Genomic DNA, 54,945 nt, shown 5'->3' with positions numbered 1-54,945 from the left:
GCATTGTTATGGAGCTATTACAATAATAGCATGTTTGACCGTGTGTCGAACGCCTGGTCAGCGTACAAGGCTAAGTATAACCTCTACCGCAACATTCGAATGATCTACAATCCGACAAAGAGGCTTGTAGACTTTTATGCTGGTGTCGTCTATCCCGGCGCGCTCTCAGAAGACGGGCGAGCTCTTCCTGATGGCGCGCCTGTCGCCATCCCCTTCAGTTCCGATACCCCAACCGAACTGGTACAGGCCATTGCTCAATTTTGGGCATGGAACAACTGGCAGTCACGCAAAAGCGTGATTGTCAGGTATGGGGCCGCACTGGGAAGTGTCCTCATTGAGCTGATCGACGACATTGAGCGAGGGAAGATCACGTCAGAAATCGTCTGGCCGGGGTACGTCAAATCTTTGGAGCTGGATGCTGCAGGCAATATCAAAGGATACGTGATTGAGTACACGGCCAAAGACGAAGCCGGGTCATACCAATATAGAAAAGAAGTAGACAAGGGATCATTCCGGTATTTCAGAGATGACCGCCCCTATGATTATGGCTTTGGCGCTGAGATAGAGAACCCGTATGGCTTTGTGCCTGCCGTCTGGATTCGACACTGTGATACTGGTTCCGACCACGGCAGTCCTGCAATTGCCGGGAGCCTGGGCAAAATTGACGAATTGAACAATCTGGTAAGCCATATCCATGACCAAGTACATAAGGTCATCGGTGCGCCTCTGGTTTTGTGGACAGACGGCAATGTCAACAACTTGTTCGGGGCGAAAAAGCGAGGCTCTACGAACGATTTTGACGAGCCTGCCAGTGAGCAGGAAAGCTTGCTCATGCTGAAAGGGCCAAAGGATGGGAAGGTAGATAGTCTGGCCGGGAATTTGGATCTGTCAGCAGCAAATATCTACATAGACAAACTACTAGCCGAAATTGAGCAGGATCACCCGGAGCTGATCTTTTACCGCGAGCTTCGGTCAATGTCGCAGGTGACGGGGCCTGCTGCATCACGCCTGGTTGGAGATGTCGCAAGCCGGGTTCAGGAAGCGCAAGCCAACTATGACCAGGCTTGCATCTCCCTGTTTCGTATGGCCTGTGCTATGGGTGGTTTCAGAGCCAATAGTGGCGCGTGGGGGCGCTCTCTCACACGCCAACAACAGAAGTTCTTACCGTTCTCACTTGAGAGCTACCAGCGCGGAGAATTGGACATGTCGATTATGCCCAGGCCTCTGCTCACTCCAACGCGACTGGAGCAGGCGCAAGAGAAACAAGCGATTTGGCAGGGGGTCAATCTGGCCGTGCAAGCCGGTGCGCCTCTGGAATTCGTTTTGCGAGGTGAGGGCTGGACTGATGAGGAGCTTGCGCAATTGGGTCAGGATCGGGTAGAACAGATTAAACGTGATCAGCTCTTGGCACAAGAAGATATTGTGCCAGGGGTGGAGCAATGATTATCAAACATATGTTTCTTCTTCCCGCGTTAATCCAGGCCAGGCGTCATAATACATCTGTCCCATATATGCGGGATGTACTGTATATGCAATACAAGTGCAAGCAGGAGCAATGGAATGAAGAGCAGTATCAAACAGCATTGCTTACTCTTGCCTTCCAGTATCCAGCCGATGTGTACAAACATGTTTATAAAGGAGATCTGCATGCAGAGGAAGTCACCGAAGAAAAAGCCGGTTCCGCTAGGTGAGCCTATCGAATGGACAGATGACGATCTGGATGCTCTCGCTCTTGTCAGCGAGACCAACATTAAAGAGGCAGAAGCGCTTTGGCAAAACACTGCGCCTCCCCCTTGCAAGGGATTGATCGACGCAGAGATTGTTGAGCCAGAGCCCGATAAAAAATGAGTCAGTTCGCCTACAATTACAATCCACGTGCCAGACGCTATGTGGATCTGAAAACGGGCCGCTTTGTGCCAGAACGCATCGTCAGGCAGGCAGTTGATGCTGTGATCGACAAAGAGACTCAGCGCATTCGCGATCTGTCTCAGCAGCTCGCGGATCGCGCGATCTCGCTTGCTCAATGGCAAGTCGGGATGCTTTCTATCCTGAAGCCACTCCATGTGGCGATGGCGATGATCGGCAATGGTGGCGCAAAAAACATGTCGCCAGCCGACTATGGCTTTGTTGGGAACTTGCTCAAGGAACAGTATCTATTTCTCAGGGGCTTTGTGAAGGACATCAAGACCGGCAAGCAAGCATTAGATGGCACCCTCCTTGCAAGGAGTGCGCTCTACACGCAAGCGGCCAGAGGGAGCCATGAAGCGATGAGAGAGCGCGTCGCCCGTATCGGTGGCGCACGCTTGCAACGCTCTATTCTAGGTATCGCGGATCATTGTACGGGCTGTTTGCAAGAAGCCCGCAAAGGCTGGCAACCGATAGGTTCGCTGATTCCAATTGGTCAGCGACAATGCAAGAGCCACTGTCGCTGCACCATGCAATACAAATAACAGACAGGTACTGACAAACTCTATTCGAGTTGTCTTTACAAATTGAAAGGAATCTGGTACAGTATGAAGAACAACAATACCACGAATACTACTGATGGCGTCCAGGCGGCGACCAGTAGTCCCCAGGCCCAGGCGGCCAACTTGGAACCCCAGGCGGGTGAAAAGTCCTCAGAAAATCAACCATCTCTTGAAGCGTTACAGCGCGAGATTGCCGATTTGCGCAAAGAGAACGCATCCTATCGCAAACGTGCCAAAGAGCAAGAAGAAGCGGCTCGCCTTGCAGAAGATCAACGCCTGAAAGAGCAAGGCCAATATAAGCAGCTTGCAGAGCAGTATCAGGCGAGAGTGAATGAATTAGAGCCGATCTCTGAGCGTTACAATCAGCTTGCATCTCTCCTTGCAAGCCAGATTGAGAGCGAGACCAAGGACTGGCCTGACGAGATCAAGGTATTTGATCCCGGAGCTGATGCACCGATTGAAGAGCGCCTGGCATGGATAGAGAAATCAAAACCGCTGGTGGCAAAGCTTGAGCAGCAAGGACGTGCTGGTTTGCCGGGGAATGCACCAAACCCAAAACCGACAGGACAGTCACACAAGAGTGAAGCAATCACGACAAGTCTTATGCGCAGTGGTTTATACAACTTTTAAAGGAGCATACGGATACTATGGCCGCAATTACAAAGAGTGGCACCCCCTCACTTTCCAGTGCCACGCCGCCCCCAAATAACCGGTTATCTGGCCTCTACGCGGGTGAAGTTATCGCCGCAGGAGATGCCTGCGTTATCAAAAATGATGGCAAGATCTACCGCGCGAGTGGAGCAGCCAATGATGGCAATGCCGTTGTGGATGGCTTTGCCGCAACTTCTGCTGCACCTGGAGAGTCTCTTTCCCTGTACTGGGGAGTGAACTTCAATTACGGAAAGAATCTTACTCCTGGCACCTCGTTGTATCTCTCAGGGACTGTGCCGGGTGGATTGGATACCGCACCCTCTACAGGCGGTACGACGGTGATTGGCCGTGTCGTGGATAGCACCCGCATTTACGTTCAGAAAAGCTACTAAGTAGTGCCGATGCACTAGAAAGGAAAGTACAGGATGGCATACGGCACCCTCCAAATACTGGATACTTTAGCCGCAAATAGAACGCTGATTGCAGATTATGGCGAAGAGAATACCTACCGTGCTGTACAGCAATTTCTGGACGCGCATAACGAGATTGTAAATATGATGACTTCTGATCTCGTTGAGCAAACGACAGATAGATTACGTCGTTACGGTGGCGTAGATACCATGACGATGATTGAAGGGGATGAGCACAGCTCGCCAGATGTACAGAAAATAACCACTGGCGTCAACGTCGGCTTCCCTCTCCGCCTATTCCAGGTCGGATTGCAATGGACCCGTAAGTATCTCCAAACTCGCACGGTTGCGGAGATAGCTGCTCAGGTGAACGCGGCCATGACAGCCGATATCAGGAGACTGCAAACCGAGATAAAGAAAGCCATCTTTACCCCCACAAATAATCTCAACTATCTGGATAGATTGGTTGACAATTTGAATCTCCCCATTCGCGCCCTACTCAATGCAGACGGGACACCGCTTCCCCCCGATCCGTATGAGAATGCCTTTGATGGTAATACTCATACGCACTACTTGGCTGTTTCAGCGCTAGATGTGAATGCGCTCAATAGCTTGATTAACACAGTGCTGGAACACTACAACACCGGTACGATCAAGGTGTACATCAGCCAGGCACAAGAAGCAGCAGTCCGCAGCTTATCCGGCTTTACAGCGTATGTTGACGCTCGGGTGCTACCTCCGACTACAACGGCAGTTGGCCGGACGCCGCTTGATACCATGAACATCTACAATCGGGCTATCGGAGTCTTTGGGGCGGCAGAAATCTGGGTGAAGCCCTGGATTCCAAATAACTACTTGTTTGCGTACAACCCGGCGCAGACGAAACCGCTCGCGATGCGGGTGCGAGATGCTCAGTCAGGGTCGCTACGTATTGCCGCTGAGTTAGAGTCTTACCCCTTGCATGCCCAGTATATGGAACGCGAGTACGGGATTGCGGTGCAAGAGAGGTCTAACGGTGCCGTTTTGTACATCGGGGGGAGCACATATGTCACCCCGACCTTCTAAGCGAGGTGGATGGAATGCCAGAGAAGAAAACACAGCAAGAAGAGAAGCAGACAGAGCAGCAACCCCTTGCAAGGGTGGAGCCAGAGCGCAAGCTTGACGAGGCCCCTGAAGGCGGGAGATACGTCGTCAATGGCGTGCTCGTTGATGCTAACGGCCTGCCAATCAAGGACAACGCGTGATGGATCGAACAGCCGCCTTGAGCTTCCTTCAGCAAGAATATAGAGAGCTGGCGATAGAGGCCAAGTTTACACCAGAGCAGACAGCCGATGCTTACAGCACGGCTATTGATATGAGCTTGCGCCATCTTGGTGTTGCAGAGCAGGATCTTCCAACGGCCAATGTTGCGCAAGCCGATACGCTTAAGTTCATCGCGCTTTTGAACTATTACGCGCTCAAGCGGTTTTCACGCTTGCTCGCTATTCGCTTTGATGTGGAGTTGCCCGGCCCGGTCAAAGCGTCTCGCTCACAGGCCTTTGACCGCGTGCAAATGCTTTTGAAAGACGCTGAAGCGGAGCTGGCTGGACTTGATATTCAGGTAGGTGGGCAGACTACACAGGGGTTTCAGCTCGGGCGGTTGCAACTGGATTTTCTGGAGCCAGGTTTAGCAAGCGGGAGTGAGTTCTAAATGACGATTATTAGCGATGAGGACTTACAGGCATTTTCTGACCTGGCAACAGAACTGGCCCTCAAGGATATGTGTGATGTGTTGAGAGAGACACGCACGCCCGACGGGCAGGGCGGTACAGAGATTACATGGACTGTCGTTGCGACGGTGCCATGTGCGCTGATTGATTCAGGGCAATCTCCCCAGGAAGTGGTAATTGCGGAGCGTCTGCAAGGCAAAACGCTCAAACGGCTTCTGGTGCCGCGCCTGACCGACATCCGCGGCGCTGATAGGCTCAGAATCAACGGCATCACCTACAAGGTTATTGACCTCTATGACCCAACCTCGTATGAGGTCTTGCGCCGGGTTGCGGTAGAGCAGTTAGCATGACCCTTGCAAGGAGCTGAGATATGGGAGTTGAGATTGTTGGTCTGGACAAAGTACTTGCTGATCTGGATCAGGCGGTAGACGAGCTGGAAAATCGTACAGAGCAGGAGTTGCTGGCAACGGGCAAAGAATGCAAAAACGAAGCACAGAAGCGGGTGCCGGTGCGGACTGGTCGTCTGAAAAACTCGATAAGCTACGAACAAACAGACAGGTACGAGGTTCTAGTTGGAACGAATGTCGAGTATGCGCCCTATGTCGAGTTCGGGACGCGAAAGATGCAGGCGCAACCGTATCTCCTGCCTGCGTTTGAGATTTCTCGCAAAGGGCTTGTTGAAAGGCTCAAGAAGTTATGACCTCACTCGGAGAGATTCAGCGAGCCTTGTACCAGCGGCTTACAGGCGACACCACACTGATGAACCTGGTCAAAGGGATATTTGACGCAAGTTCTGTTCCTGATGTTCAGACTTATCCCTATGTAACCATTGGTGAGGCAACCGAAGTCCCGTTTCATAGCTTTCAGCGGCGCGGCTATGAAGCGACGGTAACACTCCACATCTGGAGTGCAGCAAAAGGATTCAAGGAAGCGCAAGCCATCCTTGCAAGGTTGAATCAGATCCTTGACCAGCAATCGCTTCAGCTTGCAACTATGACGCAGGTTGGTTGCTGGTATGAATTCTCGGAATCTCTCAACGACCCAGAAGAAGATGTACGGCACATGCCTGTTAGATACAGGATTGAGACACAGGAGTAAGAACTATGGCAAAAGCGGCTTATAGTGCAGTGATCAAAGTAGGCAGCACTATTGTGCACGACATTTCGAGCGTGGAACTTCCTTTCAAGACCGACTTAGAGGAAACTACTGCATTTAGCAGTAGTGCGCCCGGTACCAAAACGTTTATCCCAACCTTGCGAGGGATGGAAACAAAATTGTCGGGAAACTGGAATGTAGGTGATCCCGGCCAGCAAGCGTTAGAGGACGCCTATTTCGGGCGGCAGTTGGTACAGCTTGAGATATCTCCCGATGGGGTGAAGAAATATTCCTTCGATGCCTGGATCGGTGAATACTCGATCAAGGCCGATGTGTCAGGGAAAATCGAGGTTGAGTACTCCGTCACAATGAATGGTGACGTGACGCGAGCATAAGGAGCTTCCAAATGGCGATTGCCGCGTATAATTCACAATTCCTCGTTGCATCCAAGCCAAGTGTTCCTTTTGTCAATGAGATGCTCACCGATGTAGGAGATCACAAGACCTATGTGATCGCGAACTCGACAAAACGGTATCTTGATCGGGACGTGCCAGTTATCGTTGAAACCAGTTCAGATGGTACGACCTGGACTCCGGTCAGCACAGGCTTCACTCTCTATCGTGTCGCTGCTCGCGTCGTCTTTGACTCACCGCAAGATCCGACCTTGCAAGTGCGTCTGGCCTCTGGCGCGTTTTATCCGTTCAGCCAGATAGGCAATGCGAAAAGTGTCGAATTTACGAGCAAAACAAATCTGGAGGACAGCACAACCTTCAATCCTACCGGCGCGAAGTTCTACACCCCGACCTTGCTCGAGGGGGAGCTAAAGGTTGACAGGTTTTGGCTTAATCATGATCGGGTGAAGAATTTGCAAGAGCGAGACCTGCTCATTGTCTCTTATGTCTCTCCTACAGGCCGCAGGTATGAAGGGTACGCTTACGTATCCGAGTGCAATATCAAAGCCGAAGTCTCGGCACTCATTGAAGAGGGCTTGACGTTCCAACTCACTGATGAGTTTTTCAAAGCGTAAATTTACAACATCACAAAAGGACAATATGAGATGAAGCCTGCAGAAATCAGAGCAAAATTCTTTAATAGACGCTTAAAGGTGCAAGACCTTGAGGTTACTCTTCCCGGTCTGGAGGAGCTAGATGGACAGCTTGCTCTCAGAGAATTGACTGCGAAGGAGGTCGTCCAGGCTGAACGCCTGAGCAAAGATGAGACAGGGCGGAACGAGGCATTAGAAGCCGCTGCTTTTGTCACTTACTCTCTCATCACCCGAGAAGGGAAAGAACAAATCTTCTCTGAGCAGGACATTGATGGCGTGGCGGGATTTGGGATGTCAGTGCTCACCCCGATTGCTGAGAAGATTCGGGAACTCTCCGCAATTGACGCAGACGAAACCCAAAAAAACTTGAAGCAAACGACCTCGAATACTTCTCCTACTTCCTGACGGAAACCGTCGGGGCAGGCAACACCAGAGACGAGTTTCTTGAGCGAATGAGTGCCAGCGAGTTTGCTGGGTGGCAGGCCTACTTCTCGATCAAAGCCAAGAGAGAGAAGCAAGCTATCGAGAAAGCGAAGAAAGAAGCAGCAAAGAGGCGATAAATGGGGATTTTATCCGGACTGATTGTGAAATTGAGTGTAGACATGTCCGGCCTGAAAAGCGGAGTGGCACAGGCAAAAAGCCAGCTCTCAGTTGTGTCATCCTCTGCTTTCAGCACAGGCAAAGCTCTCCAGAGCATGGAGGGCAGTGGCAATATGTCCAAAGCTGTGACCAACGTCGAAGCTGCGAAAGCGCACCTTGTCTTGATTGAAAGCCAGGTGCGCAAAGCTCGTGAACAACTGCAAAAGCTTGAGCATGCCGCCAACGCTGGTGAGGCCGTCACCGGCGTGGAAGAGGCCCGCGCTAAGCTGGTCTTGCTTGAAAAGCAAGCTCAGGACGCCAGAGAAAAGATCAAGCGTCTTGAGGACTCTAACACAGGGCAGAAGCTTGCCGCGGAGTTCCATCAGGCGTCTACTGCCGCCAGCTCTTTCAGCTCGCGTATCAGTTCCATGTCCTCTCATTTTAAATCCCAGCTCGAGGGGATGAAGGTGGCGGCGATGGGACTGGGGACAGCCCTCACCGGAGCACTGTCCCTCGGGGTCGGTGCCGCGATCGGTCTGGGGACGGCTATCTTTCAGTCAAGCGGGAAGATGGAACAGACCGAAATCGCCTTCAAGACCTTGCTTGGCAATGGGAATGAGGCGAAAAACCTGCTTCAGCAGATCCAAAAACTTGCTGCAACGTCACCTTTCGAATTCCCAGAGCTAGCTCAAACAGCTCAGAAATTACTGGCAATTGGGGTCAACGCCAAAGATATTCTGCCCTGGCTGACAGATATCGGGAATGTGGTCAGCGGAAATGCACTTGATCCGAGCAATCTTCAGGATATAGCAACTATTTTCGGACAAATGCGCTCAAACGGGAAGGCTTCAGCCGAAGACCTCGGTCAGCTCGCGGACAGGAATATACGCGTATGGGAGATTCTTGCCAATCAACTCCATATGACACAAAGCGAGGTGCGTGACCTTGTATCCAAAGGATTACTGCCCGCAGATGATGCTATCGCCATGTTGCGTAAGGGCATTCAGGAATCAAACCTTGCGGGTGCTATGGAAGCGCAGGGGAAAAGCGGATTTGGTGCACTCTCGAATCTCATTGATTCCGCAGGAAATGCCTTGCGTGAATTTGGGAAAAGTACCTTTGATGCAATGAAGAGTGGTTTGCTGCAATTAGGAGATCTCTTCAACAGTCCCGCCTTTTTGGGATTTGTCACAGGGACAGGCAAGCTTTTAGGCAGTACCCTTCAAAACATTGGCTCCTTTATTTCCACAAATGTCGCGCCCGGCTTCTCCCGCCTGGTTGATCTCTTCGGCAAGGCTGGGGAGGTACTTAACAAAGGTGGTGGCTGGTCTAACTTTGTCCAGAGTTTACAGAATCTGGGCAATACCATAGCCTCCAATATCGCGCCACACCTGACCCCCCTTGCAGATGGGCTGAAAGGGCTTTTTAGCGATGCTAATGTCAAAGCCGGTGCAGGCCTCCTGAACCAAGCGTTCCAGGGGCTAGCAGACGGAATCAAGCTTTTGAGTCCCTACGTACCAGGAATTATTTCAGGGGTTAGTAATCTAGGCCAAACTCTGACGCAACTCGGCACCTTCCTGATCACCACTTTCAAGCCTGTCTGGGATCAGCTCGTTGCCACCTGGACGACACAACTCCTACCAGCCTTGCAAGGGCTATGGCAGGGGCTACAACCGCTATTGCCAGGATTCGCTCTACTAGGGGCTGTTGTCACTGCCCTTCTCGTTGGTACTCTCAGCGGGGCTCTATCCTTTTTGTCCACCTTCCTGCAAGGCGTGGTCTCCTTTGTTGGTGGATTCATCCAGTATTGGTCAGGAGTATTCCAGATCATTTCGGGCCTCATCATGTTTTTTGTTCACCTGTTCACAGGCCAATTTGACCAGCTCGGGGCGGACCTTTCCAATATCTGGAGCGGTATCGTCAACATGGCTAGCGGGTTCTGGGGGATGATCAAGGGGATTTGGCTTATGGGGGTGCAGTCAGTCATATCCTTCGTCTCAGGGTTCGTCTCTGGCGTGATCGGCTTTTTCCAGTGGCTCTTTGACGTGCTGGTCGGGCATTCCATCGTGCCAGATCTGGTCAATTCCATCGTGTCCTTCTTCCAGAACATGGGCAAGTGGGTTTCTGATACGGTGTCTCATTTTGTGTCCAATATCGTCGGCTTTTTCGGTAATCTCTACAATCAAGCGACCGGCAAAGCAAGTGAGATTGTGTCAGGTATTGGTAGCTTCTTCAGCGGGCTTCCTGGACAGGCCTGGCAGTGGATGAGCGACTTCGGTGCGAATTTGATCGGTGGTCTGGGCAATCTCGTTGGCTCTGTAGGCCAAAAGGCCAAAGAGATCGCTGACACCATCTGGTCATATCTCCACTTCTCAACGCCTGAGATCGGGCCGCTTGTTTCGGTGCGGGACTGGATGCCAGATTTTGGCGACATCCTGGTATCGGGCCTTGATCGGCAGATCGGGCGCGTAGAGCGTGCCAGCTCGCGGCTTGCCACCGCGATGACGCCACAAATTGACTATCCAGAGCCTGCCGGAGCAGCCGTCATGCAGGCGGTGCAGGTTGCCTTGCAAGGGGATGGACGCCCGATCGTGCTGGAGGTTGACGGCCGCGTCCTGGGTGAGATCAGCGGCAACTACATCGCCAACAGATCACGGACAAAGGTAGGTGTCAGGTAGATGAGCAGCAAAACGCTATCCGTTTATCTCAACGGTGTCAATGTCCTTGCCTCTGTTGAACTTGAAACAGAGGACACCATTGAGCAGAGGGCAACAGCACGCGTTAAGGTGCTTGACACGTTTGGCACGGCCGACTACTACCCCGGACTCAAACTGGAGATCAAGGCAGATGATGAGCTGATCTTTTCCGGCTATGTGGACAGGGTAAGCAAGCACAATCTCTTTCCCAATCCCCACACCAGCTTTGATATTGACGCCATCGGCAAGCACTACATTGCAGACAAACGGTTCTTCAGCGGCAAGGACTACCATAACCAGTTAGCAGGTGATATTTTTGTAGACTTGCTCAAAACCTCCTTGCAAGGGGAAGGGATCAGGCAGAACTTCACATCCTACCGCGAGTCCGATGTTGCCGCCTTTCAGCAAGGAACCCTCTCGAATACAGTTACCACAACCGATGAGAGCGGCCGGGATGTGCTCACACTCTCACCTGCTGGCACACCTCTTCTAAAGGAATACAAAGATTTTACAAGCTGGCTTGCGCCAAACACATACAGTAGCCTTGAGATAGGGCCGGATAAGTCATTGCGGCTGCGCTCTAGCGGGGCCGTGAGCTTTCGCGCCCGGTGTTCCAGTACGAGCGCTGGCAACACCTATCTCTACGTGAAGATCTACAATGGTGGGTACACGATCCAGGCAAATGATTTCCTGCAGTATGAAGTCTGGGTCAGTTCGACGTCGCCTGAGATCAAAGCGAGTGTTGACATCACGCTCACCGATGGGACATCGCTGCGAGATATTCACAATTTTTATTCAAATGATATAAATGACCTGGATCCTCATCCTTCAACCGATTTAAAAGGATGGGCTGATGATAAATGGTATGAGAGAAGATTTTGGATCTCAGTCCCCACTATAAATTGGGTAGGGAAGAAAATCGCCTATGTTTCTCTTGGCTTCGAGGGAGATCAAGCAGGCGTTTATCAGGCCTTTTTTCGAAACATCAGGATTTATAATTCTGCGTCCAATGCTACAAAATTGTGGATTTTCGATAGCTCTTCTTCCAGCCTCCCGTTTGTGCCTAAAATCGTGAGAACATATGGCTATACCGACTTGGCTGTATCCTACGTTCGATCCTACGACAAACGCGGCTCTGTGACCTTTGCAGAGCCGACCGCGCTTTCGACTGTGGGCATTTACAAAGGAAGTCATCTCTCATATGTTGCCGATCTCCCAGACAAGACCACCTCCCGTGTGCAGGTCAGCGGCGACAATGGCATTTCCTATCTGGACGCTCCTAATGTTACGGCCCTCCCTTGCTTTGTGCCAGGGCAAGACCTGACAAAGCCGGGGGTTGGTCTCAAGTGGAAGTTAGACCTTGAAAACGGTTCACCAGACCCGACCATTTCGCCTGCCTTGAGATTATTCAGCTATCAGATCAATCCGGCGGCAAATACAACCAAACAAGACGCGCTCATCCTCTACCAGAACAAGGCAAGTTGGCAAACTGGCACGTACAACAACGTGCGCTCTGATTCAGACGAGATCAAGCTGAATCAGTACACCAGAAACTGGGATGATGGGGATGAGACCGGACTAACCTTTTTCGCGTCAAATGGCTATGGCGGAGCCGGAATTCGGCAAGCCGCCTACTTCCTGAATATTGACCCTCAGCACGATCTGAGGGCGCGTCTCAATTTCGCCGGGGGCGGGATCTGGACAAACTTCACTGCTGAAATAGATATCCTGCTCGGCAACGACTACGCGGTTGCCGGGCTGGAATACAGGACGAGCAATTATCCCGCCACCCGGCAGGCCCCGTTAAATTCCTTTGCCTACTTCGCGGGTTTTAGCACCAGTCTGCTTCAATTCGGCAAAGGCAGTAACTCTGCAAGTTCGGGATCGTGGACACAGCTTGCAAGTACGGCTCTGACCTTTGAGAAAGGCAACTGGCACCGGCTCAAGGTGGTTGTCAATGGGGCAACGCATAAGATCAGCATTGACGATGTGGAATACATCTCTGTCACCGACTCGACCCATGCCGGGCCGGGATATATCGCCATGCGGATTTATAATTCTCAAGCGGTATCAGGCGGCATTATTCAGGAAGCCAGATTCGACAACTTTGGCATTGTGTCTTCTTTGCAGGGCTCCTGGACAAGTCCCGCTCTCAACCTGTCGGGTGTGGGAGCCAACATTGTCGGCTCACTCATCAATTTTCAATATGATGAGCCGGTGCCAAGTGATGTCTCTTATAAAGTGGAGTTCTCCCCGGACAACGGCGCGAGCTGGCAAACTGTCGGCAAAGGACAGCCAGTCCCGGCCTTGCAGAAGGGCGCAAACTGCACGAACATGACCCAGGCACGCTTAAGAGCGACACTCTCCACAGAGTCCGTCAGCGTCCCTGCACGGATAACAGGCCTCTCTTTGGCTGTTGTGAGCAACTATCACGCGACAGGCTCACGCGTGACGCCAGCAATCGCGTTAGAGCTTGCAGATCGCGTCGGGTCAACAAGTCTGTCCTGGGACGGAAGCCAGCCACAAAATACGAGTACGAGCATACAAAGCTCGTTTGATGGGGTGTCATGGTCAAATGTTGGAGCTGGCGCAAGCGGTGCTTCTGCTCTCCCTGGTATTGTTGGCGCACAAGAGCCAGTTATAGACCAGTTCGCTTCTGACACACAGCGCGACTACTTCTCTCAATTCCTTGCAGGGGGTGATGCCGCTGTATGGACGTGGGATACAGCCAATAGCCGCCTTTTTGTTTCCAATGGCCTCAATGCAGTGCTACGCCCGACACGGCTCACGCCCGGCATGGAAGCAGTGGTTGTGTTTGACAGTGATCGCTCAGAGAACGGGGGCGCGGCTCTCTGCTTGAACAATGGCAATGCCTATTCCTGTGTTGTGCGAGATTCAGCGGCAACAAGCCAGCCCAACACCGCACAAATCTACCGGGCAGAAAACGGGACAAGCTCTCTCGTTGCTGCTGCTTCCATTTCGTTTGTGAGAGGCACGCCACATCGGTTCCGCTTCCAGCGTGTAGGCAACACCGTTTCCTTCTGGATGGATGGCGAGCTGCTCTGTGAGTATCCCGATACTACCCCCTTGCAAGGGGGCTACTCTGGCTTGTATTCAGCGGGCGGGCAAAACACCTTCAACTTTGCCTCCTTCCAGGTTTTGAGTTCGCCATTATTCCAGACAAACCTGTATGTGAAGACTGTGCTGAGTACAGATGATCCCTTGATGTCGCCATCACTCAATGATCTTGCTGTGACTATCCGGCCTGAAAGCATTGCAGATGGCGCACTCATTGCCAGCACAGACTACTCAATAGCGAGTGGCAAGCCTACCAGCATCGCGGCCGTCTTTGATGACCTGGCAAAGCAGAGTGACGCCCTCTGGTTCTTTGACCATGACGGAACACCGTATTTCCGGCGGCGCGAGGCAGAACTTGCGCCCTGGATCGCGACTGCCAATCTCATGGAGATTCAGGGCTTTTCTCTGGAAAACACGCAGGAGAGCTACCGCAACTCGCAATGGATTACAGGGGCCATCGACATTGTACCAATGACCGAAACCAAGAAAGCCGATGGTGAAGCGTCATCCTGGACGCTCGGCTATCCGGTAGAGGCGATGAAATCAATCAGCGTCGATGGCGTTGCTGTGAGCTACGCAGCTAAAGGCGCAACTGGAGCCGTCTTCTACTTCGAGAGAGGGTCAAACTCACTCAGTAGCGATGACTCGAACAAGCTCCGAGACGGACAGATCATCGAAGTCCAGTATGATGCTCAGGTGCCCATTTCGGTCAACGTCAGGGATGAGCAAGAGATAGCTTCTCGTTCAGCTCAGGACGGGACAAGCGGTATTGTCGAAGTCAACGAGGAAGTTGACAAGATGCCCAAGCGGCAAGCTCTCGCCCTGGCTGTAAGCAGGTTGAAGCAGTACGCCCAGAAGGGTCATGTGCTTTCGTTTGTGACTCGCAAACCAGGCCTCAAAGCCGGTCAGCTCCTGCATGTCTACCACCCGGCTTATGGTCTCAAAGATGTGCCCTTCCTCATTCAAAGTGTCGCACGATCGTGGGTGCCAACAGTTGATGAACAAGGCGTGCCGGTCTGGCAAGAGAAATTCCAGATCAAGGCCGTGCAAGGGGCTGTCGTGTCGGACTGGACGGCCTTCTTTGCAGACTAGAAAGGATTCTTTGTATATGCCTGATTCGATACAGCAGCAACTTGCTGCTATCTATAAAAAGATCGATGAACTGCCAAGCTCTTATGTCAATCTCAAAACTCATGAAGTGCAAATCAGAATGCATGAACAAATGATCCAAGAAAATCAAAAAAGGATAGACAATCTAGAAAGCCAGCTTTCGGTGTTGCGCAAAGAGTGGGGGATAGATTTAAAGGAAGCCAATTCGCGGCTAGAGACCATGAAAGAGAAATTTGATAAGCAACTCGATGATATCCAATCATCTAGCCAAATTTTAGCCGAGAGATTCATCATCCTTTCCCGCACGCTCTACTGGTTGCTTGGTGTTCTATCGTCTATCCTCATTGCGGTTATTATTGCCTACTTAACCAGATTTATTCATTGAAGGAGCCATCTATGCAAAACATCTACATTTCTATCCCAGAATATCGCCAACCAGCACAGCCGACAAACTTTGATGATGCTGTGGCAAGCCTCAACCGTTCGGGCGGTTTCTGGCGCATTCAAACACTTGAGAAGGCCACTGGCAACGTGACTCAAGAACAATGGCTGGAAAACGCCTACACGGATAATGGCGTGTTGACCATGTTCAAGGCGTTGGCCGGTGCAAGCACTCCGAGTACACCCCCCGCCTCAATGATCGCCATTGATCAATCTCTGGGTATGGCCTCGCTCTCTGCCGCCATTCCCGCGGGGGGCAACGTGACAAGCATCCAGATCGGCTCTCTGATAGGCGCTTCTATTCCAAGCGGGACAAAGCTGGTCATCAATGCAGGGACTTCTAACACCTTGACAGTTGTCACGACAGCCGCCATCTCAGGAGCCGGAACCGTGGGTGTTCAGTCAACTCCCGGGCCAACATCAAGCATCCCTGCCGGCTCATGGGTCAGGTATGACTATGCCAGTGTCCCGACAGCCGATCCAGGCGCGCTTACGTCTCCTGTGTCCTATACGGCTCCTTTACCTGCTGCACAGTTTACGTATGCAGTCAGCGGGGGCAATTCTGGGTATGGGAATCGCAGTCTGACCGTCACGAACAACGGGGCTTACCTTTTTAGCACGACAGGCACACCGCCGGCCGTTGCCGCCTCATATACAACGGCCTGGCTGGTCAGTGCTAACCCGGTAACAGCAACGACACACACCTTTTTGCGTGTGCCGTTCGACGCCCCTTTGATCATCTCTGACTCGTCAAATGGCCTCATCACTATCACTGAGAAGCTGTAATGGCTGTTTTAGCGCAAGACAATTTCAATAGAGCAGCAGTTTCAAACGGGTGGGGCATGGCGACTGATGGCAAAATCTGGGGAGCCGCTACCAATGACCCGCCTGAGGGTGGGTACTTGGATATGCTCTCAACCAACGGGACGCAAGGGCAAATACGCAACAGCCCGAGTAATCCCGGCTCCCGTTTGCACTACCGACTCGGTTCGGCAAGCACTGGAAATATGGAGCTGCTTGCTACCTTTATTCCTGCCTCGACATCTGATGAGTTCGGGCTTGATGCACGACTCAGTGGGAATGCAGGAACAAGCAACCTGACAGGCTACAGATTCAACTTAAGTTCTGGCTCTCTGCTCATTGCGCGGTTCGTCAACAACAGCACAACGCAGACCTGGTCAGGCCCGGCAAAGTCGATTACTGCCAACACCGCATACAAGATGCGGTTTCGCGTTACAGGAAGCAACCCAACCCGGTTACAAGGGAGGCTTTGGCTCGCGAGCAGTCAAGAGCCGAGCACGTGGGATATGGATGTATCTGACTCCAGCCCGGTTCTGACTGGTGGTTACGGTGTCACCGCTCTTCCGAGTTCAGCATCATGGCTCCGTGTAGATGACCTGACCGTTACCGACAGCGGTGCACCAACGGTGACAGGAAGCGTGACCGAAACCTTGCAGACCCCCTTGCAAGGGAGAGAGCGCGTCACGCTCACGGGCTGGCGACTGGTCAACGAGTTTTCTCGCGGCTCTGAAATGGTCATGAGTGGGCCTGTTTCGGTGGCGCGAGTTGTAGAGACGGTGCAACAGGTTGAGCAGGTTCTTGCAAAAGCTCTCCCCTTCACACGCAGAGATATCACCGAAAGCTCGCGGCAGTTTGAGAGCGTTCAGATTGCGATGCTACGTGCCAGCGATCCTGATGCGCTGATGCAGGTATCAGACCTGGTGCAGCAGTATGAGCGTGTCATGCATTCTCTTCTTGCGCCTTCCATCGAATATTGCGCAAAAATCTATTATGGCGGTGGGCAATATGGGGAGTTAGATGTGCAGCTCAAGGGGAGCCCCGATCTGTACGAGCTGCGCACCGTTCGACAAGTCAGCAATTTCCTGCAAGCGCATCTCTATCCCGAAGTTATCAAGCAAGATGCCCCGGTCTTTTATGATAGGTGCAACCAGGATACTGCGCTCTCCTTGCAAGGGGGGGTTACCACGAACGAGCCGGGAGTGATCGCTTCTGATCCGTCCATCCGCTTTGACGGCTCTACCGGCTATGGCGTCGTAGCAAACATGACGCTGAAGGACTGGAATCAGTACAGCCTTGAGCTGTGGATCAAGTTCGCTGATCTGTCGCGCAATGGCTACTGTAGCCTGGTCGCAACTGACAATCCAGTTTCTACCAATCACGGGATGAGGTTGGATGTCAGTACAGGATCGTACCACGCTCTCTATGTAGCCAATGGCTATGAGGATTTTTTCAACTCCATTGATGTTCCGACCACGTGGCAGTTCAACCAGTGGTATCACGTCGTTGCCACGTATGACAACACGAGATTAAAGCTCTATCTCAACGGCACAAAGGTCGGAGATATCGCTTCATCAGGCAATCTCTCCAATCCTGCTTATGCGCTTACCCTTGCAAGGAATCCCGTCCTGAGCACGTTTTTTGCCGGGTGGATTGATGAGTTTGCACTGTATTCTTATGCGCTTTCACAGACTCAAATAACCGCTCATTATCAGGCTCGCAATAGTTTGTAGACAAGGAGATTCTCTATGGCAAATCTCAATATCCAGTGGCTAGAGGCCGCGCATCATTGGGAAGGTCGCGAGGGCCAGCAACCGCGCTGGCTCATCCTGCATGGGACGGCGGGATTTCACCGTGCATACGATTGCGCGGCCTTTTTCGCAGATCCCGCTACTCAGGCCAGCGCGCACTACATCATAGGACTTGATGGCGAGATCTATCAGTGTGTCAGTGAAGATGATGCTGCCTGGGCCAATGGAGCGGTTACAGGCCCGGCAGGGACCGGCGGCGACAGTGTGCATCATGACGCCTGGTGGTCAGATCTAGGCCTCAATCCGAATCTCGTCACCATCGCCATTGAGCATATCAAGCCAAGCACTGATAATTCAGATGAGCTGACAGAGGCGCAGAAGCGTGCCAGTTTCCAGCTCATCAAGGACATCTGCCAGCGGTGGGGAATCCCGAAGCGTTATGCTGATGCCCGGGGCGGCATTACAGGCCATTTCTCAATGGATCCAGTCAACCGCACCGGCTGCCCCGGGCCCTATCCCTGGGATGAATTATGGAGTTTTTTGAATAAAAATGAAGGAGACCAAAAAATGGGAATACCAAACGGTTGGAAAGATGATGGCAAGACGCTGATCGCACCGAACGGGGTCAAAGTGGTGCAGGGCTTTCGCGACTACGTGCTTGCTCACGCATGGCACCCCGGGAACTGGCCGCTTGAGAGTGAGCATGGAGCAACCCCGCTTGAGATCAGTAATCCGAGCCTGGGTGGCGGCACGCAACAACGCTTCCGCTGGACAACCCTTGAATGGACACCGGCAAAGGGCGTTTTTGAGGCCTGGAGCGGGCAAGAATGGATCAAACTCCGTAGCGAGTACGACCGCCTCACAGGCCAGGTGAAACAGCTCCAGGATCAGCTTGCAGCCGAAAAAGGAAAGAATCATGCTATCGAAGTCGAGAAGCTGAAGCAGCAGCTTGCTCAGTACCAACAGGTAGCAAAGCAGGCTCTTACAGCCCTTCAATCAATCAAATAGAAAGGATTCATAATAGTGACACTTGAACAGCTTATTATGCTCATCAACCTGGTTGTCCCTTTTATTGTGCTGCTTTCTGCTCTGCTTTTGCCGCGGCTCTACGCCCGGTTGCCAGAGCAGGTACAACGGACCGTGCAAGAGGTTGCTCACACAGCAGTACTGGCAGTTGAGCAGCAATTTGACGGGTTGCCTGGAGAGCAGAAACGACAAAAGGCCGTTGACCTGATTATTGCCATGCTCCAGGCCGTTGGGCTAAAAAGCATGAACCCGACGCTGATTAATGCAGCTCTCGAGGCTGCTGTCAGGGCGATGAATCAGGTTGAGAAGCCTAAATCATAAGCGAAAAGAGGTTGACTCGTCAAAAAGTCAACCTCTTGTTTCTCTACAATAATTTCTTCAAATTTCACAACGATAATAAACTATCAATATCGCTGAGAAGCTGTGTCAGTTCGTCTTGAGGTGCCTCCTGCGCTATTATGGTCGCGTCAAAGTGAAGCCCCATCACGGTTATGCCCCCCGGTGCAAAGGCCAGGAGAGCAACAGCCTCAACCAGCTCATCGAGATAGGGCTGTTCACGTCCTGTCCCGTCAGGGTACAGGATCAGGTCGCCAGCTCTGGCGATATCTCGCGTGACCCCCCGAACCTGTTCGATATCTTCAGGCGTTGGCCCACCTTTCCTAAGGTAGTCCCGAATCCGCGGGGGGACACACCTTTGAAGATGTGTCCGCAAGCGGCGCGCGTTTGGATCGTCTCTCCAGTTATGTTCCAATTCATCTCTCCTTGCAAGGAACAGCGCATTCAGCCTTGCCTGTGATCTTCTCCCAGGCCTGCCGGAGATTCCGACAGGATATGCGCCAGCATTCGTAATATAAATTTTCCTTTTTCTCTTCAATAGCAGGATGATTATGCCAGCGCCCTGCTTCCCAGTATTCGGCGAACTTCGTCGCCATGAGTTGAGCATAATTACCATCCACACTCGTAACTGTTGCGAAGATGGAAATATACCTATACAGCTCCATCTGTCGCTTGGGGCTGCCACCAAGCAGATGGACGCGTCGCCCGGCCAATTCCCACGGGAGGAACTGGGCCGCGCCGTAACTGCTCGGCACCGAGAAGCCAATGGCGACGTCTGGTGGGAGCAACTGAAGCTGTTCGGACAGCTTAGGGACTACCAGGGGGACCTCGCAATATTCCGCGAGCTGCTCGTATTGCTTCATTGCCCGTTTGATCTCGCTGAGATCTGTCTGCTTAGCAGACAGATCTGGTACAGTTGCATATTTGGGGCGAAAAAGGCGGACTATCTCAAGGTGACGCTCGAAATCTGCCTTTTTGTAGTTAATATCTATAAATGTCATATTGAATGGAGAGGGTGTCGCATCAGAACGCTGTCCGAGCTGCCAGCCCTCTTCTAGCGCGATTCTTTGCAAGCCAATATTTCCGCCCGCACAGTAAATCAAGTCCATCTCTTCCCCCCTTGCAAGGGCTACTCGTCGTCGTCGGGATCCTCTTCCGGATCGTCATCGTCGTCAACCTTCACACCCGTTATTTGCTCGGCAAGCTGCCGGGCTCGCTGCCTGATGTCTCTGAGCATATTGCTACAGTGAGGGGATGCCCCCTCGCGATAGGTATAGAGCGGGGTAGCCAATGTCTTTGTGGGCAACGCGATAACGTCGACTGCTACCCAGGATTGTTGAATCAATTCTTGCTTTCTCGATTCAGGATCGACGACCGTTAGCTTGATCGCCTTCATTAGTGTTTCCAGACGCACAACTTTCCAGGGGGGAATTTCCCTTGTTGTATAATCACAGATATATATTTTTGAGGGGACGCTGTCGCCAACTTTCAGCCGAGCAAGCTCCCGATAGATTTCTTCTGCCCTTGCAAGGGGCGGGATTTTGGCTCGTTTCGGCCTGCTCTGGCTCTCCGCCTCTTCAACCCAAAGGGATTGTTGATCTAAAGAACTCATTGCTCTTGCCTCCGCTCAATCTCAACAATACTTTGAAAAATTGGAAGTATTTGTTGAGGGACAATGGCATTGCCAAGAGCTTTTAGCCGTTTTGCTCGGTTGGGATCCCGTTGGGTTGTAGTTCTGGGAGGTTCCCAGAGGTATTGTGACTCTCCTGGTTGGGCTGGGCTTTGATATCGGTCCATCCCGGTGGGAAGCCCATAAGGCATTCTACCCACTCGGGGTTGAGCCACTGAGCATCCTGTACTTGTGCGGTGTTGTGCCATCGCACTGCTATGCTCAGTGGCATGCCAAATCCGTTCCCATTGCGGGCCTTTTTCCGGACTGCTTCTCTTCTTTGCTTCCAACTCTCCAATGCTTCCCCGTCGTTGGGATTGCTCGCGGCCGGAGTAGGCCACAATGAAGAGACGATCGCGTCGGTGGGAGGCTCCAACCTCGTGAGCCCCATAGACTGCCCACGCCACATCATACCCCAACGCGTCCAGGTCGGCGATGATACCACCGAAAACCTGTCCAGCGTCAACTGAGAGTAGCCCCGGGACGTTTTCTCCCACAAACCAGCGTGGGTGCATTTTGCCAAGAATCCTGAGAATTTCAGGCCAGAGATTGCGTTCGTCGCTCCTCCCTTTTCGTTTCCCTGCCTGAGAGAAGGGTTGGCAAGGGAATCCACCAACCAGAAGATCGATTTCCCCAAATTCATCGCCTCGTACCTCACGAATATCGCGCATCCGCGCTACTTGCGGCCAAAGCTGCTGTAAGACACGCGTGCAAAATGTATCAATTTCAACTTGACCAACAACCTGTATTCCTGCCCATTCGGCTGCCAGATCGGCACCACCGATCCCAGAGCACAGCGACAGCATTTTCATGGGTGCCCCTCCAAATGCTGAAGCAGATGTTGAAGTAATTTTGAATAATATTGGTCGCGCTTCATTTCTGTCTTGCGCTGCCTTCATACGCATCAAGCGAACGCGCAAGACCAACATACTTAAAAGCATCATTTCAAATCCTCTCTCGAATCATGAAGTATAGTAGCGGTAATAATTTCAAAGACACGGCGCTCGCGCTCCACACTATCAGGAATATATGGAAGCTGCTCTATTTTTTTAGCCGCTTCAGGAAAGAATGTCTGCAAAATGCGATTCTGGTTGCGCGCCTGTTGCTGCCAGCGGAACAGACATTCCCGTTCCTGGCGCAAACGAGCTTGCAGGCGTGCTCGTTCCAAAAACAACACAAACAAATTGATGATCAGCACCACAAAGATCACGATAAAAATGATTGTTTGCATGCCCTATTCCCCTTCTTGCGGGAACGCGTACGCGCTTCCCTCCTCAAACAAACTGAGCTGACGCCGCACAGCTTTTCGATTCAGCCAGAGCACCTCTGTACGCACTTGCCCCTTTTCTGCCAGTGCTGGCATGCTCACACGCTGCCAGTGGGCTAATCGTTGATCATAGAGCGGATGAGCATAACCAGAGAGGACAACTGGGCCGCTATGCCGATCCAGGGCCTCAAGCAGACGAATATGATCTTTTTCATCATTTTGGCTCGTTTCGTCCTGTTCTCTGATTCCGCCTCACCTCTCTTGCCTCCTATCCTCAAATGGCTCCAAGAGGGCCCGAAGCATCCCTTCATAATCCACCTCTTCAGGCTCGTCTTGTTGCACCTTGTGTTGTTGCGCCTCTTGCTGAAGCACGTGGACTCGCTCCAGGCATTGCTGAAGCGAATGGCGCAACTCCGCGCATTCAGCGTCCTGAATGTGGCGCTCTCTTTTCAGCATGAGCAAGAGGACGGCGATAATGCCGCCCTCCACTGCAACTATTCCCATCAAAATATGCATATGTATCTCCTTTTATGAGCAGGTGTGTGGCTCAGGCTTACTTTGATACCAATGCCCACACAGAATACAAAACTCTCTATCCAGACCAAGTGCTTCTTTTAGCTTCTGGGTCTGTTCCAGAACATACGCTTCACGCTCGTCTTCCCCCCAACCTGCTTCCTGGGCGACAAAGTTGACCTCGATCAGGCCTTAAACGCATCGCGCGCGTTTTTGAGACGCGTGAGTGCGTCTGCCTCTAATTTTCCTTCCATCATTCCTCTCTCCTTGAAAATCTCTCACCTGCACAACACGTCATAGCCAGCTCCCGCCGGATCATACCGGTAGGGGATCGCAAGTCCCCTAACTTCTAGCGGGTAGTAGTATTTCAGCGAAAAGCCAATCTCCAAGAATCTAATTGCAGACAACAATATGACCGAAGGGAATGTTTTCCGTGCTTTCACGTATTGATCAACGGCTTGCTCAACGAGCTTCAAGGTATCCCGCTCCTGAGACTCAATCCGCACATATGGCCGGCCCTGCGAATCTACAGGCAAAAGAGGCTCGGTTTCAAAAGGCCTGACTATGCTGGTGATCTGAGTCGGCATATCAGCGAGCTGCTCTCGCCTCAGCGCGGCCCGTTGACGGGCGGATAGGATCGGTTTTCTAAGCATGATTTTCTCCCTTCCCTTGCAAGGTTTCAGCCCAAGCATCTAAGCATTCTTTTTCTTTTTCCCAACTTTCCTTATCATCCGGCGGCGGCAATGACTTGCTCACAAAAGCCTGGAGCTTACGCACCAACCCCTGCAAGGCTGCAATTTCTTGCTCTTGTTCCTTGTACACTTGCACTATCTTTTGCAATAGTTGCACTATCTTTTGCAATAGTTGCTCTTCTGTCATATCTCAGCTCCATTCTTTAGAGAGAAACAGAGCTCACGCACTGGGCATTTTTGTGCTCGCGGCTCATCAGGAGCAGTACATTTCCTTGCAGGGAGACGCCCGCTTTTCTGGGCTTTGATCACTCCGCCTACCACCTCATACATCCTCCTGGTATAGGGCTGGGCCAATTCTTTATCATGTTCAATTGCCCACATTTTCACCTTCTGCGTATTTTTATTCTCAACCAGCACCAGACCATAGGGAATATTCAACAGGTGACAATAAAGATTACATTGATGCCAGGCTGCTTCAGGCGGATTTCCACGCTCGTCAAGCGCCTGCCAGGTTTCCTGCTTATACCCCTTTATTTCCACGATCAGTTTGTAAGAACCAAATTGGATGATTGCATCAGGAGTGAAGTGCAAGAAACGGGTTTCATCGAAGTGGCTCTTCTCGACTTCAATCACACGGGCAAAGTCAGAGAAGAGCTTTTGATATTTCTCATGCAGGTGCCAGCCATGCAAGAAGACTGCATTCTGCAAGGCGTCCCAGGGCTTTGCTTCAGGACGCCTTGCTTGCTCAGGATGAAGAGCCAGAAGCACATGGCGCCGTGGACACCATTCCGACTCAGGCACCAGAATGGCAGAGGCATGAGGTGCACCTGTCCTGAGAGGTTTGGAAGCCTCCCAGGAATTGAACATATCATCAAGCTCCAGCCGCAGTAAAGCGGCCAGAGCTTTCAAGTTGGGCTTATTAGAATTCTGGAATGTCATCATCCACCTCAGGAACAGGCGCGACAGGCGTGGAACGTGACTCAACAACAGCAGGCGACAACGCTTCTAGAATGCGCTCTCGCACAAGGTCAGGGCCTGGAATAGCAGCCTGAATCTGGGAGGCTAGAGCTGTTGGCGTTTTAGGCATAACCACAAAGGCCTTGCTTTGCCCAGAGCCGACCTGCTCAATGGTAAAATCACAGCCAGTAATAGAGCCGCCACTATCAGGATCGCGCATATAGCTTCGGAACGCTTTCAGAATCATGCCCGCGGTTCCAAAACTCGTCAGTTCTAGCACACGGTAACCAGCTATCTGCTTTTCCACCTCTGATCCATCCTCTACCGTTTTGTACGTCATCGTCTGCCCGGTATGGGTGTCGATGACTTTGTACACATAGATAGGCAAGTAGAAAACCGTATGAGCATTCAGCTTCTTGTCATCTACGGCGCGCTGGCAGTATGCACATTGTTTGCCAATTTCAGCGGCGCAAACTGCGTTCACGCGATTCTCAGCATCTGGAGCAAACTTGTTATGTTTTTGCAGAACAATCACTTGATCCAGATTGTATAGAGGACGAACCAGTGCTTTCTGTCCCTCTTTCAAAAAGAGAAAAACCGGGCGTTTTGAGGCTGGTTTTGGAGCTGCTGCTTTTGCAAGTTCATTGTCGATCAGATCAAGAGGATTTACTTTCGTTGCCATGTGTTCATCTACCTTTCTTCTCTTCAAAACTTTTCAAAACTTCTGAGATGTCTGGTTCGAGGGGAACAGACAGAATGTAAGAACCAAACACCTCACACTGCTAAGTTTAACTAAGTTTTATTAACTTGTCAATACTATAGCATACTTTAGTAAAATGTGGTATTATTTTTACAACTTAATCAAAGTACAAGAAAGGAAAGACAATGGAGCATCTACTTACCACCAAAGATGTTGCAAGACGCTTGAACTTGCATGTGCAAACAGTACTCGAGCTGATACACAAAGGAGAGCTGAGAGCGGCGAATATTGGAAATCGATACCGAGTCGAAGCTTCAGACGTAGAGGCCTATCTTGAACAGGCTCGCCAGCGCGCTACAAAAACTCCTCAGGAGACACAGGAGGAGACACGAAATGATTGAACTTCGTCCCGATCAGCAAGAGGCTCTGCAAGCTGTCCTTACAGCCTACAAGCAACGACCAGAGGACGGCAAGGCATTAATAGTCGCCGCTACTGGCTGGGGGAAAACCGTGTTCTTCAGTTCCCTTGCAAGGGAGCTGAAGAGCATCAACATCCTCATCCTGGCGCATCGTGACGAACTCCTTGACCAGGCGCGTGAAAAGCTGCAAATGGTTGACAGCTCTGCAATAGTAGGGAAGGTAGGCGGGGGTTCTTACGAGTGGGGCGCACCGATTACTGTCGCGGGAGTCGACACTATTTCCCGCGACAAGCACCTGAAGAACCTTCATAAGTTCAACTACAAGCTCATCATCGTGGATGAGTGCCACCATGCGCCTGCACCAAAGTATCAGAAGGTTCTCAATGCTCTTCCTAATGCGTTCCGACTCGGTGTCACCGCGACACCTGAGCGACTGGACGGCAAATCTCTAGAACCAATCTTCGGAAAACCGCTTTTCCGAATGGACATTAAAGATGCTATCCAGCAGGGCTTGCTCTCTGATATCCGCAGCATCGCCATTAGAACGGAGACAAGTCTAGACAACATTAAATCTTCCAGAAATGCCGATGGCGAAATTGACTTCAACCAGAAGGAACTTGAAAACGCTATTGACACACCTGCGAGGAATCAGCGAATAGTCGAGGCATACCAGGAACATGCCGTAGGACGTAGAACTATTTGCTTCTGCGTTTCCGTAGAACATGCTCACAATGTTGCAGAAGCGTTCAATCAGGCCGGTATTCCTGCCGCTGTCGTCTCTGGCACAACCTCCCTCACGGAGCGTGCCAGACTCTATAGTCAGCTTAGAGATGGATCTTTGAAGGTACTCACAAATGTCTTAGTTTTAACTGAGGGCTTTGACTTGCCAGCAGTAGACTGCGTCATTATGGCGCGGCCTACGCAAAGTAACAGTCTCTACATTCAGTGCATTGGGAGAGGAGCGAGACGCGCCCCGAACAAAATATACTGCCTCATATTGGACATCACAGACAATTGCTACAGGCTCCGCTTGTCACCGCAAAATATTAGCAAGGCTCTGGGATTAAAGATCAATGGTGGCGAGCTGCTCACAGAAGCAATAGAGCGAGAGGAGAAAGAAAAAGCAGAACAAGAGGCACGCGAGAAACGCGCTCTCATTCGCAAACTCAACGAGAGACGGCATGAAGATAAGGAGATTGATCTGTTCGCTCTGCCTGAATGGCAGGAGAAGCCTGGAGGCTTGTATGTGTTAGAAGTGGGACCTCGCAAACACCGCATAGCTCTAGTTCCATGCTCTTCTTCTGGATGGACTCAGCTCTATGATGTTTGCGCTCGTCTCGCACCTGATTTCCAGGGACAGCGCTGGCTCAAGGCACAGCCGCTTGATTACGCACTTCAATACGCTGAGAAGCGAGCACATCAGCTTCTGGAAGATCCAGGCTCAGTCAAACTGCTAGATAGAAACGCAGCCTGGAGAAGCCAGCCGCTTGATCCCGCAGGCAAACAAGCAAAGATGCTTCGCTGGTACCGCATTCCAATACGAGACGGAATGACCAAAGGCGAAGCATCTGATCTCATCAGTGAGCATAAGGCCAAACTTGAACAAAAGAAAGCCCGAAAAGCAGCAAAACAACGCGAAGAAACCGCCTGAGAATGGCGGTCTTTTTATGCTTCTTGCTCCTCATCAATATACTGAGGAGTTAAAAGATCGAGCACATCATCTTCCCAGACAAAAATTTCTTTCCCAAATTTTAGTCTGAACCTTCTCACGTTATTCCTTTTGAGGATAGGGAGCAGTGCTGTGTAAGATATGCCCAATTTTCTTTGGGCCTGCTGTAGAGTCAAAGCACGCCGCTCCTCACCACGCTCCGGATCATATACTATACGTACCTCGGACTGCTCTTCTTGTTCAGATCGTTCTTCCTTCTTATCAGTCATTTCTGGTCGGTCCTCTCTTTGGATATGGTAGCAGGGGAATCGGGGTAGGGAATTGCATACGTATACAATTCCTTGTAAAACTATACCATCAGAGAACCAAGATTACAACAGTAAGGTTAACTTTCATAAAGTTAACCTTACAAAGCTTCAAAATGTCTCAATTTGCGCAGGTTCTAACATGAGATCCTTGCAAGGGTAGAGCCGCGTAGCTCCATGAGGCGGCGGCGCACCTTTCAAATGATCCAGCGTAACCCTGATCTTATCTCTTTCTATATGTTGCCGGAGCTGGCTCATATCCCATATACGGCCAGGGCCATCGGGCGTCATGACGTGTTCTGAGCCAATCAAGCGCTCGTACTCAGATTGGATATCAAGAGCGCGCTGGATTTCCGGTCGGCCTATCGGAGTCTCAGCTTTCCGTTCCGATATCACCGGCGGCGCATCGGGCGGCGGCAACTGTGCAGCCCAGATGCCGTCCTGCACCCATTGCCGAACGCTGTAGCCATCACGTTCCGTGTTCAGTTTCTGAAGCATCTCATTGACATCTTTATAGCCGAATGGTGGAAAACGTATTGCATTAGGCAAGACGCGGAGCCAGTAATCAGCTCCCTGATAGCCCGCTTCATCCGCATCGAACGCCTGCAGCACATGAGAGGCAAGCGATAGCTCTGCAATCCAACGCATCAAGCGCCCTCGCGTAGCACTCCCGGTGGCGACACAACCGGTAATGTCGCCTGCCTCTTGCAGCACTGACAAGCAGTCAAACTCTCCCTCTACCATCACGACAGGCGCGTTTGGCCTAATCGTATGTACTCCATACAGTCCTTCAGCACTGCCCATAACCTGACCATAGTCCATTTTTTCACCCGGCCTCTTGATAGCTATTTTCCAAAGCCGATCCCCTTCGAACCAGGGGATAATGATCCCATTGGGGACGCGTACCCCACCCTTTTTCTTTTGCTCTTCTGTCGGCTCTATGCCCCAGTTTTCAAAGCTGTCCATATACCATCTTCCATCTTTCTTGAGCGGCATATAGCCCAGGTGATATTTCTTTATGGTTTCCTCAGTCAACCCTCTCCCTATCAAATAATGAAGGGACTCTCGACCTTGCAAGGAATGCCACAGATAATGAGTGGCCATCTGTACAATTTCCTTCCCGGCTTTCTGCCAGGCCTGGTGAGGTGGTCTGTTATTGTTCACCAATTGAGCGAGAGAAGGGGCAGTATAGGTAGACATATCATCATCCTCAATTCCTAATTCCTCACATGCTTCACCGAAAGACATGTTGCAATATTCAACCAAAAACCAGGGTGCAGACCCCTCCTTACCACAAATGCGGCACCAATAATGCGGCCTGGATCCCTCTGGCCATACATGAAAGCGATTATCTCCGCGTTTGCAGAACGGGCATGACCCCCAGTATTCAGGCCCGAATTCATAGTGATTGGCTTCAAGGGTTAGCGTTATTCCCGCTTTTTGCTCAATCAATGTTACCAGGTCAATCTTTGCAGATGTATACGCCACATGCTTCCTCCTATCGTCTATCCAGCTTTCTTATGATTTTCAAAAGCTCATTCTTGATTCGCTCCTGATCTAAGGCATTGAAGCCACTCAGATAGTCTTGCGTCTCTTTCGATCCCACCGCTTGTCGAATCAGCAAGGCTGCAAGCTGGTTCGCATAGATCTCGACATCAAGTGACGAAAGTCGGTAATAGTCAGTTGTCATCTGTCCCATCTTCTTCAGGCTCCTCTTCCTTCAATCTGTATTTCTCACTGTGAGATGTCGCATATTTCTCGACAATACCGGCTCGTATCATCGCCTTCAAAGCATCCTCTAGCTGCTTAGAAGAATATTTCTTGAGATATGAGGTTCGCAATGTGTTTAACGTTAGCGCTCCCTGTCGCTTGAAGATCCGCATGATAGCGTCTTCAAGCTTGGCTCCTTCAGTCTCTGTCGAGGCGGGTAAGTTCACCTGCGCATACAGTTCATGGAGACTCAGGCGCAAAATTTCCGCCAGCTCCTGCGCTTTTGCCCAGTGGCGCAGCTCAATATGGTTGTTGTTTTCCAGACTTGCCATGAGTAAAGACATCCGCAATGCCGTTTCTGGCAAGCGGGTATAGCTGGCATTAAAATCCTCATGTGGGAAGCTCCAGAACAGCTTTTTGAGAGCCGTGCGATAGCGTTTATAGGCCTCGTATGCCTCTGATGACATGGTTGCCTGGGTCTCTGGCAACTCTTCACGAACGATATTGTATCTGCCGGTCGGACTCCCATTCTTGTCTGTCACAGGCTCCAGTTCGCAAGCTGGCACGCCTAAACGCTCATGCCAGCGTTGCAAGGGCCGGACCAGTTCTTCTGGGATGAGCAACTCGCCAAGCTCCAGAGTTGCATCTTTTGGTGTGACAGGAGGTGCCGCAACAAACGAAAATCGTGCCCAGAAACCGTCTGTCCAGAAATCAGCTCCAGATCCTGCATTTTCGCGAATGTTAGGCGGTGTCATACAACCCAACAGAGAGAGATAAGGCCGTTTGATGACCTCAGATCCACGTGAAATGGTGCTTGAATCAAATTCTGATGGACAGCCATCCAGCTCCAGGAATAACGAGACAAATTCAGCATTTGTGCTGTTCCGTCTCAAAACAGACTGCACGAATTTTCCAAACTCATCAAAGTACAATCCACGCTGGCCCGCCATCGACAACCGTTTTCTGATCCGTTCCTGCGCCTGTGCATCCAGATCCTCATATTGTGCTGGAATATGCACGCCTGCCATATCTGAAAGCAATTTCGCGGGCGACACTCGCTTCGGGGCCAGCAAATGCCCCAGACCGGCGTTGAACAAAACGTCCACTGCAACCTGTGCGGTTGTACTTTTGGCAAATACACTGGACTTGCCGTAGAGCGCAATCATGAGGTTTCCATAAATGCGCTTCGTTTGCAGAGGCAGGTAGACCCGCCGCGATGCTACAGTTGAAAGCAACCACATACCACAAAATACATGGTATGCTTCATAGCCCTCTGGCGAGGCCTGCTTACTGAAAGCTTCATATACTTCCAGGTATTGGCAGGCCCCCCGACTCAGTTCTTCTGGTAAGTGTGCCTGTTCAGGCAATTCTGGAAAGCCGATCTCTTGTGCCCTTGCAAGGGGAGCTGATGGTGTGGAAAGGAGATCAGCGAGAGCCGGATGCGTTTTAGCAAGGGCTGTAAAGACCCTCTCTATCGCCTCTGGATCGCCTTTAGCTCTCTCATATGGGGCTTCTAGCATGTCTGCCACATCTTCCCAATCAGGCCCCAGATCGGGCCTGTTTTGAGGCTTTTTACCGGCCTTGAGGTTGGTAAAATAGTCTCGGGCGCGCTGGTCGTACATGGCCGCCTGCTTTGCGGTAAGAGATGAGGGTGCGGCAACCATACGTATTCTCCTTTTTATTCGCAGAACTTTATTTACAGGACACTTCAATTTCTGTTCGCGGGCGCTCTTTGTCCACAGCTTTAGCCGCGCGGAGATCGACAACCAGGTTGTCATTGAGGCCAAGAAAATTGAACACAGCATCCTGGGAGATTTTGATACCGCCATCAATATCTCTCATCCATAGTGATGGCAGGTAGAACTTTAAAGTCATTTGAAGTGGAGTTTTCTGCTTATTTTCACGGATTACCCGAACAGCCTCCCAGTTCACTTGAGCATTCGCCTGCAACATCCATGCGGCCTCTTCCTTGAATTGTTTTGCTTTCGGAGATGAGGCCAGGCGACGTGTGCCAGAAACTACCTGGTAGGATCGATTGATTGAGGGAGGTAAAGGGAGTGTTCCTTGACAAATAATGAGATTATTTATCTGTTCAATAGTTGTCATAACTTTGACCTTCTTTTCATTTATTTCTCTTCCTTCTCAAGAAAAGGGGTTTGAACCTTTATCCTACTGCAACCTTTCCTTAGGTCACAGCCCTTCTCATCAGGATAAAGCAGGCTTTTATTGAAGTCAAGTATACCAAAGTTTAATTAACTTGTCAAAACTTTAATTAAATTGTCAAAAGCTAAGTTATAAAAAAAAGAAACTACAAACAAAATTCTGTAGTTTCTCCTCTTTACCTATAGCTTGCACTGGCTTGTAGAGCCAAACGAGCAAAACTACAGAAACTACAGACTGCAGAAACCAAAGAAACACCCAAAAATCGTCTGTAGTTTTTACCGTGCAAGGGGTTGCCTCTCTTCCCTGGAAGATTCCTCATGTTGTCCGTACAAATACTCTCTCCAATAAGATATCTTGTTATGACAAGACTGTTGTACTTACGACATAATTATATTCATAATAATATTATTATGATAATAATATTATTATGAATATAATAACTATTTTAGAATAGATAGCGTTGTATGGACATCCTGCACTGTACCCCTTGCACGGCACAAGAAACTACAGACCATTTTCGGGACTTCTTTGATTTCTGTAGTTCTGTACTTTGCGACTTCATTGGCTTGTAAAGCCAATGGAAACTACAGACAGGTGCAGAAAAAAAAGAAAGCTACAGAAACCCGTCTGTAGTTTCCTCCTTGCAAGGGGATAGGCTACCGAGAGCGAAGAGGAAGGCTGCTGAGTTTGGTTCAGCAGCCTTCCTCTTGAAGGCTTTTTAGGAAATGAGTAAATCCTGTAATTCTATGATATCATTATCACCCGACCAGATCCCTTCCATGATCTGATAGCCCAAGTTCGCTTCAGACAGTTCTGCTAAACCGTTCAAAAAAGAGGGGCGCCATAGTGCTCTTCTTTTTTTGTCATAGTTTTCTCTTGTGCGCTCTATTCCGTGCAAATGCCTGGTATGCTGGTTGCAGTCCTTCAGAGGTCAGAAAGGCGAAGGTGAGCGGTACCGTTGCAACGCAATGGGATGTTTGGGATATGGCTGTTGAAGCAGTGCAGGATCTGAAAGTGCTGGCCTGCTCCACGAATCAGGGGCAGGTTGCTGTGAGCGAAGAGGGAGGCTGCTGAGTTTGGTTCAGCAGCCTTCTTCTTGAAGGCTTTTTAGGAAATGAGTAAATCCTGTAATTCTATGATATCATTATCACCCGACCAGATCCCTTCCATGATCTGATAGCCCAAGTTTGCTTCGTTCAGATAGGTTTCGCTTTGAAGTCGTTGCGCAAAAAGCACAACAGCTTTCCAGAGAGCGATGGAGAGTTCTTTGTCCTTTTTGGCTCGTGGAAGTTTGAGAGATGCAAACATGGCTTCGCTCAGAATGCCCAGATGAGTGCGGGCTGCGACGGGCAATTTCGCATTGAAGTTTCCACTTTCGATATCAATGATCTGCCCAAAAGTCTCCAACGCGATATCTTGCCGACCAAGATAGGCAAATGCAATTCCTCGATGCCTTATTAATCTGGCATGGCTATGATTAATGTAAGGGGGAATATGTTCTGTATTTGCCTCCCTCGCAAAAAAGGTTTCTTCGGCTTTCGCCAGGGATGCAAAGGTTTCCGGCTTCCGATGGAGCGCCTGGTATTTCGCCAGACCGGTGTAAACCCATGACTCGATTACGGGGGAAACTTTCGTGTGTCGCTTTTGTTCTATCAGATAGGCTGCTTCTTCTGCATACTGAAGAGCATTCATCTTCTGATACCCCGAAGTCCATTCATAAGCGCCGGTTAATTCTCGGAGAGCCAGGACAAGGGACGCTCTGTTCTGACTTTGTCTCGCATAGGAAACTCCTTGTTCCGCATACAGCAAGGCTTTTTTTGTTCCTTCGAGATGGTAGCTGATCCTAGACTTGAGTTGGAACGTCTGAGAAAGAAGTGCAAGTGCTACATGCTCATACTTTCCTTGTGCTGCTGCTTGTAAGAGAGGCACGTAACTTCCCAGAACGGAGTATGCACACTCCATTTCTTTTCGCTCGCCTGCCGCCAGATAACCACAAGCAGTGAGGCCCGCCGCGCACTCATGAATTACTTCTTCTGCTGTACGTTTGTCAGATCTCCCTTTTAACAGTAAGGGGAGTAATGCGACCCGTTGTAATGCTTCTGTTCGCATAGGTTCTGTTGCCTCATCGATAATACGTGAAAGCTCCTGCTGTAGCATCCAGCAGGATTCAGAGGGAGTGAATGTTATTGCCATGAGTTGAGTTGTAAGATCGGCTTGGATGTAGGTTTGAAGATTATGTGTTTCCTGTGTGGTGTTTACAGGCATTGGTATGTTCTCGTCATCCAGACCTAGTTCTTCTTTTGACGATCCATACACCTTGCATAATTTGGCTCGATAATAGGCTGATGGGGTGGCTCCTAATTCCCAACGGTTCAGCGTATTAGGAGCACAGCCTATGTGGCTTGAAGCTGTTTCTAGCGTCCAATCCCTGCTTGTCCTTGCTTCTATTAATTTTAATCTTTTAGACCGTTTTGTCATAATCCTACATCCCTTCTTACAATAAACCACAAAACTGTATATCTGGTATTTAGCATAGCATGATTAGAAATACTTGTCGAGTGGAAAAACGGCATCTTGTTGAGGAGATGTTGAAATCTGTAGAAAGAAGAAAAATTGGAGAAAAGAAAGCTTGTTCATACATTCAAAATTGCATTTTCAGCTTGTATTCTCATTATAGATAGTTATACTTCTTTAGGGATACAACGATTGAGAGATGAGAAACAGGAGATATTTGATGGTAGAGAAAGATTACACAGTCAAAGCAGGCGATTATACCCTGTACAGTGGATCTGATCCTCAGGAAGCGCGTCGCGTATTTTTGGAGGCGGCAAATGATCCTGCCTATTTTGAGTGCAGAATCCAGCTTCTGAAAGGCGACCAGCTTCTTGGGGAGTTTCTCGAACGGATCGGACACCGACAACAGGACAAAGAGCTACTGAAATCGATCGAGAAGGAAGGAGAGAAAAATGAAGCAGACGACCTTGAGCAATGACGCCATTTTTGCACTGGTTGACCAGCACATCTTTGGCTTTGAGCCGACGTGTCACGGGCCGTGCCAGTACTGGTTCTTACGGGGGCATCTGGACATCTACAAGTGCCGGGAGTGTGGCGCGGAGGTCGTGAGCGACGATTTTCGACGTGTGCCGTCACACCATCCCCGACGCATTCCAGAATACCGCCTGGAACAGCTTCTGCAAGCGGTCAAACACCTCTCGCCAGAGCAACAGAAACGGGTTGTCATCGAGCTGCTTGCTGATGTCTCCTCAGAGAACTGGTCCATCACAACGGTGCTCATACATCTGCTTGTCACTATGAATGCTCGTCAGCTTGCCATTGCGATGCTTTGGGCACTTGGCGTTCTCTCTGAGCAGGAGCAAACCCATGAGTAAAGCGTTGTTTCGTCAAGACTGCTGGTATCGCACCATGCAAGGGGAGCTGGTCCATGTGATTGGCTATGAGGCCGATGAGCCTGACACACCCTATACGATCGCTTCGTTTGACGGGAAACAGTATTTCTGTAACCCTCTGGGGAGGGAGGAATCTGGGCTTTTCTCCCTGGCAGACGCTGAGATTGTGGAGCCACCACCGGGCAAGGAAATCTTTCTGTTTCGGGCGGAGCTGATCCTCGATATCAAAGTGCTCGCAATCGATCAAGAAACGGCCCGCATGCTTGCCGCGGAAATGTTGTCCCCGCGATCAGGGGACGATCATGTAATCATCATGTGCCATCAAAAGACACACATACAGGACAGGGAGGGTCCAGAACATGCTTCAATGGATGAGAAAGAAAATCGCTGACTGGTTGCAGGCGTTGTATGAGGCAAACCGGGTTCCTGAGACATGGGGGAGCCCGTCCGTTTCGCGTGAGACGTTTGAGCAGCTCCGTGAACGGGGCTTTTTCGCGGCTGGTCGGTATCTCTTCGGGCGGCTTCGTGAGGTTGGCCGTCCTGAGTGGTCACCAGCTCGCAAATTTGTCGCGCTTATCGTTGGTATCGGCCTGGTCGTGTGCGTGAACGCGTTCCTGCATACCTTCACGAAAGAGCGAAGGCCAGAAGTGACGACGGCTGGTCGTCGCCAGTTTTCGCCTCAGGTGCCAGCAGGGGCTGTACTGCTCTATGCCATCGGTGCAAGCTTATTGGTGGCGCAGAATGGCGAGGAGATCTCCGGCGGAGGTAGCGGAGGTGGATATGAAGGCACAGGGTGGGATGATTCAGAGGCGACGGAATACCGGCCCTACAAGCGGCGCGATGAAGAAGATGGAGGAGTCGGGAACGAAGACCTGTCGATATATGAACATTTTGATCCAAACGAGAACTATTAAAACGAGTATACTGAGAGAGAGGAGTATGACATCCTCCTCTCTTGCTATAAAGGAGGTAGCAAACATGCCACCACAGTTTATACGAATCGATCATGATAGGCCCTTTCTCGATATTATCAAGGAGAGCGCGAAACAATTTCACCCGTATCCCGAGAAGCTTGTAAAGCTGTTTGAAGAGATTGACAGAGCGCATTTCGTGCCAGAAGAGCTGAGCGACTTCTTGCCGTATGTTTACACAGATAGAGGTCGGGCGGGCTTGCTCAGTCAACCCTGGGTGATTTTCCGCATGTGTGCCTTGTTATTTCTTACAGGGAAGGAAACTGTCTTTGAAGGCGGCACCGGGACGGGGTATCAAACAGCCATCATGGCCCGCTTATGCAAGCACGTTTACTCGGTAGAGCGCGATCCCAAACGCGTCGAGTTTGCGAAGGATCGTCTGGCAAAACTCGGCATAGAGAATGTGACCATCATGCAGGGCGACGCCGCTGAAGGTCTGCCCCACTCTGCCCCCTTCGATCGGATGATTTTTGGTTGCGCCTTTTCTCAGGATCATGTGGAACAAGATCTTCTCGATCAGATGGCGGAGCAACAGTCTCGGCTCATCGCGCCTACTGGCCAGTATAGAGATGGGCGTGTATATGGGGATATTCTCAGGGTCGAGAAGAGGCGAGGAGAAGTCAAGCAGGAAGTGATCAACGCCTTTGCCAATACCCTTTACTTCGTACCGCTGGTTTCACCGCGCCCGGTCGGTTGGACCTGGCAGAAGGATCGCTATGTGCCCTCTAGCCAGGTGCACCAGCGCAAATGGTGGCAGTTCTGGCGCGTGTCGTAGAGCAACAAAAAAGAAAAGAGAGGGCTGCTCTGCCCTCTCCCCTTTTAATTTTTACAGCGCTCATTTAAAAATTGACGAAGATTTTCCACTTCGCTGGATGATAGCACGAATGTACATACTTTCTTAATATCTACAATCCCAACACTTCCATCAGAAAAATAAATAAATTCATATTCTTCGTCAGAATGATCAACGGTCTCATAAATGACGTCATTCATCTTGCACACCTGGCCTTCTAGAGGTTCATCCTCAATCAATGATGTACGCCTTCCAGTTAAACAAGCGAAAGAATTGTTATTTTAGTATAAGATTTAAAAAAGTCGTTCGCTTGTTCTGTTGTAAGCATTATAAGAGAGCGAACAGATGTTTGCAAGGTGTTCAAATGTTTCTTTCATATTCCCTACAAATCTTTATACAATTTTAACACATTAACAGTAGTTTGTTAGAAAGAACTACAATATACTAGTAATAAGAGAGCAAAGGGAAGCCAGAGCCAGACTCTGGAACTGCCCTGCTCCTTGCAAGGGGGGAGATGCAGCATCGCACTCCCCTCTTCCCACCTAGCACAATGATGCGAAATAGGCCATCTCGCAGGCTTCACACTGGTACTGAACCTCTTTTGTCAGACGGTAGATTTCCCGGCCATTTTCATCGTAGCGGCCAGTTTGTTCACAGATACCATACTCAGACGCCTGCTCCGCTGGAACAGTCTGCTTGCAAGTCATACACTGAACAAAATGAGACGAGCAGATTGCAAGTGTCATAATATGTCCTTCTTTCTTTGATCTGTAGGGACGGAGCTGGTTTGTCCAGCTCTTACCGCATGAACGAAAAGCCAGAGCTGGAAGAGAGTGGTGCACAACGTTGCCAATCGTTTGCAGGCGCTGACGGCGTATTTCCTATCTTCACGCCGTATGGGATTCTCGGAGAGACTCTTTCAGCCTGAGAGGATGGCGATAAAGGATCGGTGGTCTGCAGCAACGCTTTCAACTGAGAAATCTCGTCCTGAAGACGAGATACCTCCTCTTCAGAAAGTCCGCCTTCAATCAGAGAGCCCAACGCTAAATCATCTTCTATCTGCTGAATGCGCGTTTTGATTTGCGCTCTCTCATCCTGCTCGGAAGGTGCCGGTGCAGGAGTGGCTTGCGCTCTCTCATCTTGCTCAGTGACGACAGGCTGCATCGGGGGTTTGCAACCAGGGCGACCAAGCTTCACACGAAGCTCGCACATCTCTTTGACGGCGCGAATGTGCACGCATTCGCACGTCGCCGGGCAGGTGCAATGCCAGCGGCCATGTTCGTCGCATGTCACCTGATAGTATTTGGAGTTGTCGCGAGAGGGGGCAAGGTAGCCCAGGACTGCCCCTGTCGCCTTGTCATACACACGAATCAGTACGACAGGATGATAGGGCTTGCGGACGGCCTGCTTGCGAGATGTGCGGGTTGCGAGTGCTGTAGTCATCTGATAGAATCTCCTTTGTACAATTTTGTACCGCGTCGATCTGCTGTCCGGTTTGGCGATTGGGAGCAGGCGACGCGCTTTTTTATTTTCTGTGAGGTTATATCCTCGTTGAGAGTAGTATATAACACCTCTCTACACTTGTCAATAAAAATCCACAATAATTTATTTTCATCAAAATTATTTGACAGTTTTATAGATGGTATTATAAAATGTTAATGGACCTTCAATGAGGTTCCAATGACATTTCAAAGACGAACCAAGAAAAAAAGGGGAGAGATGGCAGCACAAAATTATATTCCTCTTGAAGAGGTTGCAAATCAGCTTCAGGTAACACGTGCGACCGTATACTACTACATAAAAGTGCTTAAACTGGAAAAACGTAGGTTTCCGTTAGACAGACGAGCTTATCTAGCAGCACAAGATGTTGAGCGCATTAAGAAGCTGAAAGAAGATGCAGCAAGGCGAAGTAGCAACTGAGTAGAGAAAAAAAATCAGAAGAAGAAGAGGCCGCTTAGCCCAGGTGTCCAGTGCTCCGCAAGCCTGAGAAACTAGCTCCACTGGACACCCAAGAAAGTACAGATTCAGTATACCACAATCTGTACTTTCTGCGATTCTTCAATTCTGTCGTTTGTACGCAAGTTCGTATGTTAACTCAACAAGATGAAAGGAAGAGTACAGGTGCATTCTACACCATCTATACACACATCGTCATCACCCTTCGATCAGATTCGCCGTGTTGAGAACGAGCACGAATATTGGAGTGCTCGCGATCTTCAGGGACTTCTGGGATATACAGCATGGCACAATTTTGAAGATGCCATTGAACGGGCGAAGCTCGCTTGTCAGAACAGTGGTCACAAAACTGAAGAACATTTTAACGGCGTCGTTAAAACATCCCCTATGCCCAATGGCGGCTTTAAAACAATACAAGACTACCATCTATCTCGCTACGCCTGCTATCTGGTAGCCGTGAACGGCGATCCTCGCAAAAAAGAGATTGCAGCAGCTCAAACCTACTTCGCCATGAAGCCCAGAGAAGCGAAAATGAGTCAGGCACAGAAAATCGACCAACCGCAGACCCGGACCCCCTTGCAAGGGCTACGCGACCTCTTGCCAGTTCCCTACATTGAGGCTCTCAAGCAGGTGCTACGCGCCGCTGAACACTACAAGCGAACCGTTGAAAGCGTGCTCACTCCGCAGAGCCAGCGGGAAAAACAGCCGCCAGCTCCGACACTGCTCCTGGAAGAGCCGAATCCTGAGCACATTCAGCGTGAAAACCTGCGCCACCTGGAGCGCGTGGAGACTCTGACAGTCAACACTCTTCGTACTTCCTGCATGAAGCACTACGACACTGCAGCGCTCCAGGCACAGCTTGAAGTGCTACTCAAGCACGGCAAAATCTCATAGTTCCAGACCAGCCACAGCACAAAGTATCAGCGCATATAAACAGCAAGGAAGATGAAAGATGAATCGCAAGGACATTGAAAAGCTGCTCAAGGAACTCGACAAAGAGCTATGCAAACAGCAACTTACGTCACGCGTTCAAATCATGATCGTTGGCGGTGCGTACATGCTGACCCAGATCCGCAACCGCGAAGCGACCAACGATGTCGATGTTGTCTTTCTGCATATTGAGGATCGCCAGATATTTAAGCAGTCCGTTGTTTCCATTGCCAGGAAACAGCAGCTCCCTGTTACCTGGCTTAACGATCTGGTTGATGATTTCCTCACCGAGCTTGGCCTTCCCGGGAAGTATGTCCCCTGGAAAAGGTTCAAATGCCTGGAAGTCTATGTGCCACCAAAGGAGTACATACTTGCACTGAAGCTGCTAGCAGGAAGACAAAAAGATCTACCAGACATTGACGCCCTGGCAAAGCAACTCAAAATACGAACACGCAAGCAAGCGCAACAGCTTCTGGATCGCCACTTCTCGCGACGAGTACAGCAGATCTACGAAGTCAGAAATACGCTGGAATTCTGCTTCCCGCAGTAAGTTTTCCCCTTCCTCCTCATATCGTATAATGGGTATAAGGAGGGAACGTCTATGAACTATCAGAAGCAAACCATGAAACGAGCCTTTGCAGAGATTTGTCAGGGCGTTGATCCCTGGATCGCTCTCGGAAACTTCATGAACGAATGGTTCGTCTACTCCGTTGATGATCGCTCTCAGCTTGTCTCTGAACCAATTCACCTGCCAGAGCAGGCGACCCCTTCACAGCTCCAGTGGGCCGCCTTTTGCGCCGCATCGGTTGAGTACCTCTGCCAGAAATACAACGTTCCCTGCCCGTCCTGGCCGCAAACTCTCAACTTCAAGCTCCCTATTCCCTGGTATTACCCTGCCAAAACTCAGTATCTGATAGAACGAACGCCAGAGCCGTTCCGACGCCGCAATATCTATTGCGGAGATAAAATGTTCAACAATAAGACCGAGATTCGTAGCCCTCTGGGCATTTGAGAAGATGCTTGATACCTACGGAGAATTTTGGTGGGTTGCCGCTGATGTGTGTCGAATTCTTGAGCTGGTGATCGAGCTCAAATAGTGTCAAGCCCCTGCGACGGTCAGCAGGGGCTTCTTTTTTGTTGCCAGAGCAGAGGGAAAAGTGTTGACGCTTCGGTTTTGTGTTGAATGGTGTTGAGGTTCCTCTTCAACGATTAAACTGGCTCTAGCAGGGAATTGAAGCCCTTTTGTTGACATGTTGACGTTGTTGACAATTAACTTTAAAAAAAGACTTCTCTATAATATAAAATAAACTAATTTGTACTAACAACATAACGTAATAATAATATTATGTTATGTATTATTATTATTATTATTTGTACAGACAAGATAATGATTTAGAGAATTTTTTCTTGCGAAAAGAAAAGGAGAATTTTCTTTTCCACTATCAACAGTGTCAACATGTCAACAAATTCGGTTCAGGCTGCTTGTAGCGCTGGTTTACGTGTGGAAGGAGAGCTTCAACATCTCTTCAACATTCCCTGCTCTGTCAACATTTTCTTTCGCTCCCCTTTTTTAATCGCCTATTGTCAACAATGTCAACATGTCAACAACTGGCCTCTAGCAGGCTCCACAAGCCAGATGACGTGTTGCCCTCTCCTTCAACAGCGTGAATATGCCCGTCAACAATTCATCGGCAGTGAACTTCCTGCTGACGACTCAACATCTTAAGCTAATGAATGCTCTACGGCCCAAAATTTTGAAATTTTGGGGCATACAGAAGCTGAAAGCTCAATCTGGTAGTCTGGGGGGAAAAACAGGCAATTTTGGGGAAATTCCCTTTGAGGGATTGCACCAAAAAACAAGAAAACCCGCTGGCCTGACCACCCGCAGGTTTCTTGTTCTGTTTGTGGTTGTGTTCACTAACAACGAAAATCCTGCCCCGTTGAACGTAACGGGATAATCCTATTATATCATACTTACGTATGTTCGTACAGATGACAGTACTTCCTGCTTTCTACCAGCATCCTGCACAGCTTTCGCCATGCAGGGAATGCTTATTCGGCTGGCTCATCTGCCTCATCTGGCACATCTTCCAGAAGGTCACGCGTCTCCACGCCTAATGCCCTGGCAAGTTTTGTCAGGGTGTATGTGGTGACACCCTGGAAAGGATTCTTAAATATATTTCTTATGGTTGAATAAGGGACTTCACTTTCTATGTGCAGCCTCGTCATAGACATGTTTTTCTTCTTGGCAATTTCTTTCACTCGTAGTCGGGTTTTCATCATTTAGCTCCTTCATCCACACAACCTACAGAACTACAGAACTACAGAAACCAAAGAAACCCCCGAAAATTGTCTGTAGTTGTTGCTCCTGCACCCGATGATCTCGGTATTTTCAAGGTCATCAGCAAGGAAAGCAGACAATACAAAATCATCTGCTGACATACGCTCTACCGTCCCAAATTGGCCAAAATTCGGGCATACATTTGCAGGGGTGCACAGATTTATGCATCCCCGCAAAATATCGATGTTACGACGCCTTCAGGGGGCTCTTATACTCCCTCGCCATTCTTCTCGTCACCTGACACGCTCTCAACCAGCTCAGATATGTCCGTCTCCAGCACTTTCGCTATTCTCGCGAGCGTCTCCAGAGTGATATTGGTGTGCGGATTGTGGAAAATTCGCCTGATAATCGTGATATCGACCCCTGACTGTAGAAAAAGCTGCCTCTGACTCAGTCCCTTTTGCTGAGCGATTTCTTTGACTTTTAAACGAAATAGCATGCTGACTCCCCTGGTTCAACTATAGAGGAGTCTACCAAGCCACCTTGATTTAGAATAGCATGGTATTTTTCACGATGTTTGACAACATGATGTGGGTAATCGTATGTTTATAACCAGGATGATTAAAACCATTATGGTTCATAGGGTTGGAGGGAGCAATGACACAAAACAGCGAAGTTACACGTTTACTGGCTCAGATCAGCGAGGAATATGAAGCAGCTCAACGTGGACTGTCTGGCCTGGCGCAAGGCACATCTCAACACACATTCATTACAAAGCGAATGGAACAGATAGCAAATCTCCACAACCGTTTGAGGGAGCTGGTAGGAGAGAAGGCGATGGCTCTTATAGTGAAGCAGCTAGAAGGCCAGCATGAACAACGAAAAAATACACGTTGAGAGAGGAAACAAAAAAGCAAGGGAGCAAAGAAATCAACACAGGTAAACGATGTTATTTTTGCCTCATCATTACGTTTAAGTGAAAAGACGATATTCATTTGAATGTACATATTCATTGGAGGAACCTATGTATCAACATCCCTCATCACAAGAGCATTTTTCTCATGACTATCAAGCAGGATATACTTCACAACCGACATTCGCGCCACCGCAGCCAACCTATCCACAGCCATCCCAACAGCCCTACGCGCCACAACAACCGCTTCAACACCCCTATCCAGCGCCACAGCCATCTTATCCGCAACAGCCGTCCTATCCGATGCAGCAGCAGCCTCTGTATCCACAACAACAGGTGATGATGCCGCCTCAGCACATAGTGGTTCAGCCCCAGGTGCAAAACGTGGTAAACGTCGTCAATGTACAAAAAAAGAAGCTGCCTCTCCTCATCAGGCTTCTCTATTTCTGTGTCATTGGTTCATGGCTCGGAACGTCCTGGCTTCTCATTGCACTTATGGTCTGCGCTACCGTTGTGGGTTTTCCCGTTGGCGTCGTCATGCTGGCTCTGACACCAAAGATATACTTTCTGTAGCACCCCACGCGTGAAAGCGGAGCCTACCCCTTGCAAGGGAGAAACTACAGACGGGTTTCTGTAGTTTCTTCTTTTTTTCTGCACCTGTCTGTAGCTTCCATTGGCTTATAAAGCCAATGAAGTTGCAAAGTACAGAACTACAGAAATCAAAGAAGTCCCGAAAATGGTCTGTAGTTTCTCTTCCGTGCAAGGGGCACAGTACAGGATGTCCATACAACGCTATCTATTCTAAAATAGTTATTATTTTAAATAATAATATTATTATCATAATAATATTATTATGAATATAATTATGTCGTAAGTACAACAGTCTTGTTATGACAAGATATCCTATTAGAGAGGGCATTTGTACGGACAACATGAGGAATCTTCCAGGGAAGAGGGGCAACCCCTTGCACGGAGTAAAAACTACAGACGATTTTCAGGGGTTTCTTTAGTTTCTGTAGTCTGTAGTTTCTGTAGTTTTGTTCGTTTGGCTCTACAAGCCAGTGCAAGCTGCAGGTAAAGAGGAGAAACTACAGAATTTTGTTTGTAGGACCCCCTTGCACGGAAGAGAAACTACAGACAATTTTTGGGGGTTTCTTTGGTTTCTGTAGTTCTGCAGTTTCTGTAGATTGTGTGGATGACGTTGCTTGAGAAGCTTCATCAGAAAAGCCAAACCTCCATTTTTTTAGAATACTCTGGCAAAAAGTGCAGATTCTTTAAAGGCCCCCGCCAGGTATCGAAAACTGAGCCCAAATAACTTAAAGCGAAAAGTGCAGACTTTTTAAGGGAATAGTCTGTAGTATCTGTAGTCTTCAGTTTCTGCACATCTCTTCATCGGCTTTCCACCCTGCCTGGAGCAAATTTGTGGAACGCAAACTACAGACTCTGATCTACTCCTTGCCTTGCACGGCCTAAAATAGTATTGCAAAAGGGCACAATCAGTGCTCAATTAGAAAGATTGTGAGGTATTGCTTAAATGGCTAAAAATAAAAGAAACTTGCGTCAAATTTGATAAAACATGGTATACTTCCTTTTAGAAAACCAAGCCGGTGTAGCTCAGGGGTAGAGCAGCGGTTTTGTTTACGCTAAGACAACGGTTTTCAAAGAAGGAGCAACGGTTATGTTGACATTTTCAACACACCAAAAAAAGAAAAAGTGGCTTATCAAGCCACCTGGAATCAAAGAGCCGGTGAAGGGATTCGAACCCCCGGCCGGCGGTTTACAAAACCGCTGCTCTACCCCTGAGCTACACCGGCTAGCCTTATCGGCAAGAAGGATTATACCAGCCTCTACCACACTCTGTCAACCCCTTTTCCGCACTTCTACCTTCACTCCTGGCTCAAAAGCGCTTTTCTTAGCATCGTCAATCAGTGCCACAAGTCTCGAAACGTTTTTTCGCTCTGTTACGTATTCTAAGAGAACTCTATTGTATGATGTAATGACATATATCACACGTATAGATACTTTACGCAAAAATATCACAATCAGCAATTAACTGAATTTCTATCTAAAAAAATATATCTTAAAGTCTCTACAAATGTAACGCTTTTTTTCTTTCTATGTGAGGGAGGGTTCATATGGTCCAGGCGTATCAACAACAAGAGAGCCCTGCGGCTCCATCTCAAAAAACCATTCTTGTCGTTGAAGATGATCGTAATATAGGCTTAATGCTAGTAGAGGTGCTGAGTCAGGAGACACCATATCAAACCCTGCTGGTTACGGATGGAAAGCAAGCTCTTAATGCATTTGCCCGCGTCAAACCAGATCTCTTTATTACGGATTACCTGTTACCGGAAATGAACGGACTTGAGCTGTATGACTGTCTGCAAGCGAGGGCCGAATTGAAGTGCCCTCCGACGATTCTTATGAGCTCACAAATGCCTCCCCTTGAGGAAGTAAAAAAGCGCGATCTTGTGCCTTTGACTAAGCCGTTCGATCTGGATGACTTTCTGAATACCGTTGAAGCCCTTATTCAATAACCATCCACAAGCGACCACTCAATCGCGCTTGTAATGTTGGACACCGAGAAACAGTGTCCAACACTATTTCAGTCCGATCAGCGCCCTCAATCCCCATCTGGTATACTCTACTACTCCCCCTCTACATATGGTTCATCCTGTCGCCGCAAAACTTCCGAAATTGGCTCTAGAAGCGTCAAAGCGATGTTATCCCAGAGCAAAAGGAAGTAGAGACTGCGCAGAAAGTTCTTGGCATTTGCCGCCTTTCTCCATGAGGAGACATCAGCTTTGCGCTGAACATAACAGGACTCAATCCACTGAAGCAGAAACTCCTGCTCTATCTGTTTCCCCAGGATCATATGATATGCCACCGTGGCCAGACGAACATCTTCCTCGTTGAACAGCGGCACTGGAAGCCTGCACAACATGCTTAAGGTGCGCAGAATATCCTTACGATCCTCAAGCTCTATATGCTGGTTTTGTGCACAGATGTCCAGCGCGTCAGCAAGATGCGCCATCGCATGGGCCCATCCTTTCCCCTCAACATAGCCTCGCCAGTCCCGTTCCTCTCGGGCATACCGCAGTAATGCGCTCTTTGTCTGCTTCACTGCCTTTGGCGAGAGGGCTGGCACCTTTGCATCGGTATAGAGAATGGCCGCGATAATAAGGTTAGAGAAGCTTCGCATAAAGACTGAATCAGTACCGGCCTCGCCAATGCGGAAAAACAGGTGTTCCTCGCTCAAAAGCAGCTTCAAAAGTTGTTCCAGTTGCTCTCCATTCAGCTTGTTCTGCGCGAGAATGCCACTGGCAAGGATCATATAGCTGAGTTCATCACGCAACTCTTCATCAGGTGATCCCAGGTTTTGAAGCAGAGCAATCGCAAACTCGAACGGATCCAGTTCATCAGGAATACTAAACTCTCGATTTGCAATAGAGCGTAAAAATTGTTTATCAGTAGCTTTTTCGACAACAGGCAACATAACAATAAACTCCCCTCTTCCTGTAGTGTGTCATTGCCATCGAAATAGAAATTGATGCCAGCGCCGAGGTACTACCACCTCGTTTGCCGCACCGATAGAGTGTTCACTACGTGGATATGCCTTCATAAATACTTTTTCAATAGATGGTCTTCCAGCCTCTACCCATAGTCGGATCTGCTGATCCAGAAGCTGAATCAGATTCCGCCCGTCGCCAAAGGAACGAATCACAATGCGATCAGGCTCAGTGCCTGGCTCATGAGCAGGCATACATACAAGCATACAGAACCCCTTGCCATCAAACAGACACGGAGCCATCAGAGCGCGTTCCCGCGTCATTCCCCAGTTCCCCTGTAAAGGCAGACGATGTCGCTGAAGAAAGGCCCCCTTTGCTAAGAGGAAGCCGATATGCGGTACCCGCACCATTAACCAGTGAAACAGGCCGCCATACAGGTCGAGAATCGAGACGGGTACAGATGGCAGGGTGTCCCGGCCCTTTTTGCGCAACAAGCGGCGGATCTGGCTGATATCGCTCTCTGTATCCACTCTAACACTCACCGTATTCGGTTCTATTTCCACATCCTGTACGGTATCTGCCAGCAGTCCCCTCAGCCCCATAAAGCCACATGGTCGTTGCACACATTGCACAAAATAGCCTTCTCGTTTCTCAAACACAACAGCCAGTTGTGGTCCATTCAGATCTAATGGGAGTTCCAGCTTGCCCCCGGGCTTCAATTGTTCATACCAGGCGGGCGCAATGTCCACTGATCCCACAGTCAAAACAATACGGTCATAAGGGGCAGCCTCCGCATAGCCAAAGAAGCCATCACGCTGCACCACCTGAACCTGTGGGAACCCGGCTGCCTGGATATGCTCCTGTGCCGTCTCCACAAGATCCTGATCAATGTCAACCGACACCACCCGCCCCTCTTCACCGACAAGATATGCCATCAGGGCCGCGTTATAGCCAGTACCTGCCCCTATCTCCAGCACACGCGCCCCCGGTTGGAGATCCAGCATTTCCAGCATGAGTGCCATGATGGCGGGCTGAGATGAAGAGCTTATCGCCTTTCCGTCCAGCATTCTGGTGACAATGGGTTGATCGCGGTACACCTCTTCAAGCGGCACATGCGGCAAGAACAGATGCCGAGGAATCGCCCGAAACGCCTCCTGCACGCGGGGCGAGGTAATCAACCCCTTATACACCAGCTCATCCACCAGCTTCTGCTGGAGTGCAGCGGCTCTTTGTTGTTCCTCCTGATCTCTTGCTTTGTCCATGCAATGGCTCCTTCCTCTCTTCTTTCGGGCTGTCCCTTGTAATGCCACTCCTTCTACACTTTACACGAATCACAGAATACTTCAGGACATTTCTTTCCTATTCCTATCTTACCCTACCTGCCAGTATCTGTCTGTGGCTTATTTCCCAATTTGAGGTGAATTGTGCTATTCCCGTAATTTATGGAGAAAATACAAGCGCCAGAGAATCGGTTCTGGCGCTTTCATTCTTCTAAGCGGGCAGCTCACGCCGATGCCAGTCGGTCAACTGCTGATAGGCGTGAACCATCCGCAAGATTGTTGCCTCCTCGAACGGCTTGCCAACGACCTGCATACCAATCGGGAGCCCGTCCTGCGTAAAGCCCGCCGGGAACGAGACAGCCGGCAGCCCTGTAATATTAAACGGCATGGTCAGACGCAACAGAGTATCAGCAGCATTGTTGACTTCGCCGTCAACAACCACCGTTTTCCCTTCGTGCTCCAGAGGAATCGGCGGAACAGGAATGGTCGGCAAGACAAATGCATGGATCTGGCGCAGGGCAGAACGCATACTCCCGCTCAGCGACCACTTCTCATGAAGCGCCTGTACATAATCAACCGCGCTGATCTGCGCCCCTTCCAGCAAGCGGGTGCGCACGGTCTCGCCATACTTCTCAAGCTGCTGCTCAAACCATCCCTGCTGCTTATGGGCAAGCGTCGCCTCTGGCTTCTGGATAGTACGATAGAGCGTTATGGTTGGTACCGGGACCTCGATCTCGATAACCTCAACACCGTTTTCTTCCAGCACCCGCAATGTAGCTTTCCAGGCAGCGCGAATCTCTGGATCAAGCGGGGCAACAAATGACTCCTGCACAACGCCTACCCGCAGCCCTTGCAGCGAAAGCGGACCACGCCCCTCAACACCCTTAATCAGGTTGGCCGTTGAACGTGAAGGCGCACTGGGCGGGCCAGAGACACTATTAGGGTCTCGTGGATCATACTTTGCGATCACATCGAATAACAGCGCACAGTCTTCTGCGCTATGCCCCATTGGCCCCACATGATCCAGCGACCAGCTTAACGGGATCACTCCGTAGCAACTGACCCGGCCATAGGTTGGCTTGAGACCAGTGATTCCACAGCAAGACGATGGCACCCGAATAGAGCCGCCGGTATCTGTACCAATCGCGCCCAAACACATGCCAGCAGCGACCGCAGCCGCAGAACCACCACTGGAACCGCCCGCCGAGCGCGAATGGTTCCACGGGTTACAGGTCGGCGCCGAGAACGGCCCATAGGCAAATTCAAAGTTTCGTGTCTTGCCAATGATAATAGCCCCGGCCTTACGCAACTGCTCTACAACCGCTGCATCTTCTGTGGCAACGTGATTCTCCAATATGGCAGACCCGGCAGTAGTTGGCACCCCCTTTACATGGATCAGGTCTTTAACCGCAATGGGAATACCCTGCAAGGGGCTACGATACAGCCCCGTCCGAAGCTCTTTTTCGGCCTGCTCCGCGTCCCGAAGCGCCTCCTCCTTCATCAGAGTGACAAAGGCCTGAATCTCGCCCTCAACCTGCTCTATCTGGGCAAATATTTCTTCAACCAGCTCTGTTGGCGTGATAATCCCGGCGCGTATCTCCTCGGCGGTTTCACGAATTGATGTATACGGCATAAGCGCAGTTTCTTTCCTCTCTTTACCGCAGACAGCGGCATTCTTGAACCAGTCAATGCGTCTATGGCCCCTATTGTATCAGGTTTCCCGACCTCCTGACTCGCGCTAGACCAGCCACTCGCTTTGGTAGGGTGTGAGCGAAAAAAGCGACTCGACCGGTACCCCCAGATAGGCACTTATTCGTAGCGCCAGAGCCAGACCGGGCGTCACTTTTTGGGTCTCAATAAACCCCAATTCACTGTAACGAAGGTCCAGCGCTTGCGCGAGCTCTTCGCGAGAAATTCCTTTCTCTTTCCGTACAGCTTCAATTCGGTTATACACCGGATGCTCTCGAAACGATGTCACGGACGCTCATCCTTTCACACAAATCCAGCACGCTGTTTGCATTCAGTATATGTCATCATATTGTGGGCAGACAAACAGCACAAAAAAAGAGCGCTCCCATCAGGAGGAGGAGCGCCCACGCGGAAGGATCATTAGTAGACCAGGATACACGTATTTATATCCGTAAACTCATAAATCCAGCTCATCTCAGCAACCGGGAAGTTGATACACCCATGTGAGCCGGTACTGGCCGACTCGTTGCCGCTTGAGTCAACATGCGGGAACTGAGTTCCCGGACCATAATCCAGCCGCCAATCACTATCATGCAGGTAATACTCAGGATAACAATAGCGCACTGTATAGTTGAGGTGTGTCGGCGGATAGGCCATCGGGCTTCCCGGAGGAGCACTTGAGGTGAAGAGATCAGGAGATTTCTTGGTCAAGACGTGCCATTTGCCCGGGACAGCCGGGAATTCAGGCCGCCCGGTCGTGGTATACATGGCCTTCTTCAGCACGCCATTCTCATACGCCCGCATCACCTGCTCGGCCAGGGAAACCACAATCACGCGCTCGTTCATTTTGCCGTACCGCTTCATCATCTGCAAATCAACCTCATGCGGCTGATCATAGGGTGTAGTATCTTTGCGGTTCTGCTTCATATACTGGAAGTGTAGCTCGTACATATCCAGATCTTTGACCATCTGGCGGTAGGCCTCAAGTGTTACCTCGCCCTGCACAAAATACCAGATCCCATCCTGTAACGTCTTATTGCCCTCCAGACCCTGATTGATCTGCCAGACTGCGCCCTCCACGCCATATTCAAAGCCAAGCGCATACTTGATACCCGAGGAGGGATTCTGATAGTAGTTTTCTTTGCCCCATTGCTCGACCTCCTGTTGAAGCTGATCCCGACGCACGATAATTTCGGCCTGCAATGCAGGCATTTCGCAGTCATCCAGATGCTTCTTCAGTATGTTCAGCGCCTTCTGATACGCACTATCTGTCTTTGCGCTCTGTAGTGCCTGCCTGTCAGCCTCATACTGTTGCTTGTAGGTACTGTTATCCTTTTTCGCTTTTGTAAGCCATTCGAGGCGTTTCTGGAAGAGCGCAAGCTGTTCTTCTCCCTGCTTCGTTAAGCCGGGGCTAATTGTCGGCGTTGGGGTCGTTTTCGTCTCGGAAGGTGGCTGGTTCCCCTGAGCTCTTTCAGGGCTACAGGCACTCAATAACGCCAGCAGCGAGAGGTGTATCCCACCAACCAATGCTGCTCGTCGTGTATGCTTTCTGCCATTCATTTGCATTTTTTTCCAGATCATCTTTATAACATAATCCTTGCTTTAAAAAAGAGGAAAGAAAATAGTAACAGGCCCTCGATATGGAGTAACCTCTACAAAAGATATCGTGAAAAGTGGGAAAACATCACATTTTTTCAGATAATCGGGGAAGGTAAGGGAGAGCAATGCCAATTAAGACAAGTTTCCTGTTTGTCAGGAACAGCCTGCCAGGCTGATTTATGCATCAATGAGTAGCTTCCCTCTTGCAGAGTTTATTGACTCTGTGCTACTCTCTATCACGGATTTATCCTCGCTATTCATCAGGTAAAGGAGTGGTAACCGCACGGCACAAAAGCTCGCTCCACCTCTGAACACCCGGTTCAGAGGGCGAAACTCTTTCCTCTCTTTTTCGCATGCTGGGCCGCACTTCGGCACAGGCGGTTGTGAGCGTGTTGGAACACTGAAAAGGTGCCCTGAAAACCTGACGAATAGGCATCTAATATCTTTGACAATGCATAGTTTCTATCAAGAGGTATACAACTATGCCCTACGCAGTGGGGAAATTTTACGAGCAGGTCAGTGATTATGACCTGGAATATCAATCACAGTCAGAACAGGATGTGCCGTTCTGGCGGGAATTGCTACAGCGCCTTGCACCCAAACGCGTGCTTGAGCTGGCCTGTGGCAGTGGGAGGATCGGCCTGGAATTGCTCCAGGGTCCGGGTGATTTTTTGCTTGATGGGCTGGACCTTGAGCCTTCGATGCTTAAAGCCTATCGGCGCAAGCTTGCGTTACAGCCCATTGAGCTTCAGCAGCGCGTTGCACTCTATGAAGGCAACATGACCAGCTACCAGCTCCCTCGAAAGGGTTTCTACGACCTGATCTTTCTTCCCTTTAACTCTATCTGCCACCTCTTCGAGATTGAAGACCAGATAGCCACATTTAAAAACGCCTATGACCATCTTGCCCCCGGTGGCTACTTCGTGGTAGATACCCAGCTCCCCGACCTCGATTATCTGAGCAATGCCTTGAATAATCCCTCACACGTCTACCTGGAAGATGAGCTTGAAGATCCAAACGGCGAGTTCACCATGCATGTGTATACAACCCGACGGTATGACCCCAGTGAACAGCTTCAGCGCCTCTCCTGGGTCCATGAGAAATACTTTGAAACAGGAGAAAATGAACGCTATCTGACCAAGCTGGAGATGCATGTCTTCTTCCCGCGCGAGCTTCAATTGCTCTTCCTCAGTACGGGCTTTGCGATTGATGCCATTTATGGTGACTATACCTTTAAGCCCTTCGGCAAAGGAACGCGTCAGATTATCGTCGGACAAAAACCACACTGATTCTCCTGTCACGTTCTACGCTTTCGCGGTATCGGTGTCATCAGCCGGGCATCGGTACCGCTTCTACTTTAGAAGAGTACTTTCGGCATATATTTCCCGCGCTTCTATCCCCTGTCTTCTCTGCTGTTGTAGAATGCAGAGAACAGAACTGACAGAAGCCCACAGGTGGAAGTTGAAGGGAAAGGACTGCATGAACTCTATCGAAACTCTCGCATTCACTACGGAGCCAGAGGCATCGATACCTCCCACAGATACCCGGCTCTGGGTTCTGCTAGAAAAGGCAAAGAACCTCCCGTATGGGATCGCCAATCTCCCACACCCGGTACAACGCTGGCTAGCATCAGCGGCAACCGTTTCGCCCCACTGTCGGCTGCATCTTATCAGCCAACGGTTTCCACACCGCCACGGCCTGACCTGCTTTATCTGTATCTCACGTGAATGCCAGAGCCTGCTGTACCGCTTTCACTTTATCGCGTACGAGCATCTGACACGGCTTGATTTCGCCTCACTGCTGCTCGGTCACCCCTGCTATCGCTCTTTTCTCTCGCCAGCGCCGCTTTACCTCACCAACCTGACAACTGCTTCCCGGGCCTTCACACAGCTCTCCAGTCAGGCAGAAGTCTGGCAAATCACAGACCTGTCCATTCCCTGTATCATCTATCTGCCTGATGGCCTGCTCTATAGCCCCTCGCATCCAGACGATTACTGGCATATCTGGTCGGCCCATCAACATCAAAGGATTTATCTTCCCTGTTATAGGGGTCGCTCCTGCCATTCAGCGGCGACACAGAGGGCCGAAAACCTGTTACGCCAGATCAGCCAGAATGACTACATGCATGCATTTCAGCTTTACTATGAACAGGGTGATCGGCATATCGACTTCAGCGAGCCGCGCAAAGGGCTGCTTCATTGTCTCGATCTTGTCTTAGAGGGTACAACCCATCACCTGCGCGGCTATAGCCGTCAGTATCTTCCGAGGCTCTTGCAGAGAGAGTAAACAGGGGCGCTAGTGAGCCCCTGCCTTTCCCTGGATTATGTAGTTGGTGTGGTTGACTGCGTTGGCTGCTGCGTCGGCACCGTCGTTGGTTGCTGCGTCGGCTCCTGAGTCGGCTGCTGCGTCGGCTCCTGAGTCGGTTGCTGTGTTGGCTCCTGAGTCGGCTGCTGTGTTGGCTCGACAGTCGGCGTGACGCCCTGCGTCGGCTCAGGGTTTACTGGCTCCTCGGTTGAAACGGGACTATCTGGTGTTTCCGTTGCCGAAGGGTTATCTCCACCACCATACTCGGACTGATCCGTATTCCCGTCATCAGCCGGGGTCACTCCTGGCTGCACCGTCTGTTGCGTCGATGGCGTTGTCCCGGGCGTCACTACATTGCGCGACGCAGGAGATGGCATATGTTGCCCCTCACCGAAGGATGTGCGCAACGGATTGACAAGCAGCGCAAACGCAATACTGGCGATCATGAGCAGAGCAGTCAGCGCAAAGAGCACCTGCGGCGTGCGAAAGGCCCTTTGAATCTCCTTGCCCAGACTCTGCTTTCCCTGTCCATGCTTCACCGGTGGTTGAGGGGGTGAGGCCGGAGCCATCGTGCGCGGCATTGGCGTTGGAATGACCGGCCTGGGAGTCATAGGCGGTTCCGGCGTGACTTGCCTGGTCAATACCGTTGGAATATACTCCTCCTCATCAGAGGCCTGCCGAACGACAACGCTGGCAGTCTCCATCTCCTGAATGTCTTTCTTCTGAGTATTCTCGGGCACCAGCGTCTCAATCTTTGCCAGACGCTCTTTCTGTTCGCTCTCCTGCTGAACCTGATCGATAGGGATCAGCATTGTCTCCTGCTCTTCCAGCCTCTGTTCAGCCTTTCCATCATCCACGATGAGAATCGTCATAATGTCATCGAGCTTTTCCTGTGTCTGAGGCTCTTTCTGAACAGGGGCTTTCTCCTTACTCTCGACATCCTCGGGCCAGAAGAATGTATCTTCCTCCAGATGGGGAGGAGTCAGAACCTGCTCACGCTCCTGTGTATCCTCATCAGCCTCATCCGGGGCCGAGGAAGGAGCCGCGTCCTGCTCGTCAGTCTTTGGCCGCTCCTCAGCCGGACCATCATCAGCCATATGCGGTTCATCGACACCGCCTACTTCCTCCACCAGCGTCTGCGTTTTATAGCTGCTCTCGGGCAAGGGCACCAGCGGCGTTGTCGTTGCCTTCAACGCCTCCACAAACTCCTGTACATCGGAGAAGCGCTTCTGTCGATCCTTTTCGAGAGCCCGAAGCACGGCCCGCTCAATATGTTCCGGAATATCCGGGTTAAGCTCACGCGGCGGTACAGGCTGTTCCGTGACATGTTTATACATCAACACGACCGGGTCCGAGCCCTCAAACGGCATCTTCCCGGTTAACAGCTCATAGGCAACACAGCCCAGGGCATATTGATCGCTGGCCTTGCTGATAATGCCTCGATACTGTTCCGGGGCCATATAGCGCGGAGTACCGGTCATACTGACTGATTTCATACTGGCGTTACTGAGCACGATTGCCAACCCGAAATCTGCCAGCAGAGCATCACCCTCCTGGTTGAAGAGGATATTTTCGGGCTTGATATCTCGGTGCACAATCTGCTGTTTATGGGCGAACGCCAGTCCTTCACCCACCTGTTTGAGAATGCGCAGTGCCTCGTTCAAGGGGAGCGCACGCCCTTTCAGTTGTTTCAAGCGACGGCGCAGCGAGCCACGCGCTTCATACTCTGTCACGAGGTAAGGGAATCCTTGATATATATTTATATCCAGCACCGGCAAAATATAGGGGTGCTTGAGAATTTCAAGTAAACGCGCCTCTTCGAGGAATTGTTCCTGCACTTCGCGCGAGTTGAGATAGACGGTATGCAGCAGCTTGATAGCCACTTTGCGGCGCGTCAGGATCACATGTTGCGCCACATAGACGCTACCAAAGCCACCACTATCAAGCGCCTCCACTATTTTATAGCTGCCGAGTTGCTGACCGATAAATGTATTTTGTTCCATAGCAGAATTTTTCCTGATGCGCTTTTCAAAAGAAAGCAGAACTGCTTCAACGA

The 54,945-nt window shown here is 50.3% G+C and carries 66 protein-coding genes and 1 tRNA gene (1 of these 67 running past the window's edge); 39 read left to right on the top strand and 28 right to left on the bottom strand.

From position 1 onward, the window contains the following. The 21 genes from KTH_RS24540 to KTH_RS24440 form a co-directional block, all read left to right on the top strand. Positions 1–1,443 carry the 3' portion of a phage portal protein gene (locus KTH_RS24540; RefSeq protein ID WP_497621585.1) on the top strand. 114 nt of this gene lie to the left of the window's left edge, so 1,443 of the gene's 1,557 nt are visible here — the last part of the coding sequence; its start codon lies beyond the left edge, outside the window; its stop codon occupies positions 1,441–1,443. A gap of 204 nt (positions 1,444–1,647) precedes the next feature. Continuing rightward, a complete protein-coding gene (locus tag KTH_RS24535; RefSeq protein ID WP_497621583.1) occupies positions 1,648–1,848 on the top strand; it encodes a hypothetical protein in 201 nt (66 codons plus the stop codon). Further along, a complete protein-coding gene (locus KTH_RS24530; RefSeq protein WP_497621581.1) occupies positions 1,845–2,450 on the top strand; it encodes a hypothetical protein in 606 nt (201 codons plus the stop codon). Before KTH_RS24535 ends, KTH_RS24530 begins: the two co-directional genes overlap by 4 nt. Before the next feature lie 63 nt (positions 2,451–2,513). Then, positions 2,514–3,098 carry a hypothetical protein gene (locus KTH_RS24525; RefSeq protein ID WP_497621579.1) on the top strand — a complete coding sequence of 195 codons (585 nt, stop codon included), beginning with the start codon at positions 2,514–2,516 and terminating at the stop codon, positions 3,096–3,098. Positions 3,099–3,115: 17 nt separating this feature from the next. After that, positions 3,116–3,511, top strand: coding sequence for a hypothetical protein (locus KTH_RS24520; protein WP_111326224.1), 396 nt, complete (start codon positions 3,116–3,118; stop codon positions 3,509–3,511). Positions 3,512–3,544: 33 nt separating this feature from the next. After that, positions 3,545–4,594, top strand: coding sequence for a hypothetical protein (locus KTH_RS24515; protein WP_497621577.1), 1,050 nt, complete (start codon positions 3,545–3,547; stop codon positions 4,592–4,594). 14 nt (positions 4,595–4,608) lie between these two features. Continuing rightward, positions 4,609–4,773: a hypothetical protein gene (locus tag KTH_RS24510; RefSeq protein WP_497621575.1), complete on the top strand. Its 165-nt coding sequence runs from the start codon at positions 4,609–4,611 to the stop codon at positions 4,771–4,773. Beyond that, positions 4,770–5,219, top strand: coding sequence for a hypothetical protein (locus KTH_RS24505; protein ID WP_497621573.1), 450 nt, complete (start codon positions 4,770–4,772; stop codon positions 5,217–5,219). Before KTH_RS24510 ends, KTH_RS24505 begins: the two co-directional genes overlap by 4 nt. Then, positions 5,220–5,588, top strand: a complete 369-nt coding sequence (locus KTH_RS24500) for a phage head completion protein (RefSeq protein ID WP_497621571.1) — start codon at positions 5,220–5,222, stop codon at positions 5,586–5,588. It abuts the gene before it with no gap. Between the two features lie 20 nt (positions 5,589–5,608). Next, complete coding sequence (locus tag KTH_RS24495; RefSeq protein WP_111326220.1) at positions 5,609–5,938, top strand: HK97-gp10 family putative phage morphogenesis protein; 330 nt, start codon at positions 5,609–5,611, stop codon at positions 5,936–5,938. Continuing rightward, on the top strand, positions 5,935–6,336 hold the full coding sequence (locus tag KTH_RS24490) for a DUF3168 domain-containing protein (RefSeq protein WP_497621569.1): 402 nt from the start codon (positions 5,935–5,937) through the stop codon (positions 6,334–6,336). Before KTH_RS24495 ends, KTH_RS24490 begins: the two co-directional genes overlap by 4 nt. Positions 6,337–6,341: 5 nt before the next feature. Beyond that, a complete protein-coding gene (locus tag KTH_RS24485) occupies positions 6,342–6,728 on the top strand; it encodes a phage tail tube protein (RefSeq protein ID WP_497621567.1) in 387 nt (128 codons plus the stop codon). A gap of 11 nt (positions 6,729–6,739) precedes the next feature. Next, positions 6,740–7,360, top strand: coding sequence for a hypothetical protein (locus KTH_RS24480; protein WP_497621565.1), 621 nt, complete (start codon positions 6,740–6,742; stop codon positions 7,358–7,360). Positions 7,361–7,390: 30 nt separating this feature from the next. Next, positions 7,391–7,783 (top strand): hypothetical protein, encoded by a 393-nt coding sequence (locus tag KTH_RS24475; protein ID WP_497621563.1) that lies wholly within the window; start codon positions 7,391–7,393, stop codon positions 7,781–7,783. A 155-nt stretch (positions 7,784–7,938) separates the two neighbouring features. Then, positions 7,939–10,635 (top strand): tape measure protein, encoded by a 2,697-nt coding sequence (locus tag KTH_RS24470; protein WP_497621561.1) that lies wholly within the window; start codon positions 7,939–7,941, stop codon positions 10,633–10,635. After that, entirely contained in the window at positions 10,636–14,823 is a 4,188-nt protein-coding gene (locus KTH_RS24465) for a hypothetical protein (RefSeq protein ID WP_497621560.1), read from the top strand. Positions 14,824–14,839: 16 nt separating this feature from the next. Further along, entirely contained in the window at positions 14,840–15,226 is a 387-nt protein-coding gene (locus KTH_RS24460; RefSeq protein ID WP_111326213.1) for a hypothetical protein, read from the top strand. A gap of 11 nt (positions 15,227–15,237) precedes the next feature. Next, complete coding sequence (locus tag KTH_RS24455; protein ID WP_111326212.1) at positions 15,238–16,068, top strand: hypothetical protein; 831 nt, start codon at positions 15,238–15,240, stop codon at positions 16,066–16,068. After that, positions 16,068–17,813 (top strand): LamG domain-containing protein, encoded by a 1,746-nt coding sequence (locus KTH_RS24450; RefSeq protein WP_497621557.1) that lies wholly within the window; start codon positions 16,068–16,070, stop codon positions 17,811–17,813. The genes KTH_RS24455 and KTH_RS24450 overlap by 1 nt, the downstream gene beginning before the upstream one ends. 15 nt (positions 17,814–17,828) lie before the next feature. Beyond that, a complete protein-coding gene (locus tag KTH_RS24445) occupies positions 17,829–18,839 on the top strand; it encodes an N-acetylmuramoyl-L-alanine amidase (protein WP_497621555.1) in 1,011 nt (336 codons plus the stop codon). A 15-nt stretch (positions 18,840–18,854) separates the two neighbouring features. Continuing rightward, positions 18,855–19,178 (top strand): phage holin, encoded by a 324-nt coding sequence (locus KTH_RS24440; RefSeq protein WP_497621553.1) that lies wholly within the window; start codon positions 18,855–18,857, stop codon positions 19,176–19,178. A gap of 64 nt (positions 19,179–19,242) precedes the next feature. Here the strand turns inward: KTH_RS24440 and KTH_RS24435 are convergent, their stop codons facing one another. The 10 genes from KTH_RS24435 to KTH_RS24390 all read right to left on the bottom strand — a co-directional run bounded on the left by KTH_RS24435 (position 19,243) and on the right by KTH_RS24390 (position 24,973). Continuing rightward, on the bottom strand, positions 19,243–19,608 hold the full coding sequence (locus tag KTH_RS24435; protein ID WP_497621551.1) for a hypothetical protein: 366 nt from the start codon (positions 19,606–19,608) through the stop codon (positions 19,243–19,245). A gap of 1 nt (position 19,609) precedes the next feature. After that, a complete protein-coding gene (locus tag KTH_RS24430) occupies positions 19,610–20,302 on the bottom strand; it encodes a DUF6610 family protein (protein ID WP_497621549.1) in 693 nt (230 codons plus the stop codon). Between the two features lie 20 nt (positions 20,303–20,322). Then, entirely contained in the window at positions 20,323–20,805 is a 483-nt protein-coding gene (locus KTH_RS24425; protein WP_497621547.1) for a hypothetical protein, read from the bottom strand. Next, complete coding sequence (locus KTH_RS24420; protein ID WP_497621545.1) at positions 20,802–21,674, bottom strand: DNA cytosine methyltransferase; 873 nt, start codon at positions 21,672–21,674, stop codon at positions 20,802–20,804. The genes KTH_RS24425 and KTH_RS24420 overlap by 4 nt, the downstream gene beginning before the upstream one ends. A 128-nt stretch (positions 21,675–21,802) precedes the next feature. After that, positions 21,803–22,093 carry a hypothetical protein gene (locus KTH_RS24415; protein ID WP_497621543.1) on the bottom strand — a complete coding sequence of 97 codons (291 nt, stop codon included), beginning with the start codon at positions 22,091–22,093 and terminating at the stop codon, positions 21,803–21,805. Positions 22,094–22,381: 288 nt separating this feature from the next. Beyond that, complete coding sequence (locus tag KTH_RS24410) at positions 22,382–22,645, bottom strand: hypothetical protein (protein ID WP_497621541.1); 264 nt, start codon at positions 22,643–22,645, stop codon at positions 22,382–22,384. A gap of 275 nt (positions 22,646–22,920) precedes the next feature. Continuing rightward, a complete protein-coding gene (locus KTH_RS24405; protein ID WP_497621539.1) occupies positions 22,921–23,295 on the bottom strand; it encodes a hypothetical protein in 375 nt (124 codons plus the stop codon). Then, on the bottom strand, positions 23,288–23,521 hold the full coding sequence (locus tag KTH_RS24400; protein ID WP_497621538.1) for a hypothetical protein: 234 nt from the start codon (positions 23,519–23,521) through the stop codon (positions 23,288–23,290). Before KTH_RS24400 ends, KTH_RS24405 begins: the two co-directional genes overlap by 8 nt. Then, complete coding sequence (locus KTH_RS24395) at positions 23,518–24,276, bottom strand: PD-(D/E)XK nuclease family protein (RefSeq protein ID WP_497621536.1); 759 nt, start codon at positions 24,274–24,276, stop codon at positions 23,518–23,520. The genes KTH_RS24400 and KTH_RS24395 overlap by 4 nt, the downstream gene beginning before the upstream one ends. After that, entirely contained in the window at positions 24,254–24,973 is a 720-nt protein-coding gene (locus KTH_RS24390) for a hypothetical protein (protein WP_497621535.1), read from the bottom strand. The genes KTH_RS24395 and KTH_RS24390 overlap by 23 nt, the downstream gene beginning before the upstream one ends. A gap of 203 nt (positions 24,974–25,176) precedes the next feature. Between KTH_RS24390 and KTH_RS24385 the strand changes: the two genes are divergently transcribed. Both KTH_RS24385 and KTH_RS24380 read left to right on the top strand, forming a co-directional pair. Continuing rightward, on the top strand, positions 25,177–25,392 hold the full coding sequence (locus KTH_RS24385; RefSeq protein WP_497621533.1) for a helix-turn-helix domain-containing protein: 216 nt from the start codon (positions 25,177–25,179) through the stop codon (positions 25,390–25,392). After that, complete coding sequence (locus tag KTH_RS24380) at positions 25,385–27,061, top strand: DEAD/DEAH box helicase (RefSeq protein ID WP_497621531.1); 1,677 nt, start codon at positions 25,385–25,387, stop codon at positions 27,059–27,061. The genes KTH_RS24385 and KTH_RS24380 overlap by 8 nt, the downstream gene beginning before the upstream one ends. A 14-nt stretch (positions 27,062–27,075) precedes the next feature. Here the strand turns inward: KTH_RS24380 and KTH_RS24375 are convergent, their stop codons facing one another. From KTH_RS24375 to KTH_RS24355, 5 genes are all read right to left on the bottom strand, one after another. Beyond that, a complete protein-coding gene (locus KTH_RS24375) occupies positions 27,076–27,348 on the bottom strand; it encodes a hypothetical protein (RefSeq protein WP_497621529.1) in 273 nt (90 codons plus the stop codon). Between the two features lie 147 nt (positions 27,349–27,495). Further along, entirely contained in the window at positions 27,496–28,872 is a 1,377-nt protein-coding gene (locus KTH_RS24370; RefSeq protein ID WP_497621527.1) for a CHC2 zinc finger domain-containing protein, read from the bottom strand. Positions 28,873–28,882: 10 nt separating this feature from the next. Then, the gene (locus KTH_RS24365) at positions 28,883–29,083 is read right to left on the bottom strand and encodes a hypothetical protein (RefSeq protein ID WP_497621525.1); all 201 of its coding nucleotides are present in this window, start codon (positions 29,081–29,083) and stop codon (positions 28,883–28,885) included. Beyond that, positions 29,064–30,758, bottom strand: a complete 1,695-nt coding sequence (locus KTH_RS24360) for a DUF3987 domain-containing protein (protein WP_497621523.1) — start codon at positions 30,756–30,758, stop codon at positions 29,064–29,066. Before KTH_RS24360 ends, KTH_RS24365 begins: the two co-directional genes overlap by 20 nt. Positions 30,759–30,786: 28 nt before the next feature. Beyond that, positions 30,787–31,200, bottom strand: coding sequence for a RusA family crossover junction endodeoxyribonuclease (locus tag KTH_RS24355; protein WP_497621521.1), 414 nt, complete (start codon positions 31,198–31,200; stop codon positions 30,787–30,789). Between the two features lie 1,002 nt (positions 31,201–32,202). Here KTH_RS24355 and KTH_RS24350 point away from each other — a divergent pair. Next, on the top strand, positions 32,203–32,331 hold the full coding sequence (locus KTH_RS24350) for a hypothetical protein (protein WP_497621519.1): 129 nt from the start codon (positions 32,203–32,205) through the stop codon (positions 32,329–32,331). A 33-nt stretch (positions 32,332–32,364) separates the two neighbouring features. Here KTH_RS24350 and KTH_RS24345 read toward each other — a convergent pair whose 3' ends face one another. After that, positions 32,365–33,735 (bottom strand): helix-turn-helix transcriptional regulator, encoded by a 1,371-nt coding sequence (locus KTH_RS24345; RefSeq protein WP_497621517.1) that lies wholly within the window; start codon positions 33,733–33,735, stop codon positions 32,365–32,367. Positions 33,736–33,991: 256 nt separating this feature from the next. On the opposite strand from KTH_RS24345, the gene KTH_RS24340 reads away from it, so the two are divergent. From KTH_RS24340 to KTH_RS24320, 5 genes are all read left to right on the top strand, one after another. Beyond that, positions 33,992–34,249: a hypothetical protein gene (locus KTH_RS24340; RefSeq protein WP_497621515.1), complete on the top strand. Its 258-nt coding sequence runs from the start codon at positions 33,992–33,994 to the stop codon at positions 34,247–34,249. Then, entirely contained in the window at positions 34,224–34,646 is a 423-nt protein-coding gene (locus tag KTH_RS24335) for a hypothetical protein (protein ID WP_497621513.1), read from the top strand. Before KTH_RS24340 ends, KTH_RS24335 begins: the two co-directional genes overlap by 26 nt. Beyond that, positions 34,639–35,055, top strand: a complete 417-nt coding sequence (locus KTH_RS24330; RefSeq protein WP_497621511.1) for a hypothetical protein — start codon at positions 34,639–34,641, stop codon at positions 35,053–35,055. Before KTH_RS24335 ends, KTH_RS24330 begins: the two co-directional genes overlap by 8 nt. Next, entirely contained in the window at positions 35,024–35,578 is a 555-nt protein-coding gene (locus tag KTH_RS24325) for a hypothetical protein (protein WP_497621509.1), read from the top strand. Before KTH_RS24330 ends, KTH_RS24325 begins: the two co-directional genes overlap by 32 nt. Positions 35,579–35,642: 64 nt before the next feature. After that, a complete protein-coding gene (locus KTH_RS24320) occupies positions 35,643–36,410 on the top strand; it encodes a protein-L-isoaspartate O-methyltransferase family protein (RefSeq protein WP_497621508.1) in 768 nt (255 codons plus the stop codon). Between the two features lie 44 nt (positions 36,411–36,454). Here KTH_RS24320 and KTH_RS24315 read toward each other — a convergent pair whose 3' ends face one another. The 3 genes from KTH_RS24315 to KTH_RS24305 form a co-directional block, all read right to left on the bottom strand. Next, complete coding sequence (locus KTH_RS24315; RefSeq protein ID WP_497621506.1) at positions 36,455–36,628, bottom strand: hypothetical protein; 174 nt, start codon at positions 36,626–36,628, stop codon at positions 36,455–36,457. 342 nt (positions 36,629–36,970) lie between these two features. Then, positions 36,971–37,174: a hypothetical protein gene (locus KTH_RS24310; protein ID WP_497621504.1), complete on the bottom strand. Its 204-nt coding sequence runs from the start codon at positions 37,172–37,174 to the stop codon at positions 36,971–36,973. A 52-nt stretch (positions 37,175–37,226) separates the two neighbouring features. Continuing rightward, complete coding sequence (locus KTH_RS24305) at positions 37,227–37,871, bottom strand: hypothetical protein (RefSeq protein ID WP_497621502.1); 645 nt, start codon at positions 37,869–37,871, stop codon at positions 37,227–37,229. A 276-nt stretch (positions 37,872–38,147) separates the two neighbouring features. On the opposite strand from KTH_RS24305, the gene KTH_RS24300 reads away from it, so the two are divergent. The 5 genes from KTH_RS24300 to KTH_RS24280 all read left to right on the top strand — a co-directional run bounded on the left by KTH_RS24300 (position 38,148) and on the right by KTH_RS24280 (position 41,040). Continuing rightward, positions 38,148–38,348: a MerR family transcriptional regulator gene (locus KTH_RS24300; RefSeq protein ID WP_497621500.1), complete on the top strand. Its 201-nt coding sequence runs from the start codon at positions 38,148–38,150 to the stop codon at positions 38,346–38,348. Positions 38,349–38,549: 201 nt separating this feature from the next. Further along, entirely contained in the window at positions 38,550–39,278 is a 729-nt protein-coding gene (locus KTH_RS24295; protein WP_497621499.1) for a BRO family protein, read from the top strand. A 58-nt stretch (positions 39,279–39,336) separates the two neighbouring features. Continuing rightward, entirely contained in the window at positions 39,337–39,864 is a 528-nt protein-coding gene (locus KTH_RS24290) for a hypothetical protein (protein WP_497621498.1), read from the top strand. 51 nt (positions 39,865–39,915) lie between these two features. Next, positions 39,916–40,326: a hypothetical protein gene (locus KTH_RS24285; RefSeq protein ID WP_497621496.1), complete on the top strand. Its 411-nt coding sequence runs from the start codon at positions 39,916–39,918 to the stop codon at positions 40,324–40,326. A 444-nt stretch (positions 40,327–40,770) separates the two neighbouring features. Continuing rightward, entirely contained in the window at positions 40,771–41,040 is a 270-nt protein-coding gene (locus KTH_RS24280) for a hypothetical protein (RefSeq protein WP_497621495.1), read from the top strand. A gap of 326 nt (positions 41,041–41,366) precedes the next feature. Here the strand turns inward: KTH_RS24280 and KTH_RS24275 are convergent, their stop codons facing one another. Beyond that, positions 41,367–41,597, bottom strand: coding sequence for a helix-turn-helix domain-containing protein (locus KTH_RS24275; protein WP_497621494.1), 231 nt, complete (start codon positions 41,595–41,597; stop codon positions 41,367–41,369). Between the two features lie 266 nt (positions 41,598–41,863). Continuing rightward, positions 41,864–42,094 carry a helix-turn-helix domain-containing protein gene (locus KTH_RS24270; protein ID WP_111325496.1) on the bottom strand — a complete coding sequence of 77 codons (231 nt, stop codon included), beginning with the start codon at positions 42,092–42,094 and terminating at the stop codon, positions 41,864–41,866. 158 nt (positions 42,095–42,252) lie between these two features. On the opposite strand from KTH_RS24270, the gene KTH_RS24265 reads away from it, so the two are divergent. Both KTH_RS24265 and KTH_RS24260 read left to right on the top strand, forming a co-directional pair. Further along, complete coding sequence (locus KTH_RS24265; protein WP_497621493.1) at positions 42,253–42,492, top strand: hypothetical protein; 240 nt, start codon at positions 42,253–42,255, stop codon at positions 42,490–42,492. A gap of 127 nt (positions 42,493–42,619) precedes the next feature. Beyond that, positions 42,620–43,081, top strand: a complete 462-nt coding sequence (locus KTH_RS24260) for a hypothetical protein (RefSeq protein ID WP_497621492.1) — start codon at positions 42,620–42,622, stop codon at positions 43,079–43,081. Between the two features lie 1,169 nt (positions 43,082–44,250). Here KTH_RS24260 and KTH_RS24255 read toward each other — a convergent pair. Next, positions 44,251–44,322: transfer RNA gene (locus KTH_RS24255), tRNA-Thr, on the bottom strand. 321 nt (positions 44,323–44,643) lie between these two features. On the opposite strand from KTH_RS24255, the gene KTH_RS24250 reads away from it, so the two are divergent. Continuing rightward, positions 44,644–45,045, top strand: a complete 402-nt coding sequence (locus KTH_RS24250) for a response regulator (RefSeq protein WP_246046340.1) — start codon at positions 44,644–44,646, stop codon at positions 45,043–45,045. A gap of 110 nt (positions 45,046–45,155) precedes the next feature. Here KTH_RS24250 and KTH_RS24245 read toward each other — a convergent pair whose 3' ends face one another. From KTH_RS24245 to KTH_RS24225, 5 genes are all read right to left on the bottom strand, one after another. After that, on the bottom strand, positions 45,156–46,004 hold the full coding sequence (locus KTH_RS24245; protein ID WP_497621491.1) for a DUF2785 domain-containing protein: 849 nt from the start codon (positions 46,002–46,004) through the stop codon (positions 45,156–45,158). Positions 46,005–46,034: 30 nt separating this feature from the next. Then, positions 46,035–47,279: a methyltransferase domain-containing protein gene (locus KTH_RS24240; RefSeq protein WP_497621490.1), complete on the bottom strand. Its 1,245-nt coding sequence runs from the start codon at positions 47,277–47,279 to the stop codon at positions 46,035–46,037. Between the two features lie 229 nt (positions 47,280–47,508). Next, positions 47,509–48,930, bottom strand: a complete 1,422-nt coding sequence (locus KTH_RS24235; protein WP_497621489.1) for an amidase — start codon at positions 48,928–48,930, stop codon at positions 47,509–47,511. A gap of 105 nt (positions 48,931–49,035) precedes the next feature. Further along, positions 49,036–49,275 carry a helix-turn-helix transcriptional regulator gene (locus KTH_RS24230; RefSeq protein ID WP_111325489.1) on the bottom strand — a complete coding sequence of 80 codons (240 nt, stop codon included), beginning with the start codon at positions 49,273–49,275 and terminating at the stop codon, positions 49,036–49,038. 131 nt (positions 49,276–49,406) lie between these two features. Then, a complete protein-coding gene (locus tag KTH_RS24225; RefSeq protein ID WP_497621488.1) occupies positions 49,407–50,567 on the bottom strand; it encodes a L,D-transpeptidase in 1,161 nt (386 codons plus the stop codon). A gap of 500 nt (positions 50,568–51,067) precedes the next feature. Between KTH_RS24225 and KTH_RS24220 the strand changes: the two genes are divergently transcribed. Both KTH_RS24220 and KTH_RS24215 read left to right on the top strand, forming a co-directional pair. After that, positions 51,068–51,874 carry a class I SAM-dependent methyltransferase gene (locus KTH_RS24220; RefSeq protein ID WP_497621487.1) on the top strand — a complete coding sequence of 269 codons (807 nt, stop codon included), beginning with the start codon at positions 51,068–51,070 and terminating at the stop codon, positions 51,872–51,874. 190 nt (positions 51,875–52,064) lie between these two features. After that, positions 52,065–52,871 (top strand): hypothetical protein, encoded by an 807-nt coding sequence (locus KTH_RS24215; RefSeq protein WP_111325486.1) that lies wholly within the window; start codon positions 52,065–52,067, stop codon positions 52,869–52,871. 35 nt (positions 52,872–52,906) lie between these two features. Here the strand turns inward: KTH_RS24215 and KTH_RS24210 are convergent, their stop codons facing one another. Further along, on the bottom strand, positions 52,907–54,892 hold the full coding sequence (locus KTH_RS24210) for a serine/threonine-protein kinase (RefSeq protein ID WP_111325485.1): 1,986 nt from the start codon (positions 54,890–54,892) through the stop codon (positions 52,907–52,909). Positions 54,893–54,945: the final 53 nt, after the last annotated feature.

Source organism: Thermosporothrix sp. COM3 (assembly GCF_059696735.1).
The sequence above is the reverse complement of the archived record's forward strand: the minus strand, read 5'-3'. Positions and strand labels throughout refer to the sequence as shown.

What these genes read in the sequence shown, in the direction of transcription:
- KTH_RS24525 (WP_497621579.1), top strand. Translation starts at nt 2,514, where the DNA reads ATGAAGAACAACAATACCACGAATACTACTGATGGCGTCCAGGCGGCG.
- KTH_RS24330 (WP_497621511.1), top strand. Translation starts at nt 34,639, where the DNA reads ATGAGTAAAGCGTTGTTTCGTCAAGACTGCTGGTATCGCACCATGCAA.
- KTH_RS24395 (WP_497621536.1), bottom strand. Translation starts at nt 24,276, where the DNA reads ATGATGACATTCCAGAATTCTAATAAGCCCAACTTGAAAGCTCTGGCC.
- KTH_RS24390 (WP_497621535.1), bottom strand. Translation starts at nt 24,973, where the DNA reads ATGGCAACGAAAGTAAATCCTCTTGATCTGATCGACAATGAACTTGCA.
- KTH_RS24490 (WP_497621569.1), top strand. Translation starts at nt 5,935, where the DNA reads ATGACCTCACTCGGAGAGATTCAGCGAGCCTTGTACCAGCGGCTTACA.
- KTH_RS24325 (WP_497621509.1), top strand. Translation starts at nt 35,024, where the DNA reads ATGCTTCAATGGATGAGAAAGAAAATCGCTGACTGGTTGCAGGCGTTG.
- KTH_RS24220 (WP_497621487.1), top strand. Translation starts at nt 51,068, where the DNA reads ATGCCCTACGCAGTGGGGAAATTTTACGAGCAGGTCAGTGATTATGAC.
- KTH_RS24285 (WP_497621496.1), top strand. Translation starts at nt 39,916, where the DNA reads ATGAACTATCAGAAGCAAACCATGAAACGAGCCTTTGCAGAGATTTGT.
- KTH_RS24535 (WP_497621583.1), top strand. Translation starts at nt 1,648, where the DNA reads ATGCAGAGGAAGTCACCGAAGAAAAAGCCGGTTCCGCTAGGTGAGCCT.
- KTH_RS24485 (WP_497621567.1), top strand. Translation starts at nt 6,342, where the DNA reads ATGGCAAAAGCGGCTTATAGTGCAGTGATCAAAGTAGGCAGCACTATT.
- KTH_RS24400 (WP_497621538.1), bottom strand. Translation starts at nt 23,521, where the DNA reads ATGACAGAAGAGCAACTATTGCAAAAGATAGTGCAACTATTGCAAAAG.
- KTH_RS24265 (WP_497621493.1), top strand. Translation starts at nt 42,253, where the DNA reads ATGACACAAAACAGCGAAGTTACACGTTTACTGGCTCAGATCAGCGAG.
- KTH_RS24515 (WP_497621577.1), top strand. Translation starts at nt 3,545, where the DNA reads ATGGCATACGGCACCCTCCAAATACTGGATACTTTAGCCGCAAATAGA.
- KTH_RS24520 (WP_111326224.1), top strand. Translation starts at nt 3,116, where the DNA reads ATGGCCGCAATTACAAAGAGTGGCACCCCCTCACTTTCCAGTGCCACG.
- KTH_RS24305 (WP_497621502.1), bottom strand. Translation starts at nt 37,871, where the DNA reads ATGACTACAGCACTCGCAACCCGCACATCTCGCAAGCAGGCCGTCCGC.
- KTH_RS24280 (WP_497621495.1), top strand. Translation starts at nt 40,771, where the DNA reads ATGTCAACAAATTCGGTTCAGGCTGCTTGTAGCGCTGGTTTACGTGTG.
- KTH_RS24375 (WP_497621529.1), bottom strand. Translation starts at nt 27,348, where the DNA reads ATGACTGATAAGAAGGAAGAACGATCTGAACAAGAAGAGCAGTCCGAG.
- KTH_RS24235 (WP_497621489.1), bottom strand. Translation starts at nt 48,930, where the DNA reads ATGCCGTATACATCAATTCGTGAAACCGCCGAGGAGATACGCGCCGGG.
- KTH_RS24315 (WP_497621506.1), bottom strand. Translation starts at nt 36,628, where the DNA reads ATGAATGACGTCATTTATGAGACCGTTGATCATTCTGACGAAGAATAT.
- KTH_RS24345 (WP_497621517.1), bottom strand. Translation starts at nt 33,735, where the DNA reads ATGACAAAACGGTCTAAAAGATTAAAATTAATAGAAGCAAGGACAAGC.
- KTH_RS24290 (WP_497621498.1), top strand. Translation starts at nt 39,337, where the DNA reads ATGAATCGCAAGGACATTGAAAAGCTGCTCAAGGAACTCGACAAAGAG.
- KTH_RS24430 (WP_497621549.1), bottom strand. Translation starts at nt 20,302, where the DNA reads ATGGACTTGATTTACTGTGCGGGCGGAAATATTGGCTTGCAAAGAATC.
- KTH_RS24360 (WP_497621523.1), bottom strand. Translation starts at nt 30,758, where the DNA reads ATGGTTGCCGCACCCTCATCTCTTACCGCAAAGCAGGCGGCCATGTAC.
- KTH_RS24465 (WP_497621560.1), top strand. Translation starts at nt 10,636, where the DNA reads ATGAGCAGCAAAACGCTATCCGTTTATCTCAACGGTGTCAATGTCCTT.
- KTH_RS24450 (WP_497621557.1), top strand. Translation starts at nt 16,068, where the DNA reads ATGGCTGTTTTAGCGCAAGACAATTTCAATAGAGCAGCAGTTTCAAAC.
- KTH_RS24365 (WP_497621525.1), bottom strand. Translation starts at nt 29,083, where the DNA reads ATGGGACAGATGACAACTGACTATTACCGACTTTCGTCACTTGATGTC.
- KTH_RS24240 (WP_497621490.1), bottom strand. Translation starts at nt 47,279, where the DNA reads ATGGACAAAGCAAGAGATCAGGAGGAACAACAAAGAGCCGCTGCACTC.
- KTH_RS24310 (WP_497621504.1), bottom strand. Translation starts at nt 37,174, where the DNA reads ATGACACTTGCAATCTGCTCGTCTCATTTTGTTCAGTGTATGACTTGC.
- KTH_RS24260 (WP_497621492.1), top strand. Translation starts at nt 42,620, where the DNA reads ATGTATCAACATCCCTCATCACAAGAGCATTTTTCTCATGACTATCAA.
- KTH_RS24530 (WP_497621581.1), top strand. Translation starts at nt 1,845, where the DNA reads ATGAGTCAGTTCGCCTACAATTACAATCCACGTGCCAGACGCTATGTG.
- KTH_RS24500 (WP_497621571.1), top strand. Translation starts at nt 5,220, where the DNA reads ATGACGATTATTAGCGATGAGGACTTACAGGCATTTTCTGACCTGGCA.
- KTH_RS24445 (WP_497621555.1), top strand. Translation starts at nt 17,829, where the DNA reads ATGGCAAATCTCAATATCCAGTGGCTAGAGGCCGCGCATCATTGGGAA.
- KTH_RS24455 (WP_111326212.1), top strand. Translation starts at nt 15,238, where the DNA reads ATGCAAAACATCTACATTTCTATCCCAGAATATCGCCAACCAGCACAG.
- KTH_RS24425 (WP_497621547.1), bottom strand. Translation starts at nt 20,805, where the DNA reads ATGAGTTCTTTAGATCAACAATCCCTTTGGGTTGAAGAGGCGGAGAGC.
- KTH_RS24470 (WP_497621561.1), top strand. Translation starts at nt 7,939, where the DNA reads ATGGGGATTTTATCCGGACTGATTGTGAAATTGAGTGTAGACATGTCC.
- KTH_RS24250 (WP_246046340.1), top strand. Translation starts at nt 44,644, where the DNA reads ATGGTCCAGGCGTATCAACAACAAGAGAGCCCTGCGGCTCCATCTCAA.
- KTH_RS24510 (WP_497621575.1), top strand. Translation starts at nt 4,609, where the DNA reads ATGCCAGAGAAGAAAACACAGCAAGAAGAGAAGCAGACAGAGCAGCAA.
- KTH_RS24225 (WP_497621488.1), bottom strand. Translation starts at nt 50,567, where the DNA reads ATGATCTGGAAAAAAATGCAAATGAATGGCAGAAAGCATACACGACGA.
- KTH_RS24215 (WP_111325486.1), top strand. Translation starts at nt 52,065, where the DNA reads ATGAACTCTATCGAAACTCTCGCATTCACTACGGAGCCAGAGGCATCG.
- KTH_RS24320 (WP_497621508.1), top strand. Translation starts at nt 35,643, where the DNA reads ATGCCACCACAGTTTATACGAATCGATCATGATAGGCCCTTTCTCGAT.
- KTH_RS24270 (WP_111325496.1), bottom strand. Translation starts at nt 42,094, where the DNA reads ATGCTATTTCGTTTAAAAGTCAAAGAAATCGCTCAGCAAAAGGGACTG.
- KTH_RS24460 (WP_111326213.1), top strand. Translation starts at nt 14,840, where the DNA reads ATGCCTGATTCGATACAGCAGCAACTTGCTGCTATCTATAAAAAGATC.
- KTH_RS24340 (WP_497621515.1), top strand. Translation starts at nt 33,992, where the DNA reads ATGGTAGAGAAAGATTACACAGTCAAAGCAGGCGATTATACCCTGTAC.
- KTH_RS24275 (WP_497621494.1), bottom strand. Translation starts at nt 41,597, where the DNA reads ATGATGAAAACCCGACTACGAGTGAAAGAAATTGCCAAGAAGAAAAAC.
- KTH_RS24495 (WP_111326220.1), top strand. Translation starts at nt 5,609, where the DNA reads ATGGGAGTTGAGATTGTTGGTCTGGACAAAGTACTTGCTGATCTGGAT.
- KTH_RS24245 (WP_497621491.1), bottom strand. Translation starts at nt 46,004, where the DNA reads ATGTTGCCTGTTGTCGAAAAAGCTACTGATAAACAATTTTTACGCTCT.
- KTH_RS24300 (WP_497621500.1), top strand. Translation starts at nt 38,148, where the DNA reads ATGGCAGCACAAAATTATATTCCTCTTGAAGAGGTTGCAAATCAGCTT.
- KTH_RS24210 (WP_111325485.1), bottom strand. Translation starts at nt 54,892, where the DNA reads ATGGAACAAAATACATTTATCGGTCAGCAACTCGGCAGCTATAAAATA.
- KTH_RS24415 (WP_497621543.1), bottom strand. Translation starts at nt 22,093, where the DNA reads ATGCAAACAATCATTTTTATCGTGATCTTTGTGGTGCTGATCATCAAT.
- KTH_RS24480 (WP_497621565.1), top strand. Translation starts at nt 6,740, where the DNA reads ATGGCGATTGCCGCGTATAATTCACAATTCCTCGTTGCATCCAAGCCA.
- KTH_RS24380 (WP_497621531.1), top strand. Translation starts at nt 25,385, where the DNA reads ATGATTGAACTTCGTCCCGATCAGCAAGAGGCTCTGCAAGCTGTCCTT.
- KTH_RS24410 (WP_497621541.1), bottom strand. Translation starts at nt 22,645, where the DNA reads ATGCATATTTTGATGGGAATAGTTGCAGTGGAGGGCGGCATTATCGCC.
- KTH_RS24385 (WP_497621533.1), top strand. Translation starts at nt 25,177, where the DNA reads ATGGAGCATCTACTTACCACCAAAGATGTTGCAAGACGCTTGAACTTG.
- KTH_RS24475 (WP_497621563.1), top strand. Translation starts at nt 7,391, where the DNA reads ATGAAGCCTGCAGAAATCAGAGCAAAATTCTTTAATAGACGCTTAAAG.
- KTH_RS24420 (WP_497621545.1), bottom strand. Translation starts at nt 21,674, where the DNA reads ATGAAAATGCTGTCGCTGTGCTCTGGGATCGGTGGTGCCGATCTGGCA.
- KTH_RS24405 (WP_497621539.1), bottom strand. Translation starts at nt 23,295, where the DNA reads ATGCTTAGAAAACCGATCCTATCCGCCCGTCAACGGGCCGCGCTGAGG.
- KTH_RS24335 (WP_497621513.1), top strand. Translation starts at nt 34,224, where the DNA reads ATGAAGCAGACGACCTTGAGCAATGACGCCATTTTTGCACTGGTTGAC.
- KTH_RS24355 (WP_497621521.1), bottom strand. Translation starts at nt 31,200, where the DNA reads ATGACAACTATTGAACAGATAAATAATCTCATTATTTGTCAAGGAACA.